The organism is Streptomyces sp. NPDC059477 (assembly GCF_042749375.1).
Lineage (GTDB): Bacteria > Actinomycetota > Actinomycetes > Streptomycetales > Streptomycetaceae > Streptomyces.
On sequence record NZ_JBHYUG010000019.1, the window covers coordinates 45,438 to 99,882 of the forward strand.

General features: G+C 71.4%; 50 protein-coding genes, 1 tRNA gene and 3 pseudogenes. 20 read left to right on the top strand and 34 right to left on the bottom strand.

Translation table 11 applies throughout. The features are described 5' to 3' along the window. Nucleotides 1–209 (top strand): annotated as a pseudogene (locus ACFXAZ_RS12870) (hypothetical protein); the annotation flags it as partial. A gap of 37 nt (nucleotides 210–246) precedes the next feature. On the opposite strand, the gene ACFXAZ_RS12875 reads toward ACFXAZ_RS12870, so the two are convergent. From ACFXAZ_RS12875 to ACFXAZ_RS12920, 10 genes are all read right to left on the bottom strand, one after another. Continuing rightward, on the bottom strand, nucleotides 247–1,452 hold the full coding sequence (locus ACFXAZ_RS12875) for a CU044_5270 family protein (RefSeq protein ID WP_384588709.1): 1,206 nt from the start codon (nucleotides 1,450–1,452) through the stop codon (nucleotides 247–249). A gap of 7 nt (nucleotides 1,453–1,459) precedes the next feature. Then, the gene (locus ACFXAZ_RS12880) at nucleotides 1,460–1,996 is read right to left on the bottom strand and encodes an RNA polymerase sigma factor (RefSeq protein ID WP_384588712.1); all 537 of its coding nucleotides are present in this window, start codon (nucleotides 1,994–1,996) and stop codon (nucleotides 1,460–1,462) included. Nucleotides 1,997–2,119: 123 nt separating this feature from the next. Beyond that, complete coding sequence (locus ACFXAZ_RS12885; RefSeq protein WP_384588715.1) at nucleotides 2,120–3,034, bottom strand: protein kinase; 915 nt, start codon at nucleotides 3,032–3,034, stop codon at nucleotides 2,120–2,122. A gap of 42 nt (nucleotides 3,035–3,076) precedes the next feature. Beyond that, nucleotides 3,077–4,006, bottom strand: coding sequence for a hypothetical protein (locus ACFXAZ_RS12890; protein ID WP_384588718.1), 930 nt, complete (start codon nucleotides 4,004–4,006; stop codon nucleotides 3,077–3,079). Nucleotides 4,007–4,065: 59 nt separating this feature from the next. After that, nucleotides 4,066–4,521: an NUDIX domain-containing protein gene (locus ACFXAZ_RS12895; RefSeq protein WP_384588721.1), complete on the bottom strand. Its 456-nt coding sequence runs from the start codon at nucleotides 4,519–4,521 to the stop codon at nucleotides 4,066–4,068. A 201-nt stretch (nucleotides 4,522–4,722) separates the two neighbouring features. After that, complete coding sequence (locus ACFXAZ_RS12900) at nucleotides 4,723–5,571, bottom strand: helix-turn-helix domain-containing protein (RefSeq protein WP_384588724.1); 849 nt, start codon at nucleotides 5,569–5,571, stop codon at nucleotides 4,723–4,725. Between the two features lie 12 nt (nucleotides 5,572–5,583). Beyond that, complete coding sequence (locus ACFXAZ_RS12905) at nucleotides 5,584–6,102, bottom strand: DUF6879 family protein (RefSeq protein WP_384588726.1); 519 nt, start codon at nucleotides 6,100–6,102, stop codon at nucleotides 5,584–5,586. Next, entirely contained in the window at nucleotides 6,083–6,349 is a 267-nt protein-coding gene (locus tag ACFXAZ_RS12910) for a hypothetical protein (RefSeq protein WP_384588729.1), read from the bottom strand. Before ACFXAZ_RS12910 ends, ACFXAZ_RS12905 begins: the two co-directional genes overlap by 20 nt. A 149-nt stretch (nucleotides 6,350–6,498) precedes the next feature. Then, nucleotides 6,499–6,687 (bottom strand): DUF397 domain-containing protein, encoded by a 189-nt coding sequence (locus ACFXAZ_RS12915; protein WP_384588732.1) that lies wholly within the window; start codon nucleotides 6,685–6,687, stop codon nucleotides 6,499–6,501. After that, nucleotides 6,684–7,532: a helix-turn-helix domain-containing protein gene (locus ACFXAZ_RS12920; protein ID WP_384588735.1), complete on the bottom strand. Its 849-nt coding sequence runs from the start codon at nucleotides 7,530–7,532 to the stop codon at nucleotides 6,684–6,686. Before ACFXAZ_RS12920 ends, ACFXAZ_RS12915 begins: the two co-directional genes overlap by 4 nt. Before the next feature lie 139 nt (nucleotides 7,533–7,671). Between ACFXAZ_RS12920 and ACFXAZ_RS12925 the strand changes: the two genes are divergently transcribed. Then, entirely contained in the window at nucleotides 7,672–8,085 is a 414-nt protein-coding gene (locus ACFXAZ_RS12925; RefSeq protein WP_384588737.1) for an ATP-binding protein, read from the top strand. 101 nt (nucleotides 8,086–8,186) lie between these two features. On the opposite strand, the gene ACFXAZ_RS12930 is transcribed toward ACFXAZ_RS12925, so the two are convergent. Together ACFXAZ_RS12930 and ACFXAZ_RS12935 are read right to left on the bottom strand one after the other, a co-directional pair. Continuing rightward, entirely contained in the window at nucleotides 8,187–10,391 is a 2,205-nt protein-coding gene (locus ACFXAZ_RS12930) for an MMPL family transporter (protein ID WP_384588740.1), read from the bottom strand. Nucleotides 10,392–10,555: 164 nt separating this feature from the next. Next, on the bottom strand, nucleotides 10,556–11,158 hold the full coding sequence (locus ACFXAZ_RS12935) for a TetR/AcrR family transcriptional regulator (RefSeq protein ID WP_384588743.1): 603 nt from the start codon (nucleotides 11,156–11,158) through the stop codon (nucleotides 10,556–10,558). A 182-nt stretch (nucleotides 11,159–11,340) separates the two neighbouring features. Between ACFXAZ_RS12935 and ACFXAZ_RS12940 the strand changes: the two genes are divergently transcribed. Beyond that, on the top strand, nucleotides 11,341–14,844 hold the full coding sequence (locus ACFXAZ_RS12940) for a S41 family peptidase (protein WP_384588746.1): 3,504 nt from the start codon (nucleotides 11,341–11,343) through the stop codon (nucleotides 14,842–14,844). Between the two features lie 90 nt (nucleotides 14,845–14,934). Here ACFXAZ_RS12940 and ACFXAZ_RS12945 read toward each other — a convergent pair whose 3' ends face one another. The 3 genes from ACFXAZ_RS12945 to ACFXAZ_RS12955 form a co-directional block, all read right to left on the bottom strand. Further along, a complete protein-coding gene (locus ACFXAZ_RS12945) occupies nucleotides 14,935–15,258 on the bottom strand; it encodes a hypothetical protein (protein WP_384588749.1) in 324 nt (107 codons plus the stop codon). Between the two features lie 102 nt (nucleotides 15,259–15,360). Then, on the bottom strand, nucleotides 15,361–16,284 hold the full coding sequence (locus ACFXAZ_RS12950) for an SDR family oxidoreductase (RefSeq protein ID WP_384588752.1): 924 nt from the start codon (nucleotides 16,282–16,284) through the stop codon (nucleotides 15,361–15,363). After that, nucleotides 16,175–17,896 carry a flavin-containing monooxygenase gene (locus tag ACFXAZ_RS12955; protein ID WP_384588755.1) on the bottom strand — a complete coding sequence of 574 codons (1,722 nt, stop codon included), beginning with the start codon at nucleotides 17,894–17,896 and terminating at the stop codon, nucleotides 16,175–16,177. The genes ACFXAZ_RS12950 and ACFXAZ_RS12955 overlap by 110 nt, the downstream gene beginning before the upstream one ends. A 326-nt stretch (nucleotides 17,897–18,222) precedes the next feature. Here ACFXAZ_RS12955 and ACFXAZ_RS12960 point away from each other — a divergent pair, with 326 nt between their 5' ends. Next, a complete protein-coding gene (locus ACFXAZ_RS12960) occupies nucleotides 18,223–18,843 on the top strand; it encodes a MerR family transcriptional regulator (protein WP_384588851.1) in 621 nt (206 codons plus the stop codon). Nucleotides 18,844–18,853: 10 nt separating this feature from the next. Here ACFXAZ_RS12960 and ACFXAZ_RS12965 read toward each other — a convergent pair whose 3' ends face one another. Next, nucleotides 18,854–19,663 (bottom strand): exodeoxyribonuclease III, encoded by an 810-nt coding sequence (locus tag ACFXAZ_RS12965; protein ID WP_384588758.1) that lies wholly within the window; start codon nucleotides 19,661–19,663, stop codon nucleotides 18,854–18,856. Between the two features lie 79 nt (nucleotides 19,664–19,742). Between ACFXAZ_RS12965 and ACFXAZ_RS12970 the strand changes: the two genes are divergently transcribed. Beyond that, a complete protein-coding gene (locus ACFXAZ_RS12970) occupies nucleotides 19,743–20,228 on the top strand; it encodes a GNAT family N-acetyltransferase (protein ID WP_384588761.1) in 486 nt (161 codons plus the stop codon). Nucleotides 20,229–20,346: 118 nt separating this feature from the next. On the opposite strand, the gene ACFXAZ_RS12975 is transcribed toward ACFXAZ_RS12970, so the two are convergent. From ACFXAZ_RS12975 to galU, 7 genes and pseudogenes are all read right to left on the bottom strand, one after another. Continuing rightward, a tRNA-Ala gene (locus ACFXAZ_RS12975) sits at nucleotides 20,347–20,420 on the bottom strand. Nucleotides 20,421–20,538: 118 nt separating this feature from the next. Then, nucleotides 20,539–21,804 carry a gephyrin-like molybdotransferase receptor GlpR gene (glpR, locus tag ACFXAZ_RS12980; RefSeq protein ID WP_384588764.1) on the bottom strand — a complete coding sequence of 422 codons (1,266 nt, stop codon included), beginning with the start codon at nucleotides 21,802–21,804 and terminating at the stop codon, nucleotides 20,539–20,541. A 329-nt stretch (nucleotides 21,805–22,133) separates the two neighbouring features. Then, a pseudogene (locus ACFXAZ_RS12985) lies at nucleotides 22,134–22,754 on the bottom strand (GNAT family N-acetyltransferase); the annotation flags it as partial. Next, on the bottom strand, nucleotides 22,751–23,326 hold the full coding sequence (locus ACFXAZ_RS12990; protein WP_384588854.1) for a molybdenum cofactor biosynthesis protein B: 576 nt from the start codon (nucleotides 23,324–23,326) through the stop codon (nucleotides 22,751–22,753). The gene ACFXAZ_RS12990 and the pseudogene ACFXAZ_RS12985, both read right to left, overlap by 4 nt. Further along, nucleotides 23,311–23,790, bottom strand: a complete 480-nt coding sequence (moaC, locus tag ACFXAZ_RS12995; protein ID WP_384588766.1) for a cyclic pyranopterin monophosphate synthase MoaC — start codon at nucleotides 23,788–23,790, stop codon at nucleotides 23,311–23,313. The genes ACFXAZ_RS12990 and moaC overlap by 16 nt, the downstream gene beginning before the upstream one ends. Before the next feature lie 86 nt (nucleotides 23,791–23,876). Further along, nucleotides 23,877–25,199, bottom strand: coding sequence for a gephyrin-like molybdotransferase Glp (gene glp, locus ACFXAZ_RS13000; protein ID WP_384588769.1), 1,323 nt, complete (start codon nucleotides 25,197–25,199; stop codon nucleotides 23,877–23,879). A gap of 4 nt (nucleotides 25,200–25,203) precedes the next feature. Then, complete coding sequence (gene galU / locus ACFXAZ_RS13005; protein WP_384588772.1) at nucleotides 25,204–26,106, bottom strand: UTP--glucose-1-phosphate uridylyltransferase GalU; 903 nt, start codon at nucleotides 26,104–26,106, stop codon at nucleotides 25,204–25,206. A gap of 93 nt (nucleotides 26,107–26,199) precedes the next feature. Here galU and ACFXAZ_RS13010 point away from each other — a divergent pair, with 93 nt between their 5' ends. Then, nucleotides 26,200–26,820 (top strand): 5-formyltetrahydrofolate cyclo-ligase, encoded by a 621-nt coding sequence (locus ACFXAZ_RS13010; protein WP_384588775.1) that lies wholly within the window; start codon nucleotides 26,200–26,202, stop codon nucleotides 26,818–26,820. Between the two features lie 120 nt (nucleotides 26,821–26,940). Here ACFXAZ_RS13010 and ACFXAZ_RS13015 read toward each other — a convergent pair whose 3' ends face one another. Beyond that, nucleotides 26,941–29,784, bottom strand: a complete 2,844-nt coding sequence (locus ACFXAZ_RS13015) for a penicillin acylase family protein (RefSeq protein WP_384588778.1) — start codon at nucleotides 29,782–29,784, stop codon at nucleotides 26,941–26,943. Nucleotides 29,785–29,991: 207 nt separating this feature from the next. Here ACFXAZ_RS13015 and ACFXAZ_RS13020 point away from each other — a divergent pair, with 207 nt between their 5' ends. The 6 genes from ACFXAZ_RS13020 to mscL all read left to right on the top strand — a co-directional run bounded on the left by ACFXAZ_RS13020 (nucleotide 29,992) and on the right by mscL (nucleotide 36,524). Beyond that, nucleotides 29,992–31,566, top strand: a complete 1,575-nt coding sequence (locus tag ACFXAZ_RS13020) for a potassium/proton antiporter (protein WP_384588781.1) — start codon at nucleotides 29,992–29,994, stop codon at nucleotides 31,564–31,566. 667 nt (nucleotides 31,567–32,233) lie between these two features. Continuing rightward, the gene (locus tag ACFXAZ_RS13025) at nucleotides 32,234–33,523 is read left to right on the top strand and encodes an MFS transporter (RefSeq protein WP_384588784.1); all 1,290 of its coding nucleotides are present in this window, start codon (nucleotides 32,234–32,236) and stop codon (nucleotides 33,521–33,523) included. A gap of 67 nt (nucleotides 33,524–33,590) precedes the next feature. Next, entirely contained in the window at nucleotides 33,591–33,938 is a 348-nt protein-coding gene (locus tag ACFXAZ_RS13030; protein ID WP_384588787.1) for an FmdB family zinc ribbon protein, read from the top strand. Nucleotides 33,939–34,156: 218 nt separating this feature from the next. Continuing rightward, complete coding sequence (locus ACFXAZ_RS13035; RefSeq protein WP_384588790.1) at nucleotides 34,157–35,017, top strand: S-methyl-5'-thioadenosine phosphorylase; 861 nt, start codon at nucleotides 34,157–34,159, stop codon at nucleotides 35,015–35,017. A 403-nt stretch (nucleotides 35,018–35,420) separates the two neighbouring features. Then, complete coding sequence (locus tag ACFXAZ_RS13040) at nucleotides 35,421–35,900, top strand: hypothetical protein (protein ID WP_384588793.1); 480 nt, start codon at nucleotides 35,421–35,423, stop codon at nucleotides 35,898–35,900. Nucleotides 35,901–36,047: 147 nt separating this feature from the next. Further along, a complete protein-coding gene (gene mscL / locus ACFXAZ_RS13045; RefSeq protein WP_384588796.1) occupies nucleotides 36,048–36,524 on the top strand; it encodes a large conductance mechanosensitive channel protein MscL in 477 nt (158 codons plus the stop codon). A gap of 10 nt (nucleotides 36,525–36,534) precedes the next feature. Here mscL and ACFXAZ_RS13050 read toward each other — a convergent pair whose 3' ends face one another. Continuing rightward, nucleotides 36,535–36,711 (bottom strand): hypothetical protein, encoded by a 177-nt coding sequence (locus tag ACFXAZ_RS13050; RefSeq protein ID WP_384588799.1) that lies wholly within the window; start codon nucleotides 36,709–36,711, stop codon nucleotides 36,535–36,537. Nucleotides 36,712–36,826: 115 nt separating this feature from the next. On the opposite strand from ACFXAZ_RS13050, the gene ACFXAZ_RS13055 reads away from it, so the two are divergent. After that, nucleotides 36,827–38,083 carry a low temperature requirement protein A gene (locus tag ACFXAZ_RS13055; RefSeq protein ID WP_384588802.1) on the top strand — a complete coding sequence of 419 codons (1,257 nt, stop codon included), beginning with the start codon at nucleotides 36,827–36,829 and terminating at the stop codon, nucleotides 38,081–38,083. A gap of 72 nt (nucleotides 38,084–38,155) precedes the next feature. Continuing rightward, nucleotides 38,156–39,202 carry a P1 family peptidase gene (locus ACFXAZ_RS13060; RefSeq protein WP_384588804.1) on the top strand — a complete coding sequence of 349 codons (1,047 nt, stop codon included), beginning with the start codon at nucleotides 38,156–38,158 and terminating at the stop codon, nucleotides 39,200–39,202. Between the two features lie 86 nt (nucleotides 39,203–39,288). On the opposite strand, the pseudogene ACFXAZ_RS13065 reads toward ACFXAZ_RS13060, so the two are convergent. Beyond that, nucleotides 39,289–39,853 (bottom strand): annotated as a pseudogene (locus ACFXAZ_RS13065) (transposase); the annotation flags it as partial. Between the two features lie 240 nt (nucleotides 39,854–40,093). On the opposite strand from ACFXAZ_RS13065, the gene ACFXAZ_RS13070 reads away from it, so the two are divergent. Both ACFXAZ_RS13070 and ACFXAZ_RS13075 read left to right on the top strand, forming a co-directional pair. Further along, nucleotides 40,094–41,308 (top strand): Ig-like domain-containing protein, encoded by a 1,215-nt coding sequence (locus tag ACFXAZ_RS13070; RefSeq protein ID WP_384588807.1) that lies wholly within the window; start codon nucleotides 40,094–40,096, stop codon nucleotides 41,306–41,308. A 177-nt stretch (nucleotides 41,309–41,485) separates the two neighbouring features. Beyond that, nucleotides 41,486–42,232: a DUF6227 family protein gene (locus tag ACFXAZ_RS13075; RefSeq protein ID WP_384588810.1), complete on the top strand. Its 747-nt coding sequence runs from the start codon at nucleotides 41,486–41,488 to the stop codon at nucleotides 42,230–42,232. An 89-nt stretch (nucleotides 42,233–42,321) separates the two neighbouring features. Here ACFXAZ_RS13075 and ACFXAZ_RS13080 read toward each other — a convergent pair whose 3' ends face one another. The 5 genes from ACFXAZ_RS13080 to ACFXAZ_RS13100 form a co-directional block, all read right to left on the bottom strand. After that, complete coding sequence (locus ACFXAZ_RS13080; protein ID WP_384588813.1) at nucleotides 42,322–42,588, bottom strand: hypothetical protein; 267 nt, start codon at nucleotides 42,586–42,588, stop codon at nucleotides 42,322–42,324. A 138-nt stretch (nucleotides 42,589–42,726) separates the two neighbouring features. Next, entirely contained in the window at nucleotides 42,727–44,877 is a 2,151-nt protein-coding gene (locus ACFXAZ_RS13085; RefSeq protein ID WP_384588816.1) for a fructose-specific PTS transporter subunit EIIC, read from the bottom strand. Between the two features lie 70 nt (nucleotides 44,878–44,947). Continuing rightward, complete coding sequence (pfkB, locus tag ACFXAZ_RS13090; RefSeq protein WP_384588857.1) at nucleotides 44,948–45,895, bottom strand: 1-phosphofructokinase; 948 nt, start codon at nucleotides 45,893–45,895, stop codon at nucleotides 44,948–44,950. A 62-nt stretch (nucleotides 45,896–45,957) separates the two neighbouring features. Continuing rightward, nucleotides 45,958–46,719 carry a DeoR/GlpR family DNA-binding transcription regulator gene (locus ACFXAZ_RS13095; RefSeq protein WP_384588819.1) on the bottom strand — a complete coding sequence of 254 codons (762 nt, stop codon included), beginning with the start codon at nucleotides 46,717–46,719 and terminating at the stop codon, nucleotides 45,958–45,960. Nucleotides 46,720–47,120: 401 nt separating this feature from the next. Further along, a complete protein-coding gene (locus tag ACFXAZ_RS13100) occupies nucleotides 47,121–48,581 on the bottom strand; it encodes an MFS transporter (RefSeq protein WP_384588860.1) in 1,461 nt (486 codons plus the stop codon). On the opposite strand from ACFXAZ_RS13100, the gene ACFXAZ_RS13105 reads away from it, so the two are divergent. Continuing rightward, complete coding sequence (locus ACFXAZ_RS13105) at nucleotides 48,547–48,801, top strand: hypothetical protein (RefSeq protein ID WP_384588866.1); 255 nt, start codon at nucleotides 48,547–48,549, stop codon at nucleotides 48,799–48,801. The genes ACFXAZ_RS13100 and ACFXAZ_RS13105 overlap by 35 nt on opposite strands. 55 nt (nucleotides 48,802–48,856) lie before the next feature. Next, entirely contained in the window at nucleotides 48,857–49,828 is a 972-nt protein-coding gene (locus ACFXAZ_RS13110) for a helix-turn-helix transcriptional regulator (RefSeq protein WP_384588822.1), read from the top strand. A gap of 111 nt (nucleotides 49,829–49,939) precedes the next feature. Here the strand turns inward: ACFXAZ_RS13110 and ACFXAZ_RS13115 are convergent, their stop codons facing one another. Both ACFXAZ_RS13115 and ACFXAZ_RS13120 read right to left on the bottom strand, forming a co-directional pair. Next, nucleotides 49,940–50,797 carry a TetR/AcrR family transcriptional regulator gene (locus tag ACFXAZ_RS13115; RefSeq protein WP_384588824.1) on the bottom strand — a complete coding sequence of 286 codons (858 nt, stop codon included), beginning with the start codon at nucleotides 50,795–50,797 and terminating at the stop codon, nucleotides 49,940–49,942. Nucleotides 50,798–51,194: 397 nt separating this feature from the next. After that, a complete protein-coding gene (locus ACFXAZ_RS13120) occupies nucleotides 51,195–52,193 on the bottom strand; it encodes an RNA polymerase sigma factor RpoD/SigA (protein WP_384588827.1) in 999 nt (332 codons plus the stop codon). Between the two features lie 207 nt (nucleotides 52,194–52,400). Between ACFXAZ_RS13120 and ACFXAZ_RS13125 the strand changes: the two genes are divergently transcribed. After that, complete coding sequence (locus tag ACFXAZ_RS13125) at nucleotides 52,401–52,919, top strand: GNAT family N-acetyltransferase (protein WP_384588830.1); 519 nt, start codon at nucleotides 52,401–52,403, stop codon at nucleotides 52,917–52,919. A gap of 64 nt (nucleotides 52,920–52,983) precedes the next feature. Here the strand turns inward: ACFXAZ_RS13125 and ACFXAZ_RS13130 are convergent, their stop codons facing one another. Continuing rightward, entirely contained in the window at nucleotides 52,984–53,760 is a 777-nt protein-coding gene (locus ACFXAZ_RS13130) for a dioxygenase (RefSeq protein ID WP_384588863.1), read from the bottom strand. Between the two features lie 183 nt (nucleotides 53,761–53,943). Between ACFXAZ_RS13130 and ACFXAZ_RS13135 the strand changes: the two genes are divergently transcribed. Next, the coding region (locus tag ACFXAZ_RS13135) for a MarR family winged helix-turn-helix transcriptional regulator (RefSeq protein ID WP_384588833.1) at nucleotides 53,944–54,445 on the top strand (502 nt) is incomplete at its 3' end.

Genomic DNA, 54,445 nt, shown 5'->3' on the forward strand with positions numbered 1-54,445 from the left:
GCGCGGGGGCGGGGGCGCGGCCGCGCGGCGGCGGGGGGGGGGCGCGGGGCCCGCACGCCCGCGTCCTGGGCACGAAGGTGGTGGGCCGCCCCATCACGGTCACGACGACGCCGGAGGGCCGGCGGACGACCATGTTCCGGGGTCATGTCGTATGGGGCGGCATGTTCACCACCCACGTACTCCGGAAGGCGGCGCTGTACTTCCCGTGACGTACTTCCCGTGACGTACTTCCCCTGACGCCGGGGCTCAGTCCCTGGACGCGGAGGCACCGGGCCCGGAGGTCTCCAGATCGTCGTCAAAGGGCGGCGGGACATCGGTCCAACTCTGCTCCACGGTCGTCGTGTACGCGGTGATCGCGCCCTTGTCCCAGCCGTCGAAGGCGCGTGTGGTGGCGGTCAGGGTGCCGAGGGGGGCGCCGGTCGCCGGGTCCAGAACGATCCGGAGTTCATAGCGGCCACCGTTGAGGGGCACGGAGACGCCCCGCCCCTCACGCCCCGACCGGTCCTTCACCACGCCCAGGTCCTTGACCCCGGGTTCCTGGGCCAGCGCCCGGTACGCGGCGGCGCGCAGCTCGGCGTCGGCGGGCAGATGGACGGCGATCTGAATGATCTGCTGCTGCACGATCCAGTCCTGGATGTCCTGCCCGTCCTGCCCGTCCTGGCCCTCCTGCTCCCCGTGCTCCTCCTCCCCGTCCTGAACGCCGTCGCCCGGTTTGAACCGGCTGTCCGTCAGCTCGGCCAGCCGCTCCCGCAGGGCTTCCGGGTCGGTCGGCAGCTCGTCCAGTACGTCCGTCTCCAGGCCGCCGATGGGGAACACGTCGGCGCCCCCGCCGGGCGCGTCCTGCTGGACCACGCCTTGGGCCTGCTGCCGGACGGTCCCGCCGTCGTCCGGCAGCGTCCAGAGGTCCGGCGCCCCGGCCTCCTTCCAGACCCGCTCGTCCCCGGCCGAGGCAGGTCCGGTCCCGCCGTCCACGGTCTGCGACCAGCGCCGGTCCTCCCCCTGGGCGAGCCATTGCCGGTACATCTGACGCTGGTCGACCACGTAGTCGCCCGGGACCTGGTGCAGCGTGCCGGTGCGCTCCTCCTGGTACCAGTAGTCCCCGGTGGCCCCCTGCTCCCCCGTCGCCTCCACCTTCGCGGCGGCGGCCAGCAGATAGCTGTCGGCGGGCGCAGGCTCGGCCCCCGGCGTCACGGCCCCGGACCCGCCTCCCCCGCCCTGCACCACCGCGACGGCCACCGCCGCCGCGACCGGTACGGCGGCCAGCCCCCAGCGTGGCCGCACCGGCCGCCGGCTCTTCCGGGGCCCCGCCACGACGACATCGGGCCGCATCGCCACCGCCAACTCCCGCGCCCGGGTCACCGGATCGACACGGCCCCCGTCGTCCAACGCGTCGGGCCGGCCCGCCACGAGCCTCGCCATCACATCCATGTCATCGAACCGCTTGCTGCCCATGACGTCCTCACACTTCCTCTCGCACGAGCCGAACCCGGGACCGGACGGGGGCGGCAGGCGGCGTCACGCTGCCCAACGCCTTGGTCAGCCGCTTGCGCGCCCGGTGCAACCGCACCCGCATGGCCGCCGCCGAACACCCGACGACCTTGGCCGCCTGGGCGGGCGTGAGCCCCTGCCAGGCCGCGAGAATCAACACGTCCCGATCCTCATCGGGCAGCTCGGCGAGCGCCCTGAGCAGGTCGTTGCGATCGGCCACGTCGTCCGCGATGTCCGGCCCGTGCTCGGTCCACGCCGCCAGCTCCACCGCGAACGACTCCCGTCTGACCTCGGCCCGTACGGTGTCGCGCAGCACGTTCCTGGCGACCCCGAGCAGCCAGGGCAACGGCGGGTCGGGTACGTCGGCCCAGCGCCGCCAGGCGACGGCGAAGGTCTCGCTCACCACCTCGTCGGCGACCTGCCGCCCGGCCCGGCTGACCACATAGGCCCAGACCCGCGCCCGGCAGTCGTCGTACATCGCGGTGAAGCGGCTCTCCTCATCGACCACCGCCGCACCTCCGTCTTCTCCGGTGTCGTCTGTCCGTGTTCTCCGTCGTGGAGAAGTGGTGCGGCGGGGGCGATCGTTACAGGCGAACCGGTGGATTCCCATGACGCTCATGGTTTCAAGCCGTCAAGCGGGAAGTACCTGGGTGTCCGGAAGAGACCCTCTACTCGCGAGGGTGACCAGCTCGGCGGCGCTGGGCCGGTCGTTGGCGACCGGTGCCAGGCACGCGGTGATGATCTCCTCGAAGTGAGGGAAGGGCCATGGCCGGGCGTCATCGAACGGGAGGCGCTTGCCGTCGGCGATGGCGCGGAGCTTGTCCGTTCGCGGGGTGTCATCGGCGTAGGGGACGGGGCGTTGTCCGGTCCAGCACCAGAACAGGGAGGCGCCCAGTCCCCAGATGTCGGCCGGTGGCCGGGCCTGGATGTGGGTGTCGGCGGGCGTGGTCAGGATGGCGTCGGCGATCTCCGGGGCGGTGGTGTGGGTCAGCGCGCCCCGGTACGGAAGCCGACCCGCCGTCTCGGGCCCGCATGACAAAGCGAAGTCGAAGAGGGCGGCGCGGCCGTCGCGGGTGACGAGGGTGTTGGTGGGCTGCACGTCGGCGTGGGCCCAGCCGACGGAATGCAGCCGTTCGAGCTGCCCAGCCCGGCTGCGGGCGACACTCAGGAGCCACGACCGTACCGAGGGCCCGTCGCCCTCAAGGCCGCGGGCCACGGCCATGGCGGTCCACAACGAAGTTCCTTCGATCCAGCGGACCGCCAGCCACTGGCCGCCCTCCCACGCTCCGGCGTCAACCCGGTACCCGGAACCAAGGGCGCCCGCGTCGATGAGGGCAAGTAGGTGTCGGTCCTCCTGGGCCAGCTCCGCCGCTTTGTCGCGTCCGAGGGCGGCATCGGGGTTGTTGGCCTTCAGTGCCGCGATGCCCCGGGCCCCGCTGACCTTCCACGCGCGGGAGCCTCGCCGGTCGCCGAGCAGTTCGCAGGTGACCGACCCCCACATCTGCTCCAGAGCCGCTACTGCCTCGTCTGGAGGTGCTGCGCCCATCGTCCGATGTCCTTCAGTCGTGGTGTGGCGGAGACGGCCTTCTCAAGCCGTCAGGCAGGGCTCGAAGTACCCCGGCGTCCGGAACAGGCCTGGGAAGGTTCCGGGGCCGTGCCGTTCGTCCAGCCACGCCCCCAGCTTCATCACGTCCCCGCTGATGATGGCCGCGAGGAGGCGCGTGTGGCACTCGTACTCTTCCCCGGGGGCGAATTCCTCAAGGAAGTGCGCGTACCGGCGGTTGACGCCCTTCTCGTAGCCGAGGAGGGCTGCCGCGTATCGCGTCTGCTCTTCGCATTGCGGTACGTCCACCATGCGCCCGGTGTCCGCCTCCGTCAGCGTTCCCGTCACGTCCCGGAATGCGAGTGCGCCGAGACCGTCCGAGGGTTCCGTCACGGCGAAGTGTTCTGCCGCCTGCCGGGTGATGAAACGAGCCTCTTTGTCGCACGCGCCTTCCATGACGATTCCGATGTTCCGGGTGTGGTGGCTTCCGCGCTTGTCGGCAGCCGAATAGGCCTGTCCGCTTGTGCGGCGGTAGTTGATTCCGTACTGAGTCCGGACGGGCACACCCGCCACTTCCACGTACCGCCGACGCGATCCGTAGTGAAGGCAGTCATGCGCGTACGCGCGCAGCAGGTCGAGCAGGACCAGCGGCGCGGGGGGCTCAGGAATTCGGCGGCCCATGAGCCCGTACAGGGTGATGACGGCCACCATTTGAAGGTGCCGGTATCCCTGGTCCGGGTGGTGGAATCCACCGAAGGCCCCGGCACGTGAGGATGCACAGCCGACCAGTACCCGCTCAAGCGGCAGCATCCTCGCCAGCCCGTACCCGGCGTACCGGTGGCCTGCGATGTCGACACCGGCGCGGAAGATCGTGGTGTCGATTCCGTTCGCTTCCCACCCGCTGAGCAGGTCCGAGAGCGGCCGGAACACGTGGGCGGGGTGCTTGCCCGTGACCGGCGACAGGTCGGCTCGCATGGCCGCCAGTGCTGCCCTTGCCTGAGCACCGGTCACGGACTCGTTGGGGGCCAGTTCCGCTAAGCCGGCATGCCTGACTTGATGAGCTGGATGTGAGACTCCTGCATCCCCTCCGGGAGCGCATCCGGGCTGAACCATTTCGCCTCCAGAATCTCGAAGCCGTCGAGCTTGAGGGTTCCACCCACGTGGAGAGCTTCGTACGCGATCTCCACGCGGAGTTTGTAGCCGCTGGTCACCTGAACCAGCCGCCCGGGTACGACTTCGAGGCCGGTTTCCTCCCGGACCTCCCGAACGACGGTTTCCGGAAATTCCTCGCTCTTTACCGCGTAGCCGGTGGGAAGTCCCCATGGACGGTCGGCGGGCCACATCCGATGCTTGAGCAAGAGGACCTGCCCTTGTTCGTTCCGCACCACACCCGTCACGCCGACCATGAATTTGGCGTGCGCGAACCATAGGATGCGCCATTGCAGCGGGCCGCGAATGATTTTCCACACCCGGGCGACGATTCGCTTCATACGCACTCTTTCCATCAGGCAGGCACGCGAGGCGCGCTTGCGGTCTCTGACTCAACTTGGGGCGTGGGGTGTGAGTCACGCCTACAGTTTCACGATCCCGGCCTCGGCCAGAATTCCGAATCGGGTGCGTGAATCGATGACGCCCACGTTAGAGATAGTCGATGCTCAACTCCCAGCGATGTGCACGAGGTTGCACGACGATCACCCGAGGGACTCCATGCTCGATGCGATCAGCGCCCGAGCCGGTGGGCCATGGACGGCCAGCGCCGCCAGCTCCGCGAACGTCTCGGCGTACATGGCTACCTCGCTGGGCTGGGTGATCGTGAGGTACCCAGAGATGAGTTCGACGTTGACCTGCGCGTTGTCGTAGATCCAGAACCCCTCGGCAGGCCAGCGTTCCCGTTCCGGAGACATGGGCACGACTCCCACGCTGACGTTGGACAGGGCGGAAACCGCGATCAGGTGGCTGAGTTGTCCAGCCATCACCTCGGCGCCACCGATCCCGGCCCGCAGCACCGACTCCTCGACCAGGAACGCGAACCGGCGACCGCCCTCGCGCAGGACGCGCTGACGTTCCATGCGCGCGGCCACCGCGCCCGCCACGTCGTCCACCAGGCCGCGCCTCTTCTGGATCGCTCGCAGTACCGCCGCGGTGTACGGCTCGGTCTGGATCAAGCCGGGCACGAGCCAGGAGGAGTACGAGCGGAAACGGCGGGTTCGCCGGTACAGCGGCATGCGCGCTTCCTGCGCCGCCTTGAGCCCGGCCCGCTCCATGCGCCGCCAGCCCACCCACATGCCCTCGGCCGTGCGCAGCATGGCGATCAGGTCTTCGATCTGTTCTTCAGCCCCACACGCTGCACACCAAGCCCGAATGTCATCGGCCGACGGGGTCGTACGGGCATTCATGATCCGGGACGACTTGGAGCGGCTCCACTCACATCGCCCGGCCAGGTCGAGTCCGGACAGACCGGCGTCCCGGCAGAGTTCCGCGAGACGATCCGCGAGAGCCCGCCGGGCCTGCTGGGCGCTGGACGATGCGGGTATGGCCATGGTGCGTGACCGTCAGGCAGGCCGGTATTCCGAGTGGGGAATGGCCCGCTCCCACGCCGCCTCGTACGCCGTCACGTACTGCGCCGCCAACGCCGGGTCGTGGAGCACCTCCATACGCGGGCCGACCCACTGCCCTTCGCCGCTGAAGTGATGGAGGATCACGGTCGCCTCGTCCACCACCCAGCCGTCCAGTACGGGGAGCAGGAGGCCACGCGCCTGCGAGCGCGGCAGCCAGCGCACGTTTTCACCGGCCGCCACGTTCGTGAAGGTGCCGTCGTACTCGTAGCGCACGTAATCGCTCAGCGGCTCGGAGACGACGCGGAGCCGTCGCATGGCCACGCCCCGGCCGGTGGTCTCGGCCACCACGTCCAGCCACGAGCGCCACCACGACGCGCGGTCGGCCGGGTCGTACCGGTGGCCCTGCTGCCAGCGGATGAACTCCGGGTCGTCGCGCATGTAGCTGTCCCGCAGCTCCAGGTGCATGGCGGAGTGCTGCGCCTTGGCGAGTGCTTCACGTACCGCTGTTGCCACGGTTGGCCTCTCTGTCCACGCGGGGGATGAACTGGAGCATATTGGCGGGGAGGCGGATCACGCTTTCATGGTCTGGTACGTCGGTCGAGTGGCCGGGCACGGAGCCGACTTCCCGAGCCTGTCGGACGGTCTCCTCGTCGGCGGTCCAGGACTGAATGATCAGGTCGCCGGTCGTGTCGTCCAGCCAGATCGTGGGCGAGCCGTCGTCGGGGGTGTTCGGCCAAATGCCGAGGAATTTCAGGGCCATTGGGCGCTCCAGGTGCCGAAGCGGTTGCACGAGTGTGCACGAGCCTGACGCCTGCGTCTGAGCCAGGGCAAGGGGGCGCTCGGAGCGCGGCCCGCCAGCCGGATCAACGCCTCGCGCTCTGGGGTGCGCTCAGCGTTGATCGGGAGTCCTCAGTGGTCGCCGGTGTGCGAGACGAAGACCGTCCAAGCGGACCGGGCCACGGTGAAGTGAGGCGCGGTCGGGGTCTTGGAGTCGCGGATGTGGATGGTGGCGGGGGTTATGGCGACCTCCACGCAGGACTGGATATCGCCGTCGTCGCTGAAGCTGCTCTTGAACCAGTGCAGGTCGGGGGCGCTCATAGTTCTCCTAGTCTGCGCTCGATGAAGGCTTGCGACTCCCTCGGGGAGAGAGCCTGCGCGCGGATCATGCCATAGCGCAGTTCAAGGATACGAAGTTCCCGGGGGTTATCGAACGGGCGGCCGAAGAACTCGCCATCGGACCGCCCCACGGCTGTACCGTCGGCGAACTTCATCACCTGGATACGGCCGTTCACCCCGGCGTGTTCCTCCCGATCGGTAGGCATGATCTGGAGTGCGACGTGCCGCAACTGAGACAGTTCCAGCAGATGTTCAAGCTGTCGGCGCTGTATCGCCCTGCCGCCGATGGGGCGTTCCAGACTCACCTGCTCCTGGACGAAGCTGAGTGTCGGGGTGGGCTCCCGTTCGAAAATGGCCTTCCGGGCCATCCGCCACGCCACACCCTGTTCCACTTCCGATGCCGAGTACGGCGGCTGCACCATCTCGAACAGTGCCTTCGCGTGCTCGGCCGTCTGAAGCAACCCATGGATGTTGTGGTTGCTGTAGATCAGCGCCTCGACCGTCCGGTCCTCCACCGCCTTCAGTTCCCGTACCCGCTTGGGGTAGCGGGCCTTCTCGACGTCCTCCATGAACCACCGGAGACGCCCGTCCGCCCGCATCAGACTGTCCGCCCGGTCCAGGAACTCCGGCCGGGGAATCCGGTCTCCGCGCTCCAGCTTTCGGATCATGTCCTCGCCGTACCCCATGGCTTCGGCGAACGCGACCACCGATAACCCGGCGTGTGTCCGGCAGGACTTCAGCATTCGCGCCACCGCCTCGATCAGCGGCATGAACTCCTCTCCCGGGGGCACGTCCCACCCCGGGTCGTCTGCACTCTCGTTGGTCATTTGCAGCCTCCTTCAGCACGCACACGTACCCACCGCGCACCCAGGAACGACAAGACAAGCGAGACAACGGCAAGACAACCTGGATACGCACAGCCATCACAGCACGTCCAGGCAAGCACTTTCCGCCACTCTGTGTGACATGAACCCCCAACTCGCCAACCCCATCCACAACTTCACCACCCTCCACCCCTCCACCCCCCTAGGCGCCCGCACCGCCCGTCTCCTCGCCCGCGAGCAACTCCTCGCCTGGGATTTCCCCCTCGACCCCGCGGAGCACATCGTCGGAGAACTCGCCGCCAACGCCGCCACCCACGGCCGCGTCCCCGGACGGAGCTTCCGGCTCACCCTCTACGTCGTCGGCCCCACCCTGCGGATCGAGGTCACCGACACCCTCGGGGAGCAGCTCCCCCGGCTCACGCACCCCCGGCTCGACCACGTCTCGGGGCGGGGGCTGTTCCTGGTCGAGGCCCTCGCCGATACCTGGGGCGTCAGCAGTGGGCCGTGTCCGAAGAAGACCGTCTGGGCCGAGGTCCGTGCACAAAGCAGCCGGTGAGGGCAGCCCCGTCCCCACGGAACCCTCACCGGCCGGTCCTTGTCAGGCGCGGTACTTCACCGCGCCGTACCTCACCGCGCCGTACCTCACCGCGCGGTACGTCAGGCGCGTACCAGCTCCTTCTCCTCCTCGGGGTCGGACGCCGTGCGCAACCCCTCGCCCTCGACGTCCACGTTGGGCACCGCGCGGTCCAGCCACCTCGGCAGCCACCAGGCCTTCTTGCCGAGGAGGGCGAGGACCGCCGGGACGATGGCCATCCGGACCACGAAGGCGTCGAAGAAGACGGCGATGGCGAGGCCGAAGCCGATCATCTTCACCATGGAGTCGGAGGAGCCGATGAAGCCGGCGAACACGGCCATCATGATGACGGCGGCGGCGGAGACGACCCGCGCCCCGTGCTTGAAGCCCGTCACGATGGCCTGCGTCGGCTCCTCCCCATGGACGAACGCCTCCCGCATCCGGGTCACGAGGAACACCTCGTAGTCCATCGCGAGTCCGAAGACCACACCCACCATGAAGATCGGCATCATCGACATGATCGGGCCGGTCTCCTCGACCCCGATGACATCCGCGAACCAGCCCCACTGGAAGACCGCGACCACCGCGCCCAGCGCCGCGAGCACACTGAGCAGGAACCCCAGCGCCGCCTTCAGCGGGACCAGGATCGAGCGGAAGACCAGGATCAGCAGGAGGAAGGCCAGGCCGACCACCAGCGCCAGGTACGGGATCAGCGCGTCGTTCATCTTCTGCGAGAAGTCGATGTTCAGCGCTGTCGTGCCGGTGACCAGGACACTCGCGTCCGTGTCGGCCTTGATGCCGGCGCCCGCGTCACGGATCGCGTGGACCAGATCCTCCGTCTGCACCGACGACGGCTTCGAGTCGGGGATGACCGTGATCGTGTACGTGTCGCCCGCCTCGTTCGGCGCGGGCTCCGTCACCGACACCACGTCGGGCAGACCCTCGATCCGGTCGGCGACCTCGTTGGCCGCAGCCTCGGGGTCGGCGCTGGCGCGGGCGTCGGTGACCACCATCAGGGGGCCGTTGAAACCGGGGCCGAAGCCGTCCGAGAGAAGGTCGTACGCGCGGCGCTGGGTCGTGTCCGTCGGCTGGGAGCCGTCGTCCGGCAGGCCCATCTCCATCGAGCCGACCGGGATCGCGGCGGCCCCCAGGCCGACCACGCCGATCAGCAGGACGGCCAGCGGACGCCGTACGACGAAGCGCGCCCAGCGGGTGCCCATGTTGGGCCCGGCCTCCGCGTCAGCGGCCTTGCCCCGGCCCAGCAGCTTCGACTTCGCTCCCGCCGGCTGGACCTTGCGGCCCGCGTAGCCGAGCAGCGCCGGGATCATCGTCAGGGCGATGAGGACGGCGATGACGACCGTGCCCGCCGCCGCGAGGCCCATCTTGGTCAGCATCGGGATGTTGACGACCGCGAGACCGGCCAGCGCGATGACGACGGTCAGGCCCGCGAAGACCACCGCCGAACCCGCCGTACCGACCGCCCGGCCCACCGCCTCCTCGCGGTCCCGGCCCTCGGCCAGTTCCGCGCGGTAGCGGGAGACGATGAAGAGCGCGTAGTCGATGCCGACCGCGAGGCCGATCATCATCGCGAGGGTGGAGGTGGTGGAGCCCAGGTCGAGCGGGTTGGCGAGAGCCGTGATGCCGCCGACGCCGATACCGACGCCGATCAGCGCGGTCAGCAGCGGGAGCCCGGCGGCGATGAGCGAGCCGAGGGTGATGATCAGGACGACGGCGGCGATGGCGATACCGATGATCTCGGCGGCGCCGGTGTGCGGCATCGCCTGGAGCGCGTCACCGCCGATGTCCACGGTCAGCCCGGCGTCCCGCGCGTCCTGCGCGGCCCCCTCCAGGGCGTCCTTGGTCGAGTCCGCCAGCTCCATGCCGGAGACGTCGTAGGTCACCGAGGTGTAGGCGACCGTGCCGTCGTCGCTGACGGCGTTGGTGGTGTAGGGGTCGGTGGCGGAGGCGACCTCGGCGCCGTCGGACAGCGTCCGGACGGTCTCCTCGACGACCGACTTGTGCTCCGCGTCGGTCACCTGCTCACCGTCGGGCGCCTTGAAGACGACCCGCGCGGTGGCGCCGTCGGCACTGGAGCCGGGGAACCGCTCCTCCAGCAGGTCGAAGGCGCGCTGCGCCTCGGTGCCCGGGATGGAGAACGAGCCGGAGCCCGCGGCGGGGGCACTGGCCGCGCCGACCCCGACGAGGGTCAGCATCGCTACCCAGATAAGGACGACGAAGTGCCGTCGCCTGAAGGCGAGTCGGCCGAGTTTGTAGAGGAAAGTGGCCACGTGGGCGTACTCCCGGTCGGGTCGTGGGGCGTATCGGGGCAGGTGTGATCGACCCGGCGACCACGCAGTGGGGGCTGCGCGGGCAGAGCTGATCAGCCCGACGACGTGAGCGGTGACGTCAGGTGGGCGTGGCGTGGAGCCAGGGTGGGACTTGGGTGGGTCGCCTACGAGGAGGCGTGCACACCGAGGGCGGGGAGCACCACGGCGTCGACGTACGAGATGAGGAACTCCTGCGTGGGCGGTTTGTCGTCCAGCAGTGCTCTGGTGGCGAAGCCGCCGACCAGCATGTGCAGCAAGAAGTCCAGCGCCGGACAGTCGGAGCGAACCTCACCGCGGGCGATGGCCCGCTCCAGGATCTTCCGGAAGTCCGCCATCTCGGGATCGATGAGCTGATCCGAGAAGGCTTCGCGCAGATCCGCGTTGGTGTGGATCGCCATGGCGATCCCCCGCATCAGCGCGGAGGTCTGCTCCATCGCGCAGTCGTCTTCCTGAGAGACCATCGCGTGCAGATCACCGCGCAGCGAACCGGTGTCGATGTCGTTGAGATGATGCGGCTTGCACTGCCGCAGGGCGCGCACGACCAGTTGCGCCTTGCCGCCCCACTGGCGGTAGAGCGTGGCCTTGCTGGATCGGGTGCGGGCGGCCACGGCGTCCATGGTGAGGGCGTCGTAGCCGACTTCCCGGAGCAGGTCGAGCACAGCCTCGTACAACTCGGCCTCGCGCTCGGGCGTGAGCCGACTGCGACGCGCCGTTGCGACATCAGTCATGTCCCTCGCCTTCCCTCTCCAGTTGAGGACGACACGGTTTCGTACAGGACGAATATAGCGCGCCCCCTAGCGAAACGAAACTGTTTCGTACGTGGCCTGGGTCACCTCTGTGAGGATCAGATAAGGCCACTGGGTCATATGTACGAGTTGCCCGGCCTCCTCCCCCGGAAAAGCATGAGGAGGTGAGCTACCTCCGGATGCCCCATCTCCACGGCGACCTGCTGTGCTTCGTGACCGAGGACGATCTCTGGCTGGCCCCCCTCGACGGCGCCGAACGCGCCTGGCGGCTCACCGTCGACCGTACGAAGGCCGGTCACCCCCGCTTCTCGCCCGACGGCCGCCACCTCGCGTACACGAGCTGGCGCAGCCTGGTCCCCGAGATCCATCTCGTCCCGGTGGACGGCGGACCGGCCCGCCAGCTGACCCACTGGGGCAGCGCCGACACCCGGGTGTGCGGCTGGACCCCGCCCGGCGCGGACGGCGAGGACGCCGAGATCCTCGCCGTCGCCTCCCACGGCGAGCCCTTCTCCTACTTCACCTGGGCCTACAAGCTCCGCCCCGACGGCGACCCCGGCCGCAAGCTCCCCTGGGGCCCGGTCGCCGACATCCAGGTCGCCGACGTCGACGGGGAACGCCGCTCGCTCCTCCTCACCGGCACCCCGCCCCACGAACCCGCCTCCTGGAAGCGCTACCGGGGCGGTGCGACCGGCCGCCTGTGGCTGCACGGGCGGCGCCTCCTGGAAGACCTCGGCGGGCATCTCGCCGACCCCCTGTTCGTCGGCGACCGCATCGCCTTCCTCTCCGACCACGAAGGCGTCGGCAACCTCTACTCCTGCGCGTACGACGGCTCCGGCCTGCGCCGCCACACCGACCACGACGCCTGCTACGCCCGCAACGCCGCCGCCGACGGCACCCGCGTGGTCTACCAGTGCGCCGGTGACCTGTGGATCGTCGACGACCTGTCCGCCACCTCCACGCCCCGCCGCCTCGACGTCCGGCTCAGCGGGCCCCGCGCGGGCCGCCGCCCGTACCAGGTCCCGGCCGCCCAGCACATCGACGGACTGTCCGTGGACGAGACCGGGCGGGCCGGCGCGGTGGTGGTGCGCGGCAGCCTGTACTGGCTCACCCACCGGGACGGCCCCGCCCGCACGATCAGCGACCGGGCGGGGGTGCGGGTACGGCTGCCGGAGATGCTCGGCGCCGGCGGGCAGGTGGCGTATGTGACGGACGGCGAGACGGATGAGACGGGTGAGATGGGTGAGATGGGTGAGACGGGTGACTCTCGCGGTGGTGGCATCGGCGGCGAGGACGCCATCGAGATCGCCTATCTGCCCCGGGCCAGTGGTGACCGGCCGCCCCGGCGGCTGGCTGCGGGCGGCCTCGGACGGGTACGGGAACTGGTCGCCGACCCGCAGGGCGAACGGCTGGCGCTGGCCGCGCACGACGGACGGCTGCTGCTGATCGACGCGAGCGAGGACCCGGGCGGGGAGGCCGGAGGGGTCGGCGGGGCCGGGGTGATCGGTGGGGCCAGGGCGATCCGCGAGGCCAGAGATGTCGACGGGGCCGGAGAGGCCGGGGCGATCCACGGGGCCGGGGCGATCGGCGACACCGGCGACACCGGCGGCACCGGCGGCCCCGGAAGGGTCACCGAGCTGATCCGCTCGGTCAACGGCCCCGTCCGCGACCTCGCGTTCTCCCCGGACGGGGCCTGGCTGACCTGGTCCCACCCCGGCATCGGCCGCTCGCTGCGCCAGATCAAGCTCGCCCGGATCAAGGACCGGCTGATCGTGGACGTCACCAACGGCCGCTTCGAGGACGAGAACCCCGTCTTCACCCGGGACGGCCGCTATCTGGCGTTCCTGTCCTGGCGCGGCTTCGACCCGGTGTACGACGTCCACACCGGCGACCTCTCCTTCCCGCTGGGCTGCCGCCCGTATCTGGTCCCCCTGTCCTCGGCGACCCCGTCCCCCTTCGCGCTCTCCCCCGACGGCCGCCCGGCGGCGGGCGGCTGGGACCCGCTGGAGCCGGAGGAGTCCCCGGCGGAGACCGACACCGCTGCGGCGGAATCGGGGACCGGCTCGGTGACGGTGGAGGTCGAGGGCCTGGAGAGCCGCGTGACCCCGTTCCCCGTGGCCGCCTCCAAGTACTCGGCGCTGTGCCCGGTCGCGGGCGGCGGACTGGTCTGGCTGCGCTGGCCGATCTCCGGCGCCCTCGGCGAGACCTTCGCCAACCCGGACGACACCACGGGCCGCCCGACCCTCGAATACTTCAACATCACCAAGGCCAAGAAGTCCGAACTCGTCCAGCACCTCGACTGGTTCGCGGTCAGCGGCGACGGCTCCCGCCTGGTCGTGGTCGACGAGGACGAGTTGCGGGCCGTCCCGGCCACGGAGACGGCCGACTCCGATACGACGACCTGGATCGACCTGCGCCGCATCCTGCACGTGGTCGACCCGGGCGCCGAGTGGCGTCAGGCGTACGCCGAGGCGGGACGGCTGACCCGCGACTACTTCTGGGACCCGGGAATGTGCGGCATCGACTGGGACGCGGTCCTCGACCAGTACCGCCCGCTGGTCGAGCGGGTCGCCTCGCCCGACGAGTTCGCCGACCTGCTGCGGGAGGTCCTGGGCGAACTGGGCACCTCCCACGCCTATGTGACCGCCGCCCGCCGCAACGAAGGGCCCCCGCACTACCAGCGCCGCCAGGGCCTGCTCGGCGCCAACCTGGTCCGCCGGGAGGGGGCGTGGGTGGTGAAACGCATCCTGCCCGGCGACTCCTCCGACTCCAAGGCCCGCTCCCCGCTCGCCGGGACCGGCATCCGCGAGGGCGCGGTCCTCACCCATGTCGACGGCCGGCCGGTGGACCCGCTGACCGGCCCGTACCCGCTGCTGGCGGGCGCGGGCGGCACGACCGTCGAGCTGACCTTCACCCCGGCCGACGGGGAACCGGGCCACGCCCGCCGGGTCGCCGTGGTCCCGCTGATCGACGAACGCCCGCTGCGCTACCAGGACTGGGTGGCCAAACGCCGGGACGTGGTACGGGACCTCAGCGACGGCCGGTGCGGCTACCTCCACATCCCCGACATGGGCGGCTCGGGCTGGGCCCAGTTCAACCGCGACCTGCGCATGGAGATGTCCCGCCCGGCCCTGATCGTGGACGTGCGCGGCAACGCGGGCGGCCACATCAGCGAACTGGTCGTGGAGAAGCTGACCCGCCGCATCCTCGGCTGGGACCTCACCCGTGACGCCCAGCCGGTGTCGTACGCCTCCCATGCCCCCAGGGGCCCGGTGGTCGCCCTGGCCGACGAGGCGACCTCCTCCGACGGCGACATGATCACGGCCGCCTTCAAACTGCTCGGGCTGGGCCCGGTGGTCGGGCAGCGGACGTGGGGCGGGGTCGTCGGCATGACCGGCCGCCACCGGCTGGGCGACGGCACGGTGATCACGGTCCCGATGAACGCGGCCTGGTTCGACGCGTACGGCTGGGGCGTGGAGAACCACGGCGTCGAACCCGACGTCCCCGCGCTGCGCACCCCGCTGGACTGGGCGGAGGGACGCTACGCCCAACTCGACGACGCGGTACGGCTGGCGCTGACCCTGCTGGAACGGACCCCGGCGACCCGCCCACCGGACCTGCGCGAGGTACCGGACCGCTCCCGGCCGAAACTGCCGCCACGGGAGCGGTGAGTCCGGCTGCCACGGAACCCGACGTGGGGCGGACACCGATGTGGGGCACCCGGGAACTCACGGGTGCCCCACTCGGGGTGACGGCCTCGGCTACGCGTCGTAGTCCGTGTTGAACCGCTCGCCCTGCTCCCGCTGTTCACGCTGCTCCCGCTGCTCCCGCTGTTCCCGGGACGGCTGCTCGCCCGCCCGGCGCTGCCCGCGGTCGGGGCGGTCGCCGGGCCGGTCGGCCTGACGCTCGCCAGACCGTTCACCAGACCGTTCGCCGGGGCCGCGGCCACGCTCGGGGCGCTCGCCGGAACCCCGGCCCTCGGGATGTTCCCCGGGACCCCGGCCGCTCTTGGCGCGCTCCGCCTTCTCCTTGGCCTCGCGCTGCCCCTGCTTGGCCTGGTCCTGGAACTTGTCCTTCATACCCATGTCGTTTCACTCCTGTGGTGGGTGAGGGGTCCGGCCTCCGTAGGCCGAGACCTCGACCAGACAAACACGCCAGCACAACCAACGCATTTCGATCAATAACGGTCAGTAGCCGCGCCCCTGTGTACCACCGGCCGTACTCCCGGTGGTGCTCCCGGTGGTGCTCCCGGTCGTACCCCCGGTCGCACTCCCACGGGCGCCTTCGTCCGCCGCCCCACCGGCCCCCACCAGCCCCGTCCGCACCTGCCCCAGCCGAGGCCCGAACCGCCGCATCTCCCGCTGCCCGACCACCCCGATCACGCCCGGCAGCCACCCCCGCACCCCCTGCATCCCGCGCAGCCACCACTGCCCGTACACATGGCTCGCGCGCCGCTCCATCCCGGCCACGATCCGGTCCACCGCCGGACCCGGCGGATACGTCTTGTTCGACGGCCACGGCAGCCGCTGCCGCAACTCCCGCAGCACCGCGTCCTGATCGGCCCCGCGCACCATGTCCGTGTCCGTCCACGACAGATACGCGACCCCGACCCGCACACCCTGAGGCCCGACCTCGGCGCGCAGACTGTGCGCGTACGCCTCCACGCCCGACTTGGCGGCGCAGTACGCCGTCATCAGCGGCGCGGGCGCGAGCGCGGCGAGGGAGGCGATCTGGAGCAAGTACCCCCGGTTCTGGGTCAGTACGGGCAGGAACGCCCGCGCGGTGATGGCCGACCCGATCAGATTGACCTCTATCACCCGCCGCCAGGCGTCCGGATCGGAGGCGGCGAACAGCCCGCCCGCGGCGACCCCCGCGTTGGCGACCACGATGTCGACCCTTCCGAACCGCTCCTCGACCTCCCGCGCGACCCGCGCCATGGCGTCGTGGTCGGTGACATCGGCGTACCAGTGCCCGCTCTCGCCGGGCAGCCGCCCGGACACCTCACTGAGCCGCTCCGGCTCCAGCCCCACCAGCGCCACGGTCGCCCCGCGCGCGGACAGCCTGCCCGCGAGCAACTCCCCCACGCCCCGCGCCGCCCCGGTGACCACCACGACCCGCCCCTGAAGCCCGCCCCGGCCCACCCTGCTCACGCGCCCGCCTCCACGCCCCGCGCCCGGGCCCGATCGCCGTCGCCGTGGCCGTCGCCCACCCGCCCACCCGCCCACCCGCCGCCCGCAGCACCACGTACTCGCTCAGCTCCACCCGCCGCGTCACCCGCCGGAACTCCCCCGTCGTCCCCGGCCACACCGTCGTGTTGCGCCCGCCCGCGTCGAGGTACCAGCTCGTGCACCCCCCGGTGTTCCACACGGTCCGCCGCATCCGCTCCTGGACCCGCCGGTTCCAGGCGTCCACGGCGCTCACCCGGGCGTCCAGGGCGACCCGCCCGCCGAGCAGATCGAGCTGACGCAGGAAGTCGGCCAGGTAGTTGAGCTGGGACTCGATCATCAGGATCATGGAGGAGTTCCCGAGGCCCGTGTTGGGTCCGACGATCGTCATCCAGTTCGGGAACCCGGCGGCCGAGGCGCCACGCAGCGCCTGCATCCCGCCCTGCCACGCCTGGGCGAGCGTCCGCCCGCCGACGCCGACCACCCGCTCCGCGATCGGCACGTCCGTGACATGGAACCCCGTACCGAAGACGATCGCGTCGACCTCCGCCCGCGTACCGTCCGCCGCGACGACGGTCGAGCCACGCACCTCGCCCAGCCCGCTGGCCACCACGTCCACGTTGGGCCGCGCGAGGGCCGGATAGTAGTCGCTGGAGAGCAGGATCCGCTTGCAGCCGATGCGGTAGCCGGGCGTGAGTTTCGCGCGCAGGGCCGGGTCCTTGATGGCCCGGCCCATGTGCCGCTCGGCGAGCCGCTCCACGAACCGCAGTTCGCCGGGGTGCTTGGTGAACGCCTGGACCTGCGTCTCCCGGATCCCCCACAGCAGCCCGCGCCGCACCTGCCCGGTGACCGGCACCCGCCGGTGCAGCCACCGCTCGACGCCGCTGATCGCCCGGTCGGTGCGCGGCAGAACCCACGGCGGCGTCCGCTGGAAGAGCACCAGTCGCGAAACCTCCGGCTGGATCGCCGGCACGATCTGGATGGCGGAGGCGCCGGTGCCGACCACGGCGACCCGCTTGCCCCGCAGGTCGTAGCCGTGGTCCCAGCGCGCGGAGTGGAAGACCTTGCCGGGGAAGGAGTCCAGCCCGGGGATCTCCGGAACCCGGGGATCGGACAGCGCCCCGGTCGCGGAGACGACGACATCGGCGGTAAACGTCCCGGCACCGCTCTCGACGACCCAGTACATCCCCTCTCCGTCCCAGGTCATCCGCGTCACCTCCGCGCCGAAGCGGAGGTGCGGGCGCAGCCGGAAGACATCGGCGACCTGCTCCAGATAGGCGCGGATGTGCTCCTGCCCGGAGAAGGTGCGCGGCCAGTCGGGATGCGGCGCGAAGGAGAAGGAGTACAGGTGGGAGGGCACATCGCAGGCGCACCCCGGATACCTGTTGTCACGCCAGGTGCCGCCCACACTCCCGGCCCGCTCCAGCACCACGAAGTCGGTGACCCCCTCCCGCCGCAGCCGCACCGCGGCCCCGAGCCCACCGAACCCGGACCCGATCACCGCGACCCGCACATGCTCCCGCTGCTCGCCGTCCCGCCGATGAGTCTCCCGAGCCATCTGGCCGCCTCCGCACCTCGCCCCGGACTCCGCCAGTGAACACTGGCGCAATGGGGAGAGTAGAGGAGCCCTGTACCGGCCGGTAGGGGTCGGCACGCGAAAAGTTACCGACGGTACGAGCTGGCGTCACCGACGGTACGACGTGAAGTCAGCGACGGTACGAGCTGAAGTCACCGGGCGGTACGAGCCGGAGTCACCGGGCGGCCCGGGGCGGAGTCACCGACGGCCGGGGAGGAGTCACCGACGGCCGGGACGGAGCAATCGCCGCTACGAACTAGGGTGCGGACGTGGCAGACACGGACACGGCACGGACGCGGGAATACCGCATGGACGAACTGGCCGGACTGGCCGGCATCACGGTGCGCACCCTGCGCTTCTACCGCGAACGCAGACTGATCCCGCCGCCCCGCCGCGAGGGCCGTATCGCCTGGTACGACGATCATCATCTGGCCCGGCTGCGCACGATCGCGGCGCTGCTGGAGCGGGGCCACACCCTCACCGGCATCGCCGAACTCGCCGAAGCCTTCGACCACGGCCGCGATGTCGCCGACCTGCTCGGCGTCGGCCCGCCCACCGAGGAGACGCCGGTCCGCCTCACCCCCGGGGAACTCGCCGACGCCTTCGCGGGCCAGGCCACCCCCGAGAACCTCGCCGCCGCCCTGGACCTGGGCTATCTGGGCACCGACGGCGAGGACATCGTCCACATCAGCCGCCGTCTGCTCGATGTCTCCCGGTCCCTGGTGGCCGAGGGCATCCCGCTCTCCGAGGTACTGGCGGCGGGCCGCCGCGTCCGCGAACACGCCGACGCCCTCGCGGACCTCTTCGCCGCCCTCATCCTGCGCCACGCCCCCGAGGAGGACCTCCAGCGGCTGCGCCCCCTGGCGAAGAGCGTGGTGGAGGCGGAACTGTCACTGGCGCTGGACCGCAGACTCCGCGAACACGGCTGAGGACACGGCCTCAACGCCGCTCCCCATAGACCACCGTCACCGGCGCGTGATCGGACCACCGCTCCCCATGCGTGGCGGCCCGCTCGACGATCCCCTTCACGGCCCGCCCGGCGAGCCCGGGGGTGGCGACCTGATAGTCGATCCGCCACCCGGTGTCGTTGTCGAAGGCCCGCCCCCGGTAGGACCACCAGGAGTACGGCCCCGCAACGTCCGGGTGCAGCGACCGCACGACATCGACGTACCCCCCGTCCCCGGCGTCGAACACGGAGGTCAGCCAGTCCCGCTCCTCGGGAAGGAAGCCGGAGTTCTTGACGTTGCCCCGCCAGTTCTTCAGATCGGCCGTCTCATGGGCGATGTTCCAGTCGCCGCAGACCAGCACCTCGCGCCCGTCGGCGGCGGCCCGCTCCCGCAGCCCCTTCAGATGGCCGAGGAACTCCCCCATGAACCGGTACTTCTCGTCCTGCCGCTCGGTCCCCACATCACCCGACGGCAGATAGAGGGAGGCCACGGTCAGCCCCGGCAGATCGCCTTCGACATAACGCCCGCTGGAGTCGAACTCCTCGGACCCGAACCCGATCCGCACCCGCTCGGGCGCCCGCCGGGTGTACAGCGACACCCCGGCCCGCCCCTTGGCCGCCGCCGGGGCATGCACCACATGCCACCCCTCGGGCGCCCGGACCTGCTCCGGCAACTGCTCGGGCTCCGCGCGCACCTCCTGAAGACACAGCACATCGGCATCGGTCGCGGCGAGCCACTCCACGAAACCCTTCTTCGCGGCGGCACGCAGTCCATTCACATTCACGCTGGTCACAGTGAGCACCCCGGCACGATACCCGCACACTGGACCGAGTCCATTTACCGAGGGGCGCCACGTCACCCTCATAGGGCACCCTTGTCCGGTGACCAGCACGCACATACGCCCCGTCCCCTTCGACCACCCGGACGCCGTCAAGCTCAACGACGAGGTCCAGGCCGAGTACCACGAGCGCTACGGCGACGGCGGCGACGCCACCGTCCTGTCCCCGGCGGACTTCCGCCCGCCGAACGGCGCCTACCTCATCGCCTACGACGAGACGGGCCGCCCCGTGGCCACCGGCGGCTGGCGCAGCCAGGACCACAACGACGAGGGCAACGAGAACGGCGACGCCGAACTGAAGCGCATGTACGTGGTCCGCGACCTGCGGGGCCACGGCCTCGCCCGCCGGATGCTCGCCGCCCTGGAGGACGACGCCCGCACGGCGGGCCGCACCCGCATGGTCCTGGAAACCGGCCTGGAACAGCCGGAGGCCATCGCCCTCTACACCTCCAGCGGCTATGAACCGTGCGCGAAGTTCGGTTACTACCGCGCGTACGATTCCAGCCGCTGCTTCGCGAAGCCGCTGTAGCGGCTCCCCGCACGGACGCTCTGGCACGTCCCGGAAACGACAGAGATCCCGACCGATCATGAAGATCGGCGGGATCTCGTCAACTGCGCCTGAACCAAGTCAAGAACAGTGTGTGCGGTGGACCTGTGGGGATTTGAACCCCAGACCCCCTCGATGCGAACGAGGTGCGCTACCAGACTGCGCCACAGGCCCTTGCAACGAGTGAAACCTTAGCACCCCGATCGGCGTGCTCGGAAATCCGTTGCGGAGGGGTCCGGGAGGGGGTGGAAGGGGGCGGGCGAAGGGTCCGGCCGGGGTGGGCGGGGGGTGGTTACTCGTTGGCCGCGCGCGGCCGGTCGCCGTCCTCGTACTGGTCGAACAGCGGGGTGCGTCCGCGCTCGCGGGCCCGCCGGGCGGACGCGGCGCGGCGGCGGGCGTCGCCGCGGTCGTCGCCGTCCGTGCGGTCATCGGCCCGGTCATCGGCCGGTGGGGCCGGTTCCTCGGGCTGCTCCTCGGCGGCGGGCTGCGACTCCTGCTCGCGGGCGACGGAGCTGGAGCGGGCCGAGCTCCACGCGTCCGGCGCGCCGAGGTCGACGTCCGCCGTCGCCCGTGGCGCGACCGGCGCGGTCACATAGGTCGGCAGCGGCACCGGGACCGGATCCCAGCTGCCGCCGTGCCCGGGCAGACGCTGCCGCTCGCGCTGCTGGTCGACCCACTCGGCGTGGTCGGTCTGCTCCACCAGTGCCCGCCGGTCGGCGGCGAGCGCCGACAGACCGGGGTCCGTCTCGGGCTCGGGTCCCTCCTCCGGCTCATCGCTGTCGGCGACGGCGGTGGACGCCGCCCGGCGGGGCTGGCGGGTACGCTCCCGCAGCCGCTGCGCGGCGACCTCGGCGCGGCGCCGGTCCATCTGGTACGCGAACCGGCGGCGCTCCTGGGAGCGCAGATACGCGATGTATCCGCTGAGCAGCACGGCGGGCACACCGGGCGCCCACAGGAACGTGAGCCCGCCGACGGCCGCGACGATCGCGCCGAGCGTGAAGGCGAGGAAGAGCATCATCGTGGTACGGCGTCGGCGCGCGAGCACCTTCGTACGCCGGGCGCGCGCGGCAGCGGCTTCCGAGCCGGGCGTGCGCCGTGCACGCGGTGCGCGCTTGACCGCCTGGGCCGACGACGCCTGACCACCCGGCGTCGGGGCCTGCGCCTGGGCCGGTGCCTGTTCCGGCACCTGGACCGATGCCTGGGGCTGCCGTGCCCGGGCAGCGGCCCGCGCGGGGGCGGGCTTGCGCGCCGCCCTGGGCGCCGGCTTCGGCGCGGGTGCCTGCGGGGGTGCCGGAGGCATGGCGAAGGCCCGGACGTCCACCGAGTTGGTGAGGACGTCCGGGACGGATCCGGGCTCCCCCTCGTCGGTGCGCGCCCGCAGGTCCTTGGCGTACCGGCGCTCCATCCCCGCCCGTCCGGACAGCAGCCGGATGGCGGTGCTGAAGCGTTCCGTCGGACGGGCCTCGTTCAGCTCGTCCTGCCTACGGAGCCACATAGGCACCAAGTAGGCGGCCCAGGCCCCGACAATGACTGCGTAGATGAGGCCGCTGCTGCTCACGCCTCACACGGTAGAGGGGTTTGCGTGGGGCCATCCGCCAATTGGGCCGGTGTGTCGCACGATCCGGCTGATATTTCGAACTTTTTTTGTGATCGATGCGATCAGCAGACCGCACGGGTCGTGAATTTAATGCCTCGGCGCGATCCCCGGCCGATCAAATTCGAACGTATATTCAATTTCCGGGGTTACGGTGGATTCCCCCGCGTGTTCCGGCGGTCCTGCGGGGTGTTCTGACGGTCGTCCGGGGTGCTCTGCCGGTCGTCGGTGGCGTTCCGCCGGTCGTCGTCGGTGGCGTTCCGCCGGTCCCCGGGCTCGCTCTGCCGGCTTCCCGCGGCAGGCTGCGCGTGGGCGCGCCGCCAGCGCGCGAGCACGCCCTCCGGTACTTCCTCCGCGGTGAGCGCGAAGACGAGATGGTCGCGCCAGGCGCCGTCGATGTGGAGATAACGCGGCCGGATCCCCTCCTCACGGAATCCGAGTTTCTCCACCACCCGGCGGCTCGGGGCGTTCTCGGGCCTAATGCAGACCTCGATGCGGTGCAGCCCGATCGTGCGGAAACAGTGGTCGGTGACCAGCGCCACGGAGGTCGGCATCACTCCCCGTCCGGCCACCGCCTGGTCGACCCAGTAGCCGACGTGCCCGGAGCACATCGAGCCCCAGGTGATGCCCGCGACCGTCAACTGCCCCACCAGGCGCCCCTGGTACTCGATGACGAACGGCAGCATCCGCCCGGCGTTCGCCTCGGAGCGCAGATGGCGGACCATCTGGCGGTAGGTGGGCCGGTGCGCGAGCGGGCCGCCCGGCGCGGGCGGCGGGATGGTCGCCTCCCAGGGGCGCAGCCAGTCGCGGTTGCGCCGGTTCACCTCGCGCCAGGCCCGCTGGTCGCGCAGCTTTATCGGCCGGAGGACGATGTCGCCGTCGACCAGCTCCACCGGCCATGACGGGCTGTTCAGCGGGCACCCCCGGGGCGTCTGGAGCCGTCGCCGGCCGGCGTGCGGTCATCGGCGGCCGTGGGGTGGTCCCCGCCGCGGATCTGGTCGACGGCGTGTTTCAGCAGTGGTGCCAGGACGGCCAGTCCGTCCTTCACCCCGCCGCTGGAGCCCGGCAGGTTCACGATCAGCGTGCCGCCCGCCACCCCGGCGAGCCCGCGCGAGAGCGCCGCCGTCGGCACCTTGTCGCGCCCGTACGCGCGGATCGCCTCCGCGATGCCCGGCACCTCGTGGTCGAGCACCGCGCGGGTGGCCTCCGGGGTTCGGTCGGTCGGCGAGATGCCCGTGCCGCCGGTCGTGACGATGACGTCGTACCCGGCCGCCACGCCCGCGCGCAGCGCCTCCCGCACGGGATCGCCGTCCGGCACCACCTGCGGGCCGTCGACGGCGAAGCCGAGGCCGGTCAGGGCCTCGGCGATCAGCGGGCCGCCCCGGTCCGCGTAGACCCCGGCCGCGGCCCGGTGGGAGGCGGTGACGACCAGGGCGGCGTACGGCGCGCCCCCTGCCGGCTCCCCGGCGCTCACGGCCGGCTCCAGTCGCCCGACGTGCCGCCCGTCTTCTCCTCCACCCGTACGTCCGTGATGACCGCTCCCTTGTCGACCGCCTTGACCATGTCGATCACGGTGAGCGCGGCGACGGAGACCGCGGTGAGGGCCTCCATCTCGACGCCCGTGCGGTCCGTGGTCCGCACCGTGGCGGTGATCTCCACGGCGTCGTCCGCGACCGACAGGTCCAGTTTCACACCTGAGAGCGCCAGGGGGTGGCACAGCGGGATCAGGTCGGGGGTGCGTTTGGCGCCCATGATGCCCGCGATCCGCGCGGTGGCGAGCGCGTCGCCCTTGGGCATGCCCTCGCCGCGCAGCAGCGCGACCACGCGGGGCGAGACGAGGACCCGCCCGCTCGCGCGGGCCGTGCGCGCCGTCACGTCCTTGTCCGAGACGTCGACCATGCGGGCGGCGCCCGCTTCGTCGATGTGCGTGAGTCGGTCCTGCGTGCTCATGGTGTGTCGCGCTCCCGGTCCGGGCCCGCCGCGCTGGGGGCGCACGGGCCTGTTGTGCGCGACACGGTACCCCCACGGCGGGGCGGTCAGCCGAGCAGGACCACCTCGACCTCGGCGCCCGGCTCGACGCTCCCGGCGTCCTCCGGTACGACGATCAGCGCGTCCGCGTGGGCGAGGGCGGCGACCAGATGCGACCCGGCCCCGCCGACCGGCGTCACGGTCCCGTCCGCGTAGTTGGCCCGCAGGAACTGTCTGCGGCCCTTGGGCGAGGTCAGCGCCTTCCTCGCGGAGAGCGTCGCGCGCGTGCGCGGGCGGTGGACGTCTTCGAGGCCCATGAGGGCGCGGATCGCGGGCCGGACGAACAGTTCGAAGGAGACGTACGACGACACCGGGTTGCCGGGGAGCGCGAGCAGCGGGGTGTGGTCGGGGCCGATGGAGCCGAAGCCCTGGGGCTTGCCGGGCTGCATGGCGAGGGTGCGGAAGTCGATGCCGCTGCCCGCCTCGTCCTCGTCGCCGACGTGGGAGAGGGCCTCCTTGACGACGTCGTAGGCGCCGACGCTGACCCCGCCCGTGGTGACCATGAGGTCGGCGCGGACGAGCTGGTCCTCGATGGTGGTGCGCAGGATCTCGGCGTCGTCGGCGACCGCGCCCACGCGGTAGGCGATGGCTCCGGCGTCGCGGGCGGCGGCGGTCAGGGCGAAGCTGTTGGAGTCGTAGATCTGGCCGCTGCCGAGTTCCTCGTCGGGCTGGACGAGTTCGCTGCCGGTGGACATGACCACCACGCGCGGGCGCGGGCGCACCCGTACCGTGCCGCGGCCGATCGCGGCGAGGAGCGCGATCTGGGGCGGGCCGAGCACGGTGCCGGCCTCCAGCGCGCGGTCGCCGGCCCGCACATCGCTGCCCTTCGCGCGCACGTGCGCGCGCTCCGGTGCCGGGCGGTGGACGTGCACCTGTCCCGTGGCGCCCTCGGGGGCGAGGCTGCGGGCGCGCATCGAGGCGACCGGGCCCTCGCCCAGGCCGCCGTCGGTCCACTCGACGGGGACGACGGTCTCGGCGCCGGGCGGCAGCGGGGCGCCGGTCATGATGCGGGCGGCCTGGCCGGGGCCGACCCTGAGCAGGTCGGCCTGGCCCGCCGCGACGTCCCCCACGACCTCCAGGACGGCCGGGTACTCCTCGCTCGCGCCCGCGACATCGGCGACCCTGACCGCGTACCCGTCCATCGAGCTGTTGTCGAAGGGCGGGAGCGACAACGGCACCGTGATGTCGTCGACCAGGACGCAGCCCTGGGCGTCGAGCAGTTGGAGTTCGATGGGTTCGAGCGGGCGGACGGTCGCGAGGATGTCCTCCAGGTGTTCGTCCACCGACCACAGGTGGTCCGGGCCGGTGGGGCGGGGCGCGGCGGTGCTCAAGTGGCTACATCTCCTCGGTGACGTAACTGCGGAGCCAGGACCGGAAGTCCGGTCCCAGGTCTTCACGTTCGCACGCGAGTCTGACAATGGCACGCAGGTAGTCGCCGCGGTCGCCGGTGTCATAGCGGCGGCCGTCGAAGACGACGCCGTGCACCGGGCCGCCGATCTTCTCGTCCTGGGTGAGCTGCTGGAGGGCGTCGGTGAGCTGGATCTCGCCGCCGCGGCCGGGCTCGGTCCGGCGCAGTATGTCGAAGACGTGCGGGTCCAGGACATAGCGGCCGATGATGGCGTAGTTCGACGGGGCGTCCGCCGCGCTGGGCTTCTCCACCAGGTCGTGGATCTTGACGACATCGCCCTCGGCGGTGGGGTCGACGGCCGCGCAGCCGTAGAGGTGGATCTGTTCGGGGGCGACCTCCATGAGGGCGACGACGCTGCCGCCGTGCCGCTCCTGGACGTCGATCATGCGCTTGAGGAGGGGGTCGCGCGGGTCGATGAGGTCGTCGCCGAGCAGGACGGCGAAGGGTTCGTTCCCGACGTGCGGGGCGGCGCACAGGACGGCGTGCCCGAGGCCCTTGGGGTCGCCCTGGCGCACGTAGTGCATGGTGGCGAGGTCGCTGGACTCCTGGACCTTGGCGAGGCGGGCGGCGTCGCCCTTCTTCCCGAGGGCCGACTCAAGTTCGTAGTTGCGGTCGAAGTGGTCCTCAAGGGGGCGCTTGTTGCGGCCCGTGACCATGAGGACGTCGTCGAGACCGGCGGAGACGGCCTCCTCGACCACGTACTGGATCGCCGGCTTGTCCACGACCGGCAGCATCTCCTTGGGAGTGGCCTTGGTGGCCGGCAGGAACCGGGTGCCCAGACCTGCTGCGGGAATGACAGCCTTGCTGATCCTGGGGTGCGACTGAGTCATGGTCGCAACCCTATCCGGTGCCTTTGTGAAGAATCTGGGGCTCCGGTTAATTTGCTCTCATATGAACGTAATTATCGCGATACAGGAGCAGGAGTGAATCACATCGAACGTACGACTGACAGTGACAAACAAAAGTTGCGCCGACAGCTCCTCACGGTAAGAGGCAGGTTGCCGGAAGATGTCGTACGGGAGGCGGGGCGCGCGCTGGCCGGACGCGCGCTCGAACTGCCCGAGCTGGCACGGGCGGGCACGGTGGCCGCGTACGTCTCCGTGGGCGGCGAGCCCGGCACCATCGCCCTGCTGGACGCCCTGTGCGCGCGGGGCGTGCGGGTCCTGCTCCCGGCGCTGCTGCCGGACAACGACCTGGACTGGGGCGCCTACACGGGCGAGGGCTCCCTCACCCGGATCCGGCACGGCGGGAAGATGACGCTCTTCGAGCCCGCCGGCGACCGTCTCGGCCCGGACGCCGTCACCGACGCCGACGTGGTGCTGCTGCCCGGCCTCGCGGTCGACACGCGCGGGATGCGCCTGGGGCGCGGCGGAGGATCGTACGACCGTGTCCTCGCGCGGCTGGAGCGGGCGGGCGCCGATCCCGCGCTCGTGGTGCTGCTGTACGACACGGAGGTCCTGGAGCGGGTTCCGGCGCAGGAGCACGACCGCGCGGTGCAGGCCGTGGTGACACCGACGGGGGTGCGCCGCTTCACCGGTGCGTGAAGCACGAGTGCGCCCGGGACAAGTGCGCCCGGGACACAGGAAGGGCCCTGCACGCGCGCGTGTCGCGTGCAGGGCCCTTCCGGTGTCCGCGGGTGCGGCCGTCGGACCGTCAGGCGCGGGTCATGGCTTCAGGGTCAGCGTGTCGATGGTGCCGTCCTCGACCGCCTGTTCGGTGAACGCCCAGTCCAGCAGCTCGCCGTCCGCCCACTCGTCGGTCTGGTCGGTGTAGTGGGCGCTGTAGGCGTGCCCGGAGGCACCCGTGAGGTTGATCCACTTCGACTTGTCCAGGTCGTCGAGGTTGACCACCATGCGCATCGACGGCACCCAGACGACGCCGTAGCCGCCCGCCGCGTTCCAGCCGGTCGCGTTGACCGTGCCCTCGCCGCCGCCGAGGTTCCAGGGGCCGCGGTTCAGGGCGTACTGGAGGAAGCTCGGGCCCTCGGTGCCCAGCGTCTGGTTCTCCAGGAACAGCCGGTGCAGCCGGCCCCAGCTCCAGGTGTCGATGTCCTTGCCGAGCTTGGAGGTCAGCTCCCAGCGCGCGTCGATCATGGCGCGCTCGAACAGCTCGTCACGGTTGTCGGCGGCGGGGCGGCCGTTGCCCGACTCGGGCGTGGTCCACCAGTCGCTGTCCGGCTCGTCCATGAGGTTGCGGACCACCTCGAACCAGCGGTCGCCGCCGTCGGGCTGCGCCTGGTCGGCGGCGCGCTCGCCGCACTCCAGCACCTTGGTGTCGTCGTCGACCGGGCCGGTGTTCTCGACCGGGTCGACCCACAGGCACTGGTCCTCGACCCGCAGCTCCTTGGGCAGCTTGTTGCCGAAGGCCAGCTTGAGGATGTTGCGCCAGACGGAGTTGAAGTAGGCCGCCGCGGCGGAATCGGCGTCCTGGGTGTAGTCCCAGCCCTCCAGCAGCTTCTGCGCCTCGCGCACGTCCTTGTCGTCGACGTCGAGCTTCAGCAGCTCCGGCACCAGCAGCCGGGCGATCTCGCTGCTGTTGTCGAGCTGCATCTGGCGCATGTCCTCGGTGGAGACCTTGCCGCCGTCCTTGATCTTCGACTCGATCAGGTCGGTGATCCGCTGGCTGCGGGTGCCGTAGCCCCAGTCCGTGGTGAGCGTGTACGGGTAGTCGGCCTCGTCCACGACGGCCTGGTTCGCGGTGACGATGTAGCCGCGCTCCGGGTCGTACTCGTTGGGCAGCTCGTCCTGCTCGATGTAGCCGGTCCACTCGTGGTCGGGGTCCCAGCCCGGCTGCGGGATGGAGCCGTCGGCCCCCTCCGCGCGGGTGGGGATCTTGCCCGGCAGCGTGTAGCCGATGTGGTTGTCGGTGTCCGCGTAGACCAGGTTCTGCGAGGGCACCTCGAACAGGGCCGCCGCCGCGCGGAAGTCCTCCCAGTCGGTCGCCTTGTTCATCTCGAAGACGGCGTCCATGGAGGTGCCGGGGTCGAGCGCGGTCCAGCGCAGGGCGACGCCGTAGCCGTCGGCGCGGTCGGGGGCCGCGTTGTCGACGGTGGCCTCCTGGCCGACGTCGACGAGTTCGTCCGCGCGGTCGGACAGCAGGGGGCCGTTGTTGGTCTCGCGGACCACGATCGTCTTGGACTCACCGCCGGCGACCTCGATCGTCTCCTCGCGCGTGGTGAACGGCTTGACCTTGCCGTCGTAGAGGTAGCCGTCGCCGGTGAGCTTCTCCAGGTAGAGGTCGGTGACGTCGACGCCGGAGTTGGTCATGCCCCAGGAGATGTCCTGGTTGTGGCCGATGACCACGCCGGGCATGCCCGCGAAGGTGTAGCCGCTGACGTCGTACTGGCAGGTCTCGGAGACCTCGCGGCAGTGCAGGCCCATCTGGTACCAGACCGAGGGCAGCGACGCCGACAGGTGCGGGTCGTTGGCCAGCAGCGGCTTTCCGGTGATGGTGTGCTCGCCGCCGACGACCCACGAGTTGGAGCCGATGCCGTTGCCGTTCACCCCGACGGCCTCGGGGACGTTGTCGAGCAGGTCGTAGAGGCCGGAGAGCTGCGTCTGGAGGGCCGAGGAGTCGGTGGAGGCGGCGGATGCCGTCCCGGTGCCGTCCGAAGCCTCTGAGACGGCGTCAGCGGCCCCGCCCATACCGGTCGTGCCGTCCGTGCCGGTCGTGTCGCTCGTGCCGTCCGTCGCCGTCCCGTCGGTGCCCGTGCCGCTGCCGCCGCCGTCGAACGTCTCGGTCAGCTCGTCGTACTGGCCGTCCTGGACGATCGCCTGATTGCGGTCGTAGGGGTACTGCGGATACAGGTCGGCGATCTGCTGCGGGCCCAGCCGACTGGTCATCAGGGCGCGGTCGATCTCGTCCTGCATGTTGCCGCGCAGATCCCAGGCCATCGCCTTCAGCCAGGCCAGCGAGTCGACCGGGGTCCACTGCTGGGGCGCGTAGTCGTTGACGAAGCCGAGGGCCGCGTACTCCAGGGAGATGTCCGCGCCGCTCTTGCCCTCCAGGTACGCGTTGACCCCCTTGGCGTACGCGTCGAGGTACTTCTTGGTCTCGTCCGACAGCGTGGAGTCGTACTCCTCCTTCGCCACCCGGTCCCAGCCCAGGGTGCGCAGGAATTCGTCGTTCTCGACCTGGCTCTCGCCGAACATCTCCGACAGCCGCCCGGAGGTCATGTGGCGGCGCACGTCCATCTCGTAGAACCGGTCCTGCGCCTGCACGAAGCCCTGCGCCATGAACAGGTCCTCGTCGGAGGAGGCGTAGATCTGCGGGATGCCATAGGCGTCGCGTTTGACGTCCACCGGCCCCGACAGGCCCTCCAGCGTGATCGAGCCCGTCGTCTGCGGGAAGGAGGCACGGACGGTGCTGATGGTCCAGTACGCCCCGTAGGCGAGACCGCCCACGATCGCCAGCACCAGGACCAGCACGAACAGCCGGCCCTTGCGTCCCTTCTTCCTGCCGGATTTGCCGGGCCTGCGACCCGTTGTGGCGGTGGTGTTGGGGGGCATCGCTGTCCTTGCTGTCCTTACGCGAGCGGCAGGCGGTCCTGGAGTGCTGGAGCAACCATAGGCGCAGGGCCTGAGGGCACTTGACGCGGACTGGTGTACCAGCACGCACGAGCGTTCGATCTTGTACCGGGCGAGCGTCAAGAAAGCGTCAAGAGTTAGGTAAGGTAATGAAGTAGTTGGGCGCACGGCCCTGAGCCGTCGTGTCCGATGTACATGTCTGCTCACGCGCGGTGCGCGCACGTGGGCCAGGGAAGGGAACGGCCGCTGACTGTCCACGACCTCAACGAACTCCTGCTCGTCTGCTCGCTCGTCCTGCTCGTCGCCGTGGCAGCGGTCCGGATCTCCTCGCGCAGCGGGCTCCCCAGCCTGCTCGTGTACCTGGGCATCGGCATCGCCATGGGACAGGACGGCATCGGCGACATCCAGTTCAACAACGCCGAACTGACCCAGGTCATCGGATACGCGGCCCTGGTCGTGATCCTGGCCGAGGGCGGTCTCGGCACGAAATGGAAGGAGGTCAGGCCGGCCCTGCCCGCGGCCTCCGCGCTGGCGCTGGTCGGTGTGGCGGTGAGCGTCGGGGTCACGGCGACGGCCGCGCACTACCTGGTCGGGCTGGACTGGCGCCAGGCGCTCATCATCGGCGCGGTGGTGTCCTCGACGGACGCGGCGGCCGTGTTCTCCGTGCTGCGCAGAATTCCGCTGCCCGCGCGCGTGACGGGCACGCTGGAGGCCGAGTCGGGCTTCAACGACGCCCCGGTCGTCATCCTGGTCGTCGCCTTCTCCACGGCCGGCCCGATCGACCACTGGTACGTGCTGCTGGGGACCATAGCGATGGAGCTGGCCATCGGCGCCGCCGTCGGCCTGGCGGTCGGTTTCCTGGGCTCCTGGGGGCTGCGGCACATCGCGCTGCCCGCCTCCGGTCTCTACCCGATCGCCGTCATGGCCATCGCGATCACCGCCTACGCGGCGGGCGCGCTGGCGCACGGCAGCGGCTTCCTCGCGGTCTATCTCGCCGCCATGGTGCTGGGCAACGCCCGGCTGCCGCACGCGCCCGCCACGCGCGGGTTCGCCGACGGGCTGGGCTGGATCGCGCAGATCGGCATGTTCGTCCTGCTGGGCCTGCTGGTCACCCCGCACGAACTGGGCGACGACATCCTGCCCGCGCTGCTGATCGGCCTGGTGCTGACCATGGTGGCGCGCCCGCTGAGCGTGGTGCTCTGCCTGGTGCCGTTCCGGGTGCCGTGGCAGGAGCAGGCGCTGATGTCCTGGGCCGGGCTGCGCGGCGCGGTGCCCATCATCCTGGCGACGATCCCCATGGTGAACGGCGTCGGGGGCAGCCGCCGCATCTTCAACATCGTCTTCGTCCTGGTCGTCGTCTACACCCTCGTCCAGGGGCCCACCCTGCCCTGGCTCGCGCGCGTGCTGCGCCTGGGCGACAAGACCGAGGCCGCCGACCTGGGCATCGAATCGGCGCCGCTTGAGCGGTTGCGCGGGCATCTGCTGTCCGTCGCCATCCCCGACGGCTCCCGTATGCACGGCGTCGAGATCAACGAACTGCGGCTGCCGGCGGGCGCCGCCGTGACCCTTGTCGTCCGCGAAGGAAAATCGTTCGTTCCGCTGCCCACGACCGTCCTGCGACGCGGCGACGAGCTGCTCGTCGTCACCACGGACCCGGTCCGCGACGCCGCCGAGGCCCGGCTGCGCGCGGTGGGCCACGGCGGCAAGCTGGCGGGCTGGCTCCGCGGGAACGGGGCGAACGGGGCGACCGCCGTACGACGCTGAATCGTCGGGCCGGACGGACGGAAGGCCGGGTCGGGGGGCGCCGAGTCTGGGGGCGTCGGGTCAGCGGCGCCGCGCCGGGTCGGACGGGCGCCGGGTCGGGTCGGGCGGCGCCGGGCCGGACGGGCCGCACATGCCGGGCAGACGGGCAGGCGGGCAGACCGGCCGGGACGCACTGAGCGGACTGGCCGGGTGGACGGACCGACCGGATGGGCGGACCGGATGGGCGGACCGACCGGATGGGCGGACCGGATGGGCGGACCGACCTGATGGGCGGACCGGATGGGCGGACCGACCGGATGGGCGGAAGGCCGTGCCCGGGGCGCCGGGGCGGGCGCGGCCGACCCCGGGCGCGGCCGGCCCGGGACCGGTCGGCCGCCCGGCCCGCCGCCCTGTTACAGGCACATTTCGTACGGTTCACACCCCTCCCAATCCCAGGCCACCCATGACATTGGTGGGCACTTTCACAAAGTCTCCGCGCGTAGACCCCTGTACGATGAAGGCCGACCTGATCGAACCGACTCTGCCTGACGCAGGGCTGGCGCGACCGTATGGCGGCCGGGACGCTCCTCGCAGTGAACGCCGGTATCTACCGCAGTTCCGCGCAAGAGGACAGCTCTCGGTGCCCCCGCGCGGGCGGCGCCACCAGGCGGCAGAAAGGCACGGGGCCGTGGTGTCCGCGGTCACCAACGAGTCTTCGAAGGACGCGTCGGAGCTTTCCCGCCCGGGATACGGGCGTCTGTTGCGCACCCGGGGCGCCTGGACGTTCCTGCTGCCCGGCTTCGCGGCGCGTCAGCCGTTCGCGATGCTCACCATCTCCATCGTGCTGCTGGTGCAGCACACCACCGGCTCCTACGGCACGGCGGGCGCCGCCGCGGCCGTCACCGGCGTCTCCATGGCACTGTTCGCGCCCTACAGCGGGCGCCTGGCCGACCGCTACGGCCAGCGCGCGGTGCTGGTCCCCGGCGTCCTGGTGCACACCCTGTCGGGCCTCACCCTGACGGCGCTCGCGCTCGCCGACGCCCCCTTGTGGGCGCTGTTCGCGGCGGCCGTGCCGACCGGCGCGTCGGTGCCGCAGATCGGGCCCATGGTGCGGGCCCGCTGGGCCGCGAAACTCCAGGGCAGGCCCCTGATGAGCACCGCGGCGGCCTTCGAGTCCGTCACCGACGAGCTGACCTTCGTGGTCGGCCCGCTGCTGGCGACCGCCCTGTGCACCACCGTCGACCCGGCGGCCGGTCTGATCACCGAGGCGGCGCTGACACTGGTCGGCGGTCTGCTGTTCGCCGCGCAGAAGAGCACCCAGCCCACGGTGTCCGCCGCCGGGCACGCGCGCGTGGAGCGGGTTTCCGCACTGCGCGTCCCCGGGGTGCGGGTGCTGATCGTGGCGTTCCTGGGCATCGGGGCGGTCTTCGGCGGCATGCAGGTCTCGCTGGCCGCGTTCAGCGAGTCCCTCGGCGAACCGGGCCTGAACGGCGTCCTGTACGGCGTTTTCGCCGCCGGCAACATGATCTCCGGCATCGCCTGCGGAGCCATCGCCTGGAAGTCCGCCCCGCAGCACCGGCTCGTCGTCGGCTACGCCGCCCTCGCGCTGACCGCGTCCGGTCTGTGGGCGGCCCACTCGCCGCTGGTCCTGGCCGGGCTCGGCCTGCTGGTCGGCATGTCCATCGCGCCCGCCCTGATCACCGGCTACACCCTGGTCGACGGGCTGGTCCCGGCCGGGGCGCGCACGGAGGCGTTCACCTGGCTGACCGGCGCGGTGGCGCTCGGCCAGGCGGCGGCCGTCACGGTCGCCGGGCAGCTGGAGGACCGCTTCTGGGACGGCGCCGGGTTCCTGGTGCCGATGGGCGGCACCCTGCTCGCCCTGGTGACGGTCGTGTCCCTGCGTTCGCGGCTCGCGGTGCGCCAGACCCGTACCGTGGCGCGTGGCGTGGGTCACCGCGAGCCGGTGGCAGTGGACTGATCCCGAGGAATACGTCACTATGGACCGTCGTTAGCACTCATCGAGTGAGAGTGCCAGGAGGAAGACAGTGCCGACCTATCAGTATCAGTGCACCGAATGCGGCCAGGGCCTTGAGGCGGTGCAGAAGTTCACCGACGACGCCCTGACCGAGTGCCCGAACTGCGCCGGCCGCCTCAAGAAGGTGTTCTCCGCGGTCGGCATCGTCTTCAAGGGCTCGGGCTTCTACCGCAACGACAGCCGCGGCTCCTCGTCGAGCAGCGCCCCGGCGAAGTCGCCGGCCTCGGCGGGTTCCTCGTCATCGTCGGCCTCCTCGTCCTCGGACGCGAAGTCGTCGCCGTCGGAGTCGAAGTCGTCCTCCGCGGACTCCGCCAAGCCGTCGAGTTCCGGCACCTCCACCAGCACCTCAGCGGCGTAGCACCCGCTTCCCGAGACCCTGCCGTCATCGCGACGGCGGGGTCTTCGGCGTTCGCCGACGACCGATGACGGCTCGAAGACGGCACGATGGGTGCGCGACGAGTGCGCGAGGGCGGCTCCCGTGTGTGCCTCATGACGACAGCTCGCGTGCGGACCTCTCGACGACAGCTCGCGTGCGGACCTCCGCGTCCGGCCGGGGTGGCGGCTAGTGTGCTGGTCATGGCGAATCCAGCGCACGCAGAGAACGCAGCGAACGCGGAGATCGGTGTCATCGGCGGCTCCGGCTTCTACTCGTTCCTCGATGACGTGGAAGAGGTACAGGTCGACACGCCGTACGGGCCGCCCAGCGACTCCCTCTTCCTCGGCGAGATCGCCGGCCGGCGGGTCGCCTTCCTGCCCCGCCACGGCCGCGGGCACCATCTGCCGCCGCACCGCATCAACTACCGAGCCAACCTGTGGGCACTGCGCTCGGTCGGCGTCCGCCAGGTCCTCGGCCCGTGCGCCGTCGGCGGACTGCGCCCCGAGTACGGGCCGGGCACCCTGCTGATCCCCGACCAGCTGGTGGACCGTACGAGGGCGCGGGGGCAGACGTTCTACGACGGGCTGCCGCTGCCCGACGGAAGCGTGTCGAACGTGGTGCATGTGGCCTTCGCCGATCCGTACTGCCCGGTCGGCCGGGCCACCGCGCTGAAGGCGGCGCGCGGGCGGGACTGGGAGGCGGTGGACGGCGGCACGCTGGTCGTGATCGAGGGCCCGCGCTTCTCGACCCGCGCCGAATCGCTGTGGCACCGGGCGCAGGGCTGGTCGGTGGTCGGCATGACCGGTCACCCGGAGGCCTCGCTCGCCCGCGAACTGGAGCTGTGCTATTCCTCCGTCGCTCTGGTCACCGACCTGGACGCGGGCGCCGAGACCGGTGAGGGCGTCTCGCACGACGAGGTGCTGCGGGTGTTCGCGGCGAACGTCGACCGGGTCCGGGACGTGCTGTTCGACACCGTGGCCGCGCTGCCCCCGACGGACCGCCGCGACTGCCTGTGCGCCAACGCGCTGGGCGGGGCGGACACGGGGATCGTGCTGCCGTAGGGAGGGATGCCGCCGGGCGGGGTCGGGGGCGGAACTCCCCGTTCGGGTGGCGGAGTTATCCACAACCGGGCAGTAGGACACGGGCTCCGGCGGGCATCGGCGAGACGCCTCATCGTGGTCGCACCAGCCGATTCCGTCGCAGGTGGTGATCGCCGTGTCCGTTCCTCCCTCCCACTCCCCCCGCTCTCCCCACTCCTCCCACTCCCCCCGCTCTCTCCTCTCTCCCCACCCTCCCGCCTCTCTTCACGCGGGCCCGTATCGCCCGCGCTCCGCGTATGCCCCGGGCCTTCCGGATCCTGTGCCAGGTCTTCAGGGTTCTGCGCCGGGTCTTCAGGGTTCTGCGCCGGGTCTTCAGGGTTCTGCGGCGGATCCGCCCGGTGGTGAGGTCCCTCCCCCTTGCGAGGTGCCGCAGTTCGCTCCTGTGCGGGTACGCGGCGGGCGGTATCGGTGGCACCGGCCGGGGCGGCGTCGTGGGCGGGCTCTGGCGGCCGGTCTCGTGGTCACCGCGGCGGTGCTGGTCGCGGCGGCGGTGCCCGGCGAGCCGACGGAGGGTGAGCGGGGCGGGCGGGCGCGGGGGCATCCGGTGGCCGAGCGCCCGCCCGAGCGGCCCGTGGAGAAGGTGACCGCGCCGGTGCGGATCGCCGACGGCGCCACGGTCCGGCTGCTGCGGCCGGGCGACCGGGTCGATGTCATCGCGGCGCCGGAGACGGCGACGGGCGGGGACGCGCGCGTGGTGGCGCGGGGCGCGCTGGTGGCCGAGTTGCCGGAGCCCGTGGACGAGGCCGGCGGCGGGGCGCTCGTGGTGCTGTCCGTGCCGAGGTCCACGGCGGCGCAATTGGTCGGCGCGGGCGTCACGGCACGGCTGGCGGTGACGCTGTGCTGAGCCTCAGCTCCGGTATGCGGTGCGACCGCGTGTCAAGTCCCTCGTTCGAGGGAGAGGATTGGACAGAATGGCGGCGCCCTGTCGTAGGTTGCGGACCGGTCTGTTCCTGTTCCCCTGCTCCATACGTGTGTGAAGGAAGGCTCCGAGGTGAGCGAAAAGAAGGAACCAGGCGTCTGGGACGGCTTCAAAGCCTTCCTGACGCGTGGGAACGTCGTCGATCTGGCAGTAGCGGTGGTCATCGGCGCCGCCTTCACCAACATCGTCAACTCGGTGGTGAAGGGTGTCATCAACCCGCTGGTCGGGGCGATCGGCACGAAGAACCTCGACAGCTACAGCTCCTGTCTGAAGGGCCCGTGCGAGAAGGCCGCGGACGGCACGGTCAGCACCGGCGTGATGATCCTGTGGGGCTCGGTGCTCGGCGCCGCGCTCAGCTTTGTGATCACGGCCGCGGTGGTCTACTTCCTGATGGTCCTGCCGATGGCCAAGTACCTGGCCCGGGTGGAGGCCCGCCGGAAGGCGAAGGAGGGCGCCCAGGAGGTCATCGAGGTCTCCGAGCTGGAGGTGCTCAAGGAGATCCGCGACGCGCTGGTCGCACAGCGCGGGTCGGGCCACGACGAGCGGTAGCGCGGGCGGCTCAGAGGTGGTGGGGCGGCTTCTCGTCGAGGAAACGCTTGAGGTCGTCGGCGCTCTCGGCGCCCGCCCGCTCGCCCCAGCCTCGGTCCGTGTCGTCCGACGACTGCGCGTCCAGCGGATCGTCGAAGATCAGCGCGGGTCGCGGGGCGCTCGGCTCGGGTGCGGAGGCGGTGTTCATGCCTCCAGCGTACGGCCCCGGGGCGGGCGCCGGACGAGGCCCTGCGCCGGACCCCCACCCTCCTTGTGAACACGTTCACAAGAAATTCGCCCCGGTTTCTGCTGTTCTGGGAGTCATGACTTCCCGTTCGACTCCGTCGCCGGGGTCCTCCGGCCCTTCCAGTCCTTCCGGTCCGCCGGCGCCCCCGGGCCCGCTGCGCCGGCTCACCGCGCGGGGGCGTGACGAGAGGCACCGCGCCTCGACTCCGCTCGAACTCTTCTTCGACCTCTGTTTTGTCGTCGCCGTCGCGCAGGCGGGCGTGCAACTGGTGGGCGCGCTGGCCGAAGGGCATGTCGGCGAGGGGATCCTGAACTACGCGATGGTGTTCTTCGCCATCTGGTGGGCGTGGATGAACTTCACCTGGTTCGCCTCGGCGTACGACAACGACGACGTGCTCTACCGCGTGGTGACCCTGGTGCAGATCGCGGGTGTCCTGGTGCTCGCCGCCGGGGTCTCGCGCGCCTTCGACCAGCATGAGTTCCTGCTGGTCTGGCTGGGCTACGCGATCATGCGGGTGGCGATGGCGTCCCAGTGGCTGAGAGTCGCGAAGGACGCGCGCGGCCAGGAGAGAGCGTGCGCCCTGCGCTATGCGATCGGCATCCTGGTCTGCCAGGTCGGCTGGCTGGGGCTGGTGCTGCTGCCGCAGTCGGCGCGCTCGTGGGTGTTCCTCGTGATGGTGCTCGCCGAGCTGTGTGTGCCGCTGCTCTCCGAGCGGGGCTTCGCCACCTCCTGGCATCCGCGTCACATCGCCGAGCGCTACGGGCTGTTCACCATCATCGTGCTCGGCGAGTCGGTCGCGGCGGCCACTGTCGCGGTGAAGTCCGGCGTGGACCAGAACGAGGCCGTGGGTGATCTGCTGCCGCTCGCGGCGGGCGGACTGCTGATCGTGTTCGCCGCCTGGTGGATCTACTTCGCCGTCCCGATCCACGGGCATCTGCGGAGCAACCGGGAGTCGTTCCTGTGGGGCTACGGCCACTATCTGATCTTCGCGTCCGCGGCGGCGATCGGCGGGGGCCTGGAGGTGGCCGTCGAGCAGGCCGTCCATGAGGCGCCCATCTCGAAGCTGGCCGCGTCAGCGGCGGTGACGCTGCCGACGGCGCTGTATCTGCTCGCGGTCTGGGCGCTGCACGCGCGCCACTTCAAGGCGGGCATCACCCAGCAGCTGGTGCTGCCGACGGCGGCGCTGCTAATGATCTGCTGCACGTTCCTGGGGCACTGGGCGGTGCTGGCGGCCGGTTGTGTGGCGGCGCTGACGGTGGCGGCCGGGGAGACGCTGACGGCACGAAGAGCCGGCCGGGGGCGCGCGGCGAAGGCGACGGCTCCGGCGATCTGATGCCCCGGGCGGCGCGCGGTGCCCCGGGCGGCTGCGTGCCGGCCGGTTCCGGGCCGGGCGAGACTGGGCGGCATGACAGTTGACGCTCTGACGGATGTGACCGGCGTACGGGTGGGGCACGCGACGCGTGCCGGGGACGGCTGGCTCACCGGTACGACGGTCGTGCTCGCCCCACAGGGCGGGGCGGTGGCCGCCGTGGATGTGCGCGGCGGCGGCCCCGGCACCAAGGAGACCGACGCCCTCGACCCGCGCAATGTGGTGCAGAAGGTCGAGGCGATCGTGCTGACGGGCGGCAGCGCGTACGGGCTCGACGCGGCCTCGGGGGTGATGGCCTGGCTGGAGGAGCGGGGGCGGGGGGTGCGGGTCGGGGTGGACCCGGCGCATGTGGTCCCGGTGGTGCCCGCCGCGTGCGTCTTCGACCTGGGGCGCGGGGGCGACTTCCGGGCCCGGCCGAACGCGGCGACCGGACGCGCGGCCGTCGAGGCGGCGGCGGCGACCGGGCCGGGCGCGCCGGTGGCCGAGGGATGTGTGGGAGCCGGTACGGGCGCGGCGGTCGGTCATATGAAGGGCGGGGTCGGCACGGCGAGCACGGTCACGGACTCGGGGTTCACGGTGGCGGCGCTCGTGGTGGCCAACGCGGCGGGGGAGACGGTTGATCCGGGGACGGGGGTGTTGTACGGGGAGTTCTTCGGCGGACGGGTGACCTATCCGCCGGCGCGGGTGCACGAGGCGGCCCGGCTGCGGATCGCCCGGGCGGCGGAGCGCAATGCCCTGCCGCCGCTCAACACCACCCTGGCGGTGGTGGCCACCGACGCGGAGCTGTCGAAGGCGCAGGCCCAGAAGCTGGCCGGTACGGCTCATGACGGCATCGCGCGAGCGGTACGCCCGGTGCACCTGCTGAACGACGGCGACACCGTGTTCGCCCTCGCGACGGGCGCCCACCCCCTCCCGCACGCCCAGCCGCTCGCCCTGAACGAGGTCCTGAGCGCGGGCGCGGACATGGTGACCCGAGCCATCGTGCGCGCCGTACGGGCGGCGCGGTCGGTGGAGGGGGAGGGCGGGATGTGGCCGTCGTACGGGGAGCTGTACGGGGAGTTGCGGGAGGAGTTGCAGGGGTAGCTGTAGGGCCAGTCGCGGGGGGGGCGGGGCCACGGCCCCGGGGCTCGGGGGGTGCCCCTATGGGTCGAGCATCGTCTGGAGCGAGGTGCGAGGCTGGGGGCGATCAGCACGACGGCGTCCATGCCCGGGACGACGACGGTCTGCTCGTCGAGCGCGGTGAGGATGTCGTCGGCCAGGCGCTCGGCCATCGTGGGGGGCTTTCGGGCGTGTGAGGGTGACCGGCCGTCTGCGTCCGGCCTTGCGGATCCGGGCCCCGGAGCCGGTGCCGGTCCGGGTGTCCTCGCTGGCGGGGTCGTCGTCGAACCCCACGATCATCTCCATCTCGGCGGCCGTCTTGTCCTCGGGCTCGATCGCCCGCAGGGTGTGGGCATCGCGCGAGCGGCGTCCGCGATGATGAACGCGTCGCGGGCGTCGGTCTTGGCCTCGCCCGGGTAGAGGTCGGCGATCCGCCGCCTCGTCGGACCGGGCAGGCAGGCCACCTCACCGCCCATGTCCCGCGCGACCGCGAGGGGCAGGGCGCCGGCCGATGCGGGCTGGTCGACCGCGGCGAGCACACGCCTTCTTCCCGGCCGGGGTGACGGCGGTGGTGTGGTGTTCGCCCTTGCCGACATCCAGACCGAGATGGACGTCGAGGTCACCGGTGTCGGTCACGGGCGTCCTTCGGTCGTGCCCGCCCGGCCGTCCGGCGGCACCGATCGCCACCTCCGCACGACGAAGAGCTTCCCTGCTTCCCAAGGCGGCGTGGCGTGCTGTGGTCCCGCCGGGGGATTGTCCCGGTTCTGTCACGTGAGTGCCTTCGTTTTGGATGGAGGGAACCCGAGGTGGGGCCGGTTCCCTCTTTGCTGGCGCGTGGGAGTGGATCACGGACATCACTTGAACCTGGAGCAGCTCGTGACAACGTCGGACATAGCAGCGCGGCGCGGACTCGTGGCCGGTGCGGCCCTGGTGGTCGGCGGCCTGGTGCTGACAGCGTGTGGTGGAAGCGCCAACGCCAATGACGACAAGGGCGGAAGCGACGCGCCGAAGGCGGCGGGGGCGACGATCGTCATCTCGGCGAAGAACGGTTCGACCGGGGCGTCGATCAACAAGACCGGGGTCGAGGTCAGCGGGGGCAAGCTGACGGATGTGACCATGACCGACCAGGCGACGGGCCAGGAGGTGCCCGGGGAGGTGGCCGCCGACGGGGGCAGCTGGAAGCCCGAGGAGCAGTTGGAGCGGGGGACGAAGTACCGGATCTCCGCGAAGGCGCAGGGCTCGGACGGGCGGGCGACGGCGGCCGACTCGGTGTTCACGACGGTGACGACGGCGAACAGTTTCATCGGGACGTACACGCCGGACGACGGGACGACGGTCGGGGTGGGGATGCCGGTGTCGTTCACGTTCGACAAGGCGATCACCGACAAGAAGGCCGTGCAGTCGGGCATCACGGTGACGTCGAACAGCGGGCAGGAGGTGGTGGGGCACTGGTTCGGGGACCAGCGGCTCGACTTCCGGCCCGAGGAGTACTGGAAGGCCGGGTCCAAGGTCTCGATGAAGATCGACCTGGACGGGGTGGAGGGCGCCAACGGGGCGTTCGGCGTGCAGAAGAAGACCGTGGAGTTCACCATCGGGCGCGCGCAGGTGTCGACCGTCGACGTGAACACCCAGACCATGACCGTGGAGCGGGACGGCAAGGTGCTGAAGTCGGTGCCGATCTCGGCGGGCAGCGCGGAGAACCCGACGTACAACGGGCAGATGGTGATCTCGGAGAAGTTCGAGCAGACCCGGATGAACGGCTCGACGGTCGGCTTCGGCGGGGAGTACGACATTCCGGATGTGCCGCACGCCATGCGGCTGACCACGTCGGGCACCTTCGTGCACGGCAACTACTGGTACCCGCAGAGCAATCCGCCGTTCGGCAGCCAGGGCACCAGCCACGGGTGCGTGGGGCTCGCGGATGTGCAGGGCGCGCAGGGCGACACGGACGGCAAGTGGTTCTACGACAACTCGATGCTCGGGGACGTGGTGGTGGTGAAGAACTCGCCGGACGACACCGTGGCGCCGGACAACGGCCTCAACGGCTGGAACATGTCCTGGAGCCAGTGGTTGGCGGGAAGTGCGACCTGATCTGTCCAACTCCTTTCTGACCAGGCATTTTTGAGGGATCATCGGGTCGCGCGGGAACTTCTCGCGCGACCCGCCAGTTTTCCCTGCGTACGTTTTCTCGGTTCCCGGACATGATGTCCGACCGAGGGGCTACGGTATGCACCCACAAGGTGACACGCAGCAACGCCGGGAGAAACCTTGAGCGTTCCGTACGAGACGGCAGCGTACGAACCACCAGAGTCGCCGGAATCTCCGGAAGAGCATCTCGCGCGACTGCTCGGCCGCGCCCTCAATTCCTTCGACCTGCCCGACGACACCATAAGGCGTCTGGACCGCGCGCTGGCGCATGACAGTTCGCTGCACTCCGCGCACCACAGCGCGGGTCTGCACCGGGAGACGTACCGCCACACCTGGCTGCTGGGCGACGGTTCGGCGCTCACGCTCTGGGAGCTGGTGCACGACACCAGACCGGGCGGCGGCCCGCAGCACGAGGTGTACGCCGACGAGGACGAGTTGCGCATGGCGACGGGGCGGCTCCCGCTGCCCCCGGACACACCGGACTTCGAACTGCCCGTGCAGGTACGGCTGTCGCCCGCCCCCGGGCCCCGGCACGCGTACGTGCCCGACGACTCGGCGGACCACGCCCGCCGTCTGCTGCGCCGGGCGGAGAACGCGGACCGGCCGGACGCGGAGACGGCCACGCTGCTCACCGCGGCGTTCGCGCACCAGATCACCCAGGCGTTCGGGCGCCCGTGCCGGGCCGGGCGCGCCGGGCTGTGCTTCTCGCTCTACGAGCACGCCTTCCTGCTGCGCGACGGCCGCGAGGTCTCCCTCTGGGAGGTCGAGCACACGGCCACGCCCGACGGGCGGCACATGTGCGAGGTGTACGTCAGCGAGGAGGCCGCGCGGGAGGCCATGGAGCGGCGGGCGGCTCAGGTGTCGTGAAATTCCCGGGTCGTGGTCCTGGGTCCTGGGGGTGTGTGGAGGCGTACGCCCCCGCTGGAGGACGCCCGATGGACGCCCTGTGGGCGACCTCAGCGGGGCTCGTCCAGGCCGCGGACCAGGCCCGCGAAGGCGTCCTGTTCGGCGGGGGTCAGTTCGACCGACTCCAGTTGCGGGGCGGACTGGCGCTGGTCGGGGAGTGCGGCGAGGGTGTGCGCGCCCGCCGGGCCGGAGTGCCAGACGGCAAAGCCGGTGCGGCCGTGGCGCAGAAGTCGTATCACGCCCACGATCCACGCGACGGCGCACAGGACGAGGACGGTCGCGCCCGCCCACTGGAGGGGCGTGAAGGTCTCGAACATGCGGCCAAGTAGACCGCACGGCCCGGGACTTTGACCCCGGACCGTGATCTATCTCGCAGGTCAGGTGAAAGACTCACAGGCTACTCAAAGGGACGGATGGGGCTCGCCCCACGGCTGTGATCCCCCGGCTCGTCTTTCCTAGGCCGCCACCGGCTCCTTCGGTGGGACCGTGGATGTGCCCGCGGCCTCGGGAGCGGGCGTTCCCGGTGCCGGCTTGCGCAGGCTCTTCAGGGCGATCACCAGGGCCGTCGTGACACCGACGCCCGCGGCGAGGGCGATCAGGTAGAGGAACGGGTTGCCGATCAGCGGGACGACGAAGATGCCACCGTGCGGGGCGCGCAGGGTGGCGCCGAAGGTCATCGACAGGGCGCCGGTGACCGCGCCGCCCACCATGGACGCCGGGATCACCCGCAGCGGGTCGGCGGCGGCGAACGGGATCGCGCCCTCGGAGATGAAGGACGCGCCCAGCACCCAGGCGGCCTTGCCGTTCTCCCGCTCGGTCCGGGTGAAGAGCCTGCCCCGCACGGTCGTGGCCAGGGCCATCGCGAGCGGCGGGACCATTCCGGCGGCCATCACCGCGGCCATGATCTTCATCGCGGAGTCGCTGGGCGCGGCGACCGCGATACCGGCGGTGGCGAAGGTGTAGGCGACCTTGTTGACCGGGCCGCCGAGGTCGAAGCACATCATCAGGCCGAGCAGGGCGCCGAGGAGGACGGCGTTGGTGCCGGTGAGGCCGTTCAGCCAGTCGGTCAGCGCGTTCTGCGCGGAGGCGATGGGCTTGCCGATCACCACGAACATCAGGAACCCGACGATCGCCGAGGAGATCAGCGGGATCACCACCACGGGCATGATCCCGCGCAGCGACGCCGGGATGCGCACCCGCTGGATGGCCAGCACCACCGCGCCCGCGATCAGCCCCGAGGCCAGACCGCCGAGGAAACCGGCGTTGATGGTGAGCGAGATGGCGCCGCCGACGAAGCCGGGCACCAGACCGGGGCGGTCGGCCATGCCGTAGGCGATGTAGCCCGCCAGGACCGGGACCAGGAAGTTGAAGGCCACGCCGCCGATCTGGAAGAACAGCGCGCCCCAACTGTCCGCCTGGGTCCAGACGAAGTGCTCCATGACGGAGGGCGCCTGGTTGATCTCGTAGCCGCCGATCGCGAAGCCGAGGGCGATCAGCAGGCCGCCCGCCGCGACGAACGGGACCATGTAGCTGACGCCGGACATCAGCCAGGTGCGGAGTTTCGAGCCGTAGCCCCCGCCGGAAGTGCCGTAGCCCCCGCCGGGGGTGCCGCCGCGCTCGCCGGGGGTGCCGCCGCGCTCGCCGGGGGTGCCGCCGCGCTCGACCGGCGTCCGGCCGGGCGCCCCGGGGGCCGCGGTGACCTCGCCGCGCGCCGCCTTCTCGCGCACCTCGGCGATGAGTTCCGCGGGGCGGTTGATGCCCGCCTTGACCCCGACGTCGACCGTGGGCTTGCCCGCGAAACGTTCCTTCTCGCGTACGGGGACATCGTGGGCGAAGATCACGCCGTCCGCCGCCTCGATCAGCGCCGGATCCAGGCGGGTGAAGCCGGCCGAGCCCTGGGGTTCGACGATCAGTTCGACGCCCAGCTCCCGGCCCGTGTACTCCAGGGACTCCGCCGCCATGTAGGTGTGGGCGATGCCGGTGGGGCAGGAGGTGACGGCGACGATACGGAAGGGGTGACGGAAAGGGTGGGTGGCGGGCTGATCGCTCGCGGGGTCGGTGTCCGGCGCGCTGTCCGGCTCGGCTGGCCGCGCCTTCGCGGGCTGGGCCTCCGGTCCCTTTCCCGGCTCGGCGGGCCGCTCCTCCCCCGTATCCGCCTCCTCCGTCTCCTCCCCGAGGATCAGCGCCGCCGCCGACCGCGCGTCGGGCGCCGCGCGCAGGGCGGCCGTGAACTCGGTGTCCATCAGGTGCCGGGCGAGGGACGACAGGATCGTCAGATGGGCGTCGTCGGCGCCGGCGGGCGCGGCGATGAGGAAGATCAGGTCCGTCGGGCCGTCCGGCGCGCCGAAGTCGACGCCCGTGGCGCTGCGGCCGAAGGCGAGGGTCGGCTCGGTGACGTGTTCGCTGCGGGAGTGCGGGATGCCGATGCCGCCGTCCAGGCCGGTCGGCATCTGGGCCTCGCGGGCGGCCACGTCGGCGAGGAAGCCGTCCAGGTCGGTCACCCGCCCCAGGGTCACCATCCGCTCGGCGAGGGAGCGCGCCGCCGCTTCCTTGGTGTCGGCGGACAGGTCGAGATCGACCAGGTCCGCGGTGATCAGATCGCTCATCGCGGGCTCCTTCGCACACAGGGGGAGAACAGAGGGAAGAAGGATTGCGAGGTCCTGGGGCCGCCGCCGGTCATGACACCGGCTCCCGCAGCTCGCGGTCCACGGGGATGTCCGGCGTGACCGTCACCGCCGCCGGGGCCAGGTCCGCCGGGGTCGGCATCACGCTGCCGGGCAGTTGGACGGCCGCGGCGCCATGGGCGACGGCCGAGGCCAGGGCGGCGGGGCCGGTGCCGCCCGCGATGAGGAACCCGGCGAGGGAGGAGTCACCGGCGCCCACATTGGACCGGACGACGGCCACGGGCGCGGTCGCGAACCAGCTGCCCGCGTCCTCCACGAGCAGTTGCCCGTCCGCGCCCAGGCTGGCGAGGACGGCACGTGCCCCCATCGCGCGCAGTTCCTCGGCCGCCTTCAGCGCGTCGCCGACGGTGGTGAGGGGACGGGCGACGGCTTCCGCCAGTTCCCCGGCGTTCGGCTTGACCACGTCCGGCCGGGCGCGCAGCGCCTCCAGCAGGGCGGGCCCGGAGGTGTCCAGCGCGATGCGCGCGCCCCCGGCGTGCGCCCGCGCGACCACCTCGGCGTACCAGGAGGGCGCCAGCCCTCGTGGCAGGCTTCCGCAGCAGGCGATCCAGTCCGCGCCCGCCGAGCGCTCGCGGACCGTCTCCAGCAGCGTTTCCCGCTCCGCCGCGGACAGTTCGGGGCCCGGCGCGTTGATCTTCGTGAGTACGCCGTCGGACTCGGCCAGCGCGATGTTGGAACGGGTCGCTCCGCCGACCGGGACCGGCGCGACCTCGATGCCCTGCGCGGCGAGGAGTTCGGCGACCAGCGCGCCCGGTGCGCCGCCCAGGGGCAGGACGGCGAGTGTGCGCCGGCCCGCCGCCGCGACCGCCCGCGAGACGTTCACACCCTTGCCGCCGGGGTCCATGCGCTCGCCGGTCGCGCGGATGACCTCGCCGCGCTCCAGGGCGGGGACCTCGTAGGTGCGGTCGAGGGAGGGGTTGGGGGTGACGGTGAGGATCATGCCGGTCCCACCGGGGACGGACCCGGTCCTCGTGCCCGTACCGCCGCGCTCGCTCGCTGTGCTCATGCCCGGACCGCTTCCGTTCCCCCGCGTTCGATGACGGCCGCGTCGGCCGTGCTCAGGCCGGTGTCGGTGATCAGCAGGTCGACGTCGGTCAGGGCGCCGAAGCGGGCGAAGTGTTCCTGGCCGTGTTTGGCGGAGTCGGCGAGCAGCACGACCCGGCGGGCCGCCGCCATCGCCGCCCGTTTCACGGCGGACTCGGCGAGGTCGGGGGTGGTCAGCCCGTGCTCGGCGGAGAAGCCGTTGGCGGCGACGAACGCCACGTCGGCGCGGATCTCGGCGTACGCGCGGAGCGCCCAGGCGTCCACGGCGGCGCGCGTACGGTGCCGGACGCGTCCTCCGACGAGATGGAGCTGGATGCCGGGGTGGTCGGCGAGGCGGGCCGCGGTGGGGAGGCTGTGGGTGACGACGGTGAGCGCGGCCTCCAGGGGGATCACCCCGGCCAGCCGGGCCACCGTCGAACCGGCGTCGAGGATCAGGGTGCCGTCGGCGGGGAGTTCGGCGAGGGCGGCCCTGGCGATGCGGTCCTTCTCGTCGGCGGCGGTGGACTCGCGCTCGGCGAGGTCGGGTTCGAAGTCGAGCCGCCCGGCCGGGATCGCGCCGCCGTGCACCCGGCGTACCAGTCCGGCCCGGTCGAGGGCCTTCAGATCCCGGCGGATCGTCTCCGCCGTCACCTGGAACTCCTCGGCCAGCGACAGCACGTCCACCCGGCCGCCGTCCCGGGCGAGCCGGAGGATCTCCTGTTGCCGCTCCGGTGCGTACATGTCCGTTCGCCTCCGACTGTGCCCGAATGTGTGGGTTCAGGGGGAGAGTACGGGTAAATTTCCGGGAAGTAAACAGGTTCGGGCTTCATGTGGACATGAACGGGCGTTGGGGGGGGGAGAGAGGGGCCGGCCTCAGGCTTCCGTGCGGACCCCTCGGTCTTCCGGCCGTGGAGGGCCTGGGCCTTCCGGGCTGTGAGGGGGGCGGGGTCTTCCGGGCTGTGAGGGGGGCGGGGCCTTCCGGGCTGTGAGGGGGGCCGGGGCCTTCCGGGCGGGTCCGCGACCTTCTGGGCTGCGCCTCGGTCTTCCACGCGGGTCCGCGACCCTCCGGGCGGACGCGCCAGGAGGCCCGGCGCCTCCCCCGCGCGCCGGGCCCCCTCCCTCCCCGTCCCCTCCTCAGTCGCTCAGTGGACCAACTCCGGCTCGGCCCCGTCCCGCGCCCCCGCCGGTTCCGCGGCGGACGCGCCCTCGACATGCTGCGCGGGGCGCTTCGGCAGGGCGAACATCACCAGGAAGATCACGGCCATCAGCCCCGCCACCCAACCGAGCGCCTGCTGGAAGCCGTCCAGGTACGCCGCCGGCAGCCCGCCGCTCGGGTCCGCACCCGGCGCCAGCCGGTCGTCGATCACGCCGAAGAACACGACGGACACCAGACCGAGGCCGAGCGCGTTGCCCATCTGCATCACGGTGTTGACCAGCCCGGACGCGGCGCCCGCGTGCTCGCGCGGCACCTCGGACAGCACCGCGTCGGTCAGCGGGGCGACGATCAGGCCCATGCCGACGCCCATCACGATCAGCGGCAGTGCCATCTGCCAGGGCGCGATGTCCAGCCCGTACCGCCCGGCCTCCCACAGGTAGATCAGTACGCCCGCGGCCATGGTCGCGGCGCCCGCCTGGAGCACCTTGCGCCCGAACCGCGGCACCAGCTTCTGCACGGAGATCCCGGCCGCCACCGACACGGCGACCGAGAACGGCACCCCGGTCAGCCCGGCCCGCAGCGGCGTCCAGCCCAGCCCGACCTGCATGTACAGCGTCCAGACCAGGAAGAACACGCCCATCACCACACCGAACACGGTCTGTACGGCGATCCCGGCCGCGAAGCTCTTCACCTTGAACAGCGACAGTTCGACCAGCGGGGAGCCGTCCCGCGCCGCCTTGCCCCGCTCGTACGCCACCAGCGCGGCGAACACCGCGAGCGAACCCGCCATCGACACGAAGCCCCAGGCCGGCCAGTCGTTCTCACGGCCGTGGGTGAGCGGGTAGATCAGCATCAGCAGCGCGGTGGTGACCAGGACGACACCGACGAGATCCAGCCGCAGCGCGCGGGGCGCCTTGGACTCGGAGATGAACCGGCCGCCCAGGATCAGCGCCGCGACGCCGACCGGCAGATTGATCAGGAAGATGGGCCGCCACTCAAGACCGAACAGGTTCCACTCCGTCAGCAGCGCGCCGAGCAGCGGACCGGACACCGCGCCCAGGCCGACGATCGCGCCGAACAGGCCGAAGACCTTGCCGCGTTCGTGCGCCGGGAAGGTGGCGTGCACGATCGCCAGCACCTGCGGCACCATCAGCGCCGCCGTCGCGCCCTGGAGGATGCGGGACGCGACCAGCATCTCCGGGTTCGCGGCGAGCCCGCACAGCGCGGAGGCGACGGTGAAGCCGCCGACGCCGATCAGGAAGATCCGCTTGCGGCCGTAGATGTCGCCGAGCCGTCCGCCGGTGATCAGTCCGGCCGCGAAGGCGAGCGCGTACCCGGCGGTGATCCACTGGATCTGGCTGAAACTCGCGCCCTCGTCGCGCTGGATGGACGGGATGGCGATATTGACGATCGTGACGTCGACGAGGTCCATGAAGGCCGCCGTCATCACGATGGCGAGCGCGAACCAGCGCCGCCGGTCGCCTGCGGCGCTGTCCGGCGCACCTGGGCTGTCCGTGCCCGCCGGGCTGCCCGTGGCCCCTGGGCCGCCCGTGCCTCCTGGGCTGCCCGTGCCCTCCGTGCTCTCTGGGCCGGTACTGCTGTCGGTCCTGTCCGTGCTCTCTGGGCCGGTACTGCTGTCGGTCCTGTCCGTGGAGATCATGCGCTAAAGCTATGGGTCCATTAGGTCAGATCATGTCCTAGTGATCGGGCATCCTCGATCTCATGACGACGGACACCCCGGCACGGCTGCTCCAGCTCCTCTCCCTCCTCCAGACACCCCGCGAGTGGCCCGGCGGCGAACTCGCCGGGCGGCTCGGGGTCTCCCGGCGCACGGTCCGCCGTGACATCGACCGGCTGCGCGACCTCGGCTATCCCGTCCAGGCCAGCATGGGCTCCGAGGGCGGTTACCGGCTGGTCGCGGGCAAGGCGATGCCGCCGCTGGTGCTGGACGACGAGGAGGCGGTGGCCATCGCGGTGGGGCTGCGGGCGGGCGCCGGGCACGCGGTGGAGGGCCTGGACGAGGCGTCGGTGCGCGCCCTGGCCAAGCTGGAGCAGGTGCTGCCCGGTCGGCTGCGGCATCGCGTGGCCACCTTCCAGGCCGCGACGACCCCACTGACCAGCGGCGACGGCGCCAGTATCGCGCCCGAGACACTGACCGTCATGGCCTCCGCCATCGCCGGTCACGAGCGGCTGCGGTTCGGCTACCGCTCCGGCGACGGCACCGGGTCCCGCCGCCTCACCGAACCCCACCGGCTGATCTCCACCGGCCGCCGCTGGTATCTCGTCGCCTACGATCTCGACCGCGAGGACTGGCGCACCTTCCGCGTCGACCGGGTGAGCGACCCCTTCGCCACCGGCGCCCGCTTCGCCCCGCGCGAACCGCCCACCGGCGACGCGGCGGAGTACCTGCGGCGCTCGATCCGGGGGCAGCGTCCGTCGTACGACTACGCCGTCACCTTCGCCGCCCCCGCCGAGGACGTGACGGCGAGGCTCCCGGCGTGGATGGGCCCGCCCGAGCCCCTCGCCCCCGACCGCTGCGCACTGCGCGGCACGACCGAGGACCCGGTGGAGTGGCTCGCGGTACGCCTGGCAACACTCGGCTTCGAATTCACGATCCACGAACCGGCGGAACTTGTCGCCTGTGTACGGGAGTTGGGGGGACGGATGGTGCGGGGGGCCGGGGGTGGGGGGTGACTGGTCCGTGGCTCGGGGCGGCCGTCCGGGGGCGGATTCGGGGGCGGGGCTGACCCCGGGGTGCGGGCTGACCGTCCTACGGCCGGGGGCGGATCGGGCGGCCCAGCCTCGCTAGCCCTCCCACCGGAACCCGCGCAGCGCCCGCAGATTCCTGACCGCCAGCGCGGCCGGTCCCTGCGTCCCGCCCGGCGGACCGTCACCGGTCGCCCACGACTCCATGGCCACCCGTACGGCCGCACTGGCGACGGCCGCGGCGAAGCGCAGGGCCGGGGGGACCATCGGATCGGCAACGTTGTCGGTACCGGCGGATGTGCCTGCTGATGTGCCGTCGGATGTGCCTGCGGCTGCGGTGGAGGTGGGGTCCGTCCCGGCGTCGCTGCCCGGCGCGGAATCCATCGCGGCGCCCACGCTGGTCGCAGAGCCCGGCTCAGCACCTACGCCCGGCCCAGGGCCAGGCCCGGCATCCATCTCCACCCCAGCCCGCCCGGCGCAGCCCGACCGTCCCGCCAGCACCTCCGCCAGTTCCACCTCGGACCTGCGGCACACCTCTGCCCATACCCGGCCCAGGGAAGGGCTCGTATCGGCCAGGCGGACCAGCGTGCGGACCCATTCCCAGGACGCGGCGGAGACCCCCGCGCCCGGTGTGAGGGTGTGCAGCACCGCGTGTTCCAGCGCCTCGGGGACGGACAGGTGCGGCGGGGCGTCGCGGACCGCCGCGGCCCAGCGCTGGGCGCCGGCCGCGTAGAGCGGGGCGACCGCCTCCTCCTTGGTCGCGAAGTAGCGATAGAAGGTGCGCGGCGCGATACCCGCGGCCTGGGCGATGTCCTCGGCGCGGGTGGCCTTCAGACCCCGGCTGACGAAAAGGCGCGCTGCCGCGCGGGCGATCTCCGTCCGGGTCGCCGCCTTCCGCCGCTCGGTCAGCGACCGGGGTGAAACGGGGCGATTCTGTGCGGGGGTGGTGCTGCTCACGTCGGCAGGCTATGCCCCTGTGGCAGAATCTGCCATCCGGCGGGCCACCCCGGGGTTCAGGTTCGGGGTGCCCCGCCTTTTACGTCCCCGGCGACCAGCCGTGCCGAGCACCCTTACGGCCCCGGCGACCACCCGCCCCGGCCACCACACCCCCCACCCACAGACATGGAGCCGGGCCCTGGCGCCAGGGGGGGAGGCGCGCAGAGCCCGGCTCTGGGAAAGTCCCGGCGCCGGGGGGGGTGAAGCGTCGGGACGTGGCTTGATCCTCGGTGTGAACTCCTGTGCCCTGATGGTTTGTTCCCGATGGCCCGCCACTTGAAGCGGCATCGCATCGGCCCGTTGCGCCGGCTCGCGGCACCCGGCGTACGCCCTCCCCCGCCGGGGACGGCACGGTGGCTCACGCCACCGCGTCGAACCCGGTGTCCCGCGCCAGCTTCTTCAGCTCCAGCAGCGCGTGCTTCTCGATCTGCCGGATGCGCTCCCGCGTGAGGCCGTGTTCCTTGCCGACCTCGGTCAGCGTACGCTCGCGGCCGTCGTCGATGCCGTACCGCATCTTGATGATCGACGCCGTGCGCTGGTCGAGGCGGCCGATCAGGTCGTCCAGTTCCTCGCTGCGCAGCAGCGTCAGCACCGACTGCTCCGGCGACACCGCGGAGGTGTCCTCCAGCAGGTCGCCGAACTGGGTCTCGCCCTCGTCGTCCACCGACATGTTCAGCGAGACCGGGTCGCGCGCCCAGTCGAGGACGTCGATGACCCGCTCCGGCGTGGAGGCCAGCTCCGCCGCGATCTCCTCCGGCTCCGGCTCCCGGCCCTGATCCCGGTTGAACTCGCGCTGCACGCGCCGGATCCGGCCCAGCTCCTCCACGAGGTGCACGGGCAGCCGGATGGTGCGCGACTGGTCGGCTATGGAGCGGGTGATGGCCTGACGGATCCACCAGGTGGCGTACGTCGAGAACTTGAAGCCCTTGCGGTAGTCGAACTTCTCGACCGCGCGGACCAGTCCGGCGTTGCCCTCCTGGATGAGGTCCAGCAGGGGCAGTCCGCTGCGGGGGTAGCGGCGGGCGACCGCGACGACCAGGCGGAGGTTGGACCGGATGAAGACGTCCTTGGCCCGCTCGCCCGCGGCGACCAGGGCCTCCAGCTCTTCCCGGCTGGCGTCGGCCTTCGTCTCCTCGGAACCCTCCAGGACCTGGCGGGCGAACACACCCGCCTCGATCGTCTGGGACAGCTCGACCTCTTTCGCGGCGTCGAGCAGCGGGGTGCGCGCGATCTCGTCGAGATACATGCCGACCAGGTCGCGGTCGGCGATCTCGCCGCCAGAGGCGCGAACGCTGTTTGCCGCGCCGGAAGTCCCACCGGCGGCGGTCTTACGACGGGCGACGGCACGGGTTGCCATGCGTGCTCCCTTGCGATGGTGAGGTCAGCGGGTGGCTGTGGGATGCTCGGCACCCTCGGTACGATCACGGCCTCCCGACCGTCTCGGTACCTTCACCGAGTGCCCCGCATTCGATGGAAACAACGACTGGAATCCGGACAGAATTCCCACCCGCTCCCCTGTTTTTCTGATCATGCAGTACCCTGTGCCGCCGCAGCGGGAGGCGGGATGTCATCGGAACCCACAGAGGTGCAGGTCAGGCGGGGAGTCGAGAGCGATCTCGACGCCCTCACCGCGCTCTACAACCACTACGTGTCTGAGACACCCATCACGTTCGACACAGCGGCCTTCACTCCGGAAGAGCGTCGTCCTTGGCTGCTCTCCCACCTGAAAGACGGACCGCACCTGCTGATGGTTGCCACACAGGCCGACTCACGGCAAATCCTTGGTTACGCCACAACCAGCTCTTACCGTCCGAAGGCCGCGTATTCCACCTCCGTGGAGGTCACCGTCTATGTCGCCCCGGGCGCGGGCGGCCGGGGCGTGGGCTCCCGCCTCTACACCGCCCTCTTCGCGGCCCTGGCGGACCAGGACGTGCACCGCGCGTACGCCGCGATCGTCTGCCCCAACGAGGCGTCCGTGCGGCTGCACGAGCGGTTCGGCTTCAAGCACCTCGGCACCTATCACGAGGTGGGCCGGAAGTTCGGCCGCTACTGGGATGTCGCCTGGTACGAGAAGGAGCTGTGACCCCGCACCTCCCGAGCCGCACCCCCGAGCCACCCTCCCCGGGCCGCACCCACCCCCACCTGACTCACCCGAACTGCACCGACCGCTTCGCCAGCCCCATCCAGAACCCGTCGATCACCGACCGCCCGGTGTCCGTGTCGGTGCCGTCCCCGGCCGCCTGCGCCGCGCCCAGGGTCACGAAGAGCGGGGCGAAGTGCTCGGTGCGGGGGTGGGCGTAGCGGCCGGCCGGGGCCTTGTTCAGGAAGTCGAGCAGGACGTCCCAGTCGCGGGACTCCAGCGCCCGCCGCCCCCAGTCGTCGAACTCCGCCGACCAGCTCGGCACCCCGCCGCCGGGGTGGCGCAGGGCGGCCAGGTTGTGGGTGAAGAAGCCGGAGCCGACGATCAGCACCCCCTCGTCGCGCAGCGGGGCGAGACGGCGGCCGATCTCCATCAGCCGGGCCGGGTCCAGCGTCGGCATGGAGACCTGGAGGACCGGTATGTCGGCGGCCGGGAACATCTCGACCAGCGGGACATAGGCCCCGTGGTCGAGCCCGTGGTCCGGGATGTCCTGGACCGGCGTACCGGGGGCGCGCAGCAGTTTGCGGACCGACTCGGCGAGGGCGGGGGCGCCCGGGGCCTCGTAGCGGACCTGGTAGTAGCGCTCGGGGAAGCCCCAGAAGTCGTAGACCAAGGGGACCGTCTCGGTGGCGCCGAGGGCGAGCGGGGCCTCCTCCCAGTGGGCGGAGACCATCAGGATCGCCGTGGGGCGGGGCAGCGTGGCCGACCAGGCGGCGAGTTCGCCGGGCCAGACGGGGTCGTCGGCGAGCGGCGGGGCGCCATGGCTGAGGTAGAGGGCGGGCATGCGCGCGGGCCCCGGGGCGAGGACCTCGGGGGCGGGGTCCCCGGAGGTGCGGGCCCCGGAGGTGCGGGCGGCGGCGGACATGGCGACCACTCCATCACTACTTGAAAGCTAAAGCATTACGGGATGCCGCCACCGTACGACCACTTTGTTCAAAGTTCAAGCAGGGCGCCGTACAGTTGAGGTATGAACACGGTCCCGGCATCCACCCCCGTCAGCGCCGCGCCCCCGTGGCTCACCGCCGAGGAGCAGCGGGTCTGGCAGGCGTATCTGCATGCCACCACGCTGCTGGAGGACCATCTCGACCGGCAGCTCCAGCGCGACGCGGGCATGCCGCACATCTACTACGGGCTGCTCGTGCAGCTCTCCGAGGCGCCCGGACGGCAGCTGCGGATGACCCAGCTGGCCCGGCACGCGAAGATCACCCGGTCCCGCCTCTCGCACGCGGTCGCCCGGCTGGAACAGCACGGCTGGGTGCGCCGCGAGGACTGCCCCTCCGACAAGCGCGGCCAGCTGGCGGTGCTCACCGACGCGGGGTACGAGGTGCTGCGCCGCACCGCGCCGGGCCATGTCACCGCCGTACGGCAGGCGCTGTTCGCGCGGCTCTCGGCGGAACATCATAAAAGTGGGGCGGGGGGGGGGTTCGAGTCGAGGCGGTGGGCTCGCTCGAGCCGCTGCGCACGCGGGG

What these genes read in the sequence shown, in the direction of transcription:
- ACFXAZ_RS12875 (WP_384588709.1), bottom strand. Translation starts at nt 1,452, where the DNA reads ATGGGCAGCAAGCGGTTCGATGACATGGATGTGATGGCGAGGCTCGTG.
- ACFXAZ_RS12885 (WP_384588715.1), bottom strand. Translation starts at nt 3,034, where the DNA reads ATGGGCGCAGCACCTCCAGACGAGGCAGTAGCGGCTCTGGAGCAGATG.
- ACFXAZ_RS12890 (WP_384588718.1), bottom strand. Translation starts at nt 4,006, where the DNA reads ATGCGAGCCGACCTGTCGCCGGTCACGGGCAAGCACCCCGCCCACGTG.
- ACFXAZ_RS12895 (WP_384588721.1), bottom strand. Translation starts at nt 4,521, where the DNA reads ATGAAGCGAATCGTCGCCCGGGTGTGGAAAATCATTCGCGGCCCGCTG.
- ACFXAZ_RS12900 (WP_384588724.1), bottom strand. Translation starts at nt 5,571, where the DNA reads ATGGCCATACCCGCATCGTCCAGCGCCCAGCAGGCCCGGCGGGCTCTC.
- ACFXAZ_RS12910 (WP_384588729.1), bottom strand. Translation starts at nt 6,349, where the DNA reads ATGGCCCTGAAATTCCTCGGCATTTGGCCGAACACCCCCGACGACGGC.
- ACFXAZ_RS12915 (WP_384588732.1), bottom strand. Translation starts at nt 6,687, where the DNA reads ATGAGCGCCCCCGACCTGCACTGGTTCAAGAGCAGCTTCAGCGACGAC.
- ACFXAZ_RS12920 (WP_384588735.1), bottom strand. Translation starts at nt 7,532, where the DNA reads ATGACCAACGAGAGTGCAGACGACCCGGGGTGGGACGTGCCCCCGGGA.
- ACFXAZ_RS12925 (WP_384588737.1), top strand. Translation starts at nt 7,672, where the DNA reads ATGAACCCCCAACTCGCCAACCCCATCCACAACTTCACCACCCTCCAC.
- ACFXAZ_RS12935 (WP_384588743.1), bottom strand. Translation starts at nt 11,158, where the DNA reads ATGACTGATGTCGCAACGGCGCGTCGCAGTCGGCTCACGCCCGAGCGC.
- ACFXAZ_RS12945 (WP_384588749.1), bottom strand. Translation starts at nt 15,258, where the DNA reads ATGGGTATGAAGGACAAGTTCCAGGACCAGGCCAAGCAGGGGCAGCGC.
- ACFXAZ_RS12955 (WP_384588755.1), bottom strand. Translation starts at nt 17,896, where the DNA reads ATGGCTCGGGAGACTCATCGGCGGGACGGCGAGCAGCGGGAGCATGTG.
- ACFXAZ_RS12960 (WP_384588851.1), top strand. Translation starts at nt 18,223, where the DNA reads ATGGACGAACTGGCCGGACTGGCCGGCATCACGGTGCGCACCCTGCGC.
- moaC (WP_384588766.1), bottom strand. Translation starts at nt 23,790, where the DNA reads ATGAGCACGCAGGACCGACTCACGCACATCGACGAAGCGGGCGCCGCC.
- galU (WP_384588772.1), bottom strand. Translation starts at nt 26,106, where the DNA reads ATGACTCAGTCGCACCCCAGGATCAGCAAGGCTGTCATTCCCGCAGCA.
- ACFXAZ_RS13015 (WP_384588778.1), bottom strand. Translation starts at nt 29,784, where the DNA reads ATGCCCCCCAACACCACCGCCACAACGGGTCGCAGGCCCGGCAAATCC.
- ACFXAZ_RS13020 (WP_384588781.1), top strand. Translation starts at nt 29,992, where the DNA reads ATGTACATGTCTGCTCACGCGCGGTGCGCGCACGTGGGCCAGGGAAGG.
- ACFXAZ_RS13035 (WP_384588790.1), top strand. Translation starts at nt 34,157, where the DNA reads ATGGCGAATCCAGCGCACGCAGAGAACGCAGCGAACGCGGAGATCGGT.
- ACFXAZ_RS13050 (WP_384588799.1), bottom strand. Translation starts at nt 36,711, where the DNA reads ATGAACACCGCCTCCGCACCCGAGCCGAGCGCCCCGCGACCCGCGCTG.
- ACFXAZ_RS13055 (WP_384588802.1), top strand. Translation starts at nt 36,827, where the DNA reads ATGACTTCCCGTTCGACTCCGTCGCCGGGGTCCTCCGGCCCTTCCAGT.
- ACFXAZ_RS13060 (WP_384588804.1), top strand. Translation starts at nt 38,156, where the DNA reads ATGACAGTTGACGCTCTGACGGATGTGACCGGCGTACGGGTGGGGCAC.
- ACFXAZ_RS13080 (WP_384588813.1), bottom strand. Translation starts at nt 42,588, where the DNA reads ATGTTCGAGACCTTCACGCCCCTCCAGTGGGCGGGCGCGACCGTCCTC.
- ACFXAZ_RS13085 (WP_384588816.1), bottom strand. Translation starts at nt 44,877, where the DNA reads ATGAGCGATCTGATCACCGCGGACCTGGTCGATCTCGACCTGTCCGCC.
- pfkB (WP_384588857.1), bottom strand. Translation starts at nt 45,895, where the DNA reads ATGATCCTCACCGTCACCCCCAACCCCTCCCTCGACCGCACCTACGAG.
- ACFXAZ_RS13095 (WP_384588819.1), bottom strand. Translation starts at nt 46,719, where the DNA reads ATGTACGCACCGGAGCGGCAACAGGAGATCCTCCGGCTCGCCCGGGAC.
- ACFXAZ_RS13100 (WP_384588860.1), bottom strand. Translation starts at nt 48,581, where the DNA reads ATGACGGCGGCCTTCATGGACCTCGTCGACGTCACGATCGTCAATATC.
- ACFXAZ_RS13110 (WP_384588822.1), top strand. Translation starts at nt 48,857, where the DNA reads ATGACGACGGACACCCCGGCACGGCTGCTCCAGCTCCTCTCCCTCCTC.
- ACFXAZ_RS13120 (WP_384588827.1), bottom strand. Translation starts at nt 52,193, where the DNA reads ATGGCAACCCGTGCCGTCGCCCGTCGTAAGACCGCCGCCGGTGGGACT.
- ACFXAZ_RS13125 (WP_384588830.1), top strand. Translation starts at nt 52,401, where the DNA reads ATGTCATCGGAACCCACAGAGGTGCAGGTCAGGCGGGGAGTCGAGAGC.
- ACFXAZ_RS13130 (WP_384588863.1), bottom strand. Translation starts at nt 53,760, where the DNA reads ATGCCCGCCCTCTACCTCAGCCATGGCGCCCCGCCGCTCGCCGACGAC.